This window comes from Exiguobacterium sp. RIT452 (assembly GCF_003598705.1).
Taxonomy (GTDB): domain Bacteria; phylum Bacillota; class Bacilli; order Exiguobacteriales; family Exiguobacteriaceae; genus Exiguobacterium_A; species Exiguobacterium_A undae.
In genome coordinates this window covers 115,344-172,857 of sequence record NZ_QXJB01000003.1, presented here as the reverse complement: position 1 = coordinate 172,857, position 57,514 = coordinate 115,344, and the positions used below count along the sequence as shown (strand labels likewise).

58 protein-coding genes (2 of these 58 only partly in view) are annotated in these 57,514 nt (G+C 47.4%); 31 read left to right on the top strand and 27 right to left on the bottom strand.

The features are described from left to right. The 6 genes from D3D03_RS09830 to queF all read left to right on the top strand — a co-directional run. A protein-coding gene (locus D3D03_RS09830) for a YojF family protein (protein WP_026831717.1) crosses the window boundary here: on the top strand, positions 1-296 show its 3' portion. 70 nt of this gene lie to the left of the window's left edge; the window shows 296 of its 366 coding nt (coding positions 71-366); its start codon lies off the left edge, out of view; its stop codon occupies positions 294-296. Next, positions 296-952, top strand: a complete 657-nt coding sequence (bshB2, locus tag D3D03_RS09825; protein ID WP_233550682.1) for a bacillithiol biosynthesis deacetylase BshB2 — start codon at positions 296-298, stop codon at positions 950-952. Before D3D03_RS09830 ends, bshB2 begins: the two co-directional genes overlap by 1 nt. Positions 953-1,119: 167 nt before the next feature. Next, on the top strand, positions 1,120-1,776 hold the full coding sequence (queC, locus tag D3D03_RS09820) for a 7-cyano-7-deazaguanine synthase QueC (protein WP_026831715.1): 657 nt from the start codon (positions 1,120-1,122) through the stop codon (positions 1,774-1,776). After that, positions 1,773-2,228: a 6-carboxytetrahydropterin synthase QueD gene (gene queD, locus D3D03_RS09815; protein ID WP_012371768.1), complete on the top strand. Its 456-nt coding sequence runs from the start codon at positions 1,773-1,775 to the stop codon at positions 2,226-2,228. Before queC ends, queD begins: the two co-directional genes overlap by 4 nt. Further along, complete coding sequence (gene queE / locus D3D03_RS09810; RefSeq protein ID WP_119923464.1) at positions 2,225-2,941, top strand: 7-carboxy-7-deazaguanine synthase QueE; 717 nt, start codon at positions 2,225-2,227, stop codon at positions 2,939-2,941. Before queD ends, queE begins: the two co-directional genes overlap by 4 nt. Positions 2,942-2,952: 11 nt before the next feature. Further along, positions 2,953-3,441 (top strand): preQ(1) synthase, encoded by a 489-nt coding sequence (gene queF, locus D3D03_RS09805; RefSeq protein WP_012371770.1) that lies wholly within the window; start codon positions 2,953-2,955, stop codon positions 3,439-3,441. A 51-nt stretch (positions 3,442-3,492) separates the two neighbouring features. On the opposite strand, the gene D3D03_RS09800 is transcribed toward queF, so the two are convergent. Next, complete coding sequence (locus tag D3D03_RS09800) at positions 3,493-3,777, bottom strand: helix-turn-helix domain-containing protein (protein WP_119923463.1); 285 nt, start codon at positions 3,775-3,777, stop codon at positions 3,493-3,495. Positions 3,778-4,028: 251 nt separating this feature from the next. On the opposite strand from D3D03_RS09800, the gene D3D03_RS09795 reads away from it, so the two are divergent. The 5 genes from D3D03_RS09795 to D3D03_RS09775 all read left to right on the top strand — a co-directional run bounded on the left by D3D03_RS09795 (position 4,029) and on the right by D3D03_RS09775 (position 10,042). After that, positions 4,029-5,684, top strand: a complete 1,656-nt coding sequence (locus tag D3D03_RS09795; protein ID WP_026831711.1) for a PTS transporter subunit IIBC — start codon at positions 4,029-4,031, stop codon at positions 5,682-5,684. Positions 5,685-5,768: 84 nt separating this feature from the next. Beyond that, positions 5,769-6,572: an endonuclease/exonuclease/phosphatase family protein gene (locus tag D3D03_RS09790; protein WP_119923462.1), complete on the top strand. Its 804-nt coding sequence runs from the start codon at positions 5,769-5,771 to the stop codon at positions 6,570-6,572. A gap of 175 nt (positions 6,573-6,747) precedes the next feature. After that, positions 6,748-8,160, top strand: coding sequence for a sucrose-specific PTS transporter subunit IIBC (locus tag D3D03_RS09785; RefSeq protein ID WP_026831709.1), 1,413 nt, complete (start codon positions 6,748-6,750; stop codon positions 8,158-8,160). 78 nt (positions 8,161-8,238) lie between these two features. Beyond that, on the top strand, positions 8,239-9,120 hold the full coding sequence (locus D3D03_RS09780; protein ID WP_081775987.1) for a PRD domain-containing protein: 882 nt from the start codon (positions 8,239-8,241) through the stop codon (positions 9,118-9,120). After that, positions 9,107-10,042 (top strand): carbohydrate kinase family protein, encoded by a 936-nt coding sequence (locus tag D3D03_RS09775; RefSeq protein ID WP_026831707.1) that lies wholly within the window; start codon positions 9,107-9,109, stop codon positions 10,040-10,042. The genes D3D03_RS09780 and D3D03_RS09775 overlap by 14 nt, the downstream gene beginning before the upstream one ends. 89 nt (positions 10,043-10,131) lie before the next feature. Here D3D03_RS09775 and D3D03_RS09770 read toward each other — a convergent pair whose 3' ends face one another. Continuing rightward, positions 10,132-10,827 (bottom strand): alpha/beta hydrolase, encoded by a 696-nt coding sequence (locus tag D3D03_RS09770; RefSeq protein ID WP_119923461.1) that lies wholly within the window; start codon positions 10,825-10,827, stop codon positions 10,132-10,134. 162 nt (positions 10,828-10,989) lie between these two features. Here D3D03_RS09770 and D3D03_RS09765 point away from each other — a divergent pair, with 162 nt between their 5' ends. After that, positions 10,990-12,261, top strand: coding sequence for a purine/pyrimidine permease (locus tag D3D03_RS09765; protein ID WP_026831705.1), 1,272 nt, complete (start codon positions 10,990-10,992; stop codon positions 12,259-12,261). A 52-nt stretch (positions 12,262-12,313) separates the two neighbouring features. On the opposite strand, the gene D3D03_RS09760 is transcribed toward D3D03_RS09765, so the two are convergent. The 4 genes from D3D03_RS09760 to D3D03_RS09745 form a co-directional block, all read right to left on the bottom strand. Further along, complete coding sequence (locus D3D03_RS09760) at positions 12,314-13,807, bottom strand: peptide MFS transporter (RefSeq protein WP_026831704.1); 1,494 nt, start codon at positions 13,805-13,807, stop codon at positions 12,314-12,316. Between the two features lie 234 nt (positions 13,808-14,041). After that, positions 14,042-14,677 (bottom strand): Rossmann-fold NAD(P)-binding domain-containing protein, encoded by a 636-nt coding sequence (locus tag D3D03_RS09755; protein ID WP_035414005.1) that lies wholly within the window; start codon positions 14,675-14,677, stop codon positions 14,042-14,044. Next, on the bottom strand, positions 14,677-15,870 hold the full coding sequence (locus tag D3D03_RS09750) for a glutathionylspermidine synthase family protein (protein ID WP_233550681.1): 1,194 nt from the start codon (positions 15,868-15,870) through the stop codon (positions 14,677-14,679). Before D3D03_RS09750 ends, D3D03_RS09755 begins: the two co-directional genes overlap by 1 nt. Before the next feature lie 26 nt (positions 15,871-15,896). After that, positions 15,897-16,226: a hypothetical protein gene (locus D3D03_RS09745; protein ID WP_028105438.1), complete on the bottom strand. Its 330-nt coding sequence runs from the start codon at positions 16,224-16,226 to the stop codon at positions 15,897-15,899. Positions 16,227-16,368: 142 nt separating this feature from the next. Here D3D03_RS09745 and D3D03_RS09740 point away from each other — a divergent pair, with 142 nt between their 5' ends. The 4 genes from D3D03_RS09740 (at position 16,369) to D3D03_RS09730 (ending at position 19,609) form a co-directional block, all read left to right on the top strand. Further along, a complete protein-coding gene (locus D3D03_RS09740) occupies positions 16,369-16,815 on the top strand; it encodes a hypothetical protein (RefSeq protein ID WP_119923459.1) in 447 nt (148 codons plus the stop codon). Between the two features lie 86 nt (positions 16,816-16,901). Continuing rightward, positions 16,902-17,075: a hypothetical protein gene (locus tag D3D03_RS16805; protein WP_012371785.1), complete on the top strand. Its 174-nt coding sequence runs from the start codon at positions 16,902-16,904 to the stop codon at positions 17,073-17,075. A gap of 27 nt (positions 17,076-17,102) precedes the next feature. Next, positions 17,103-18,659, top strand: coding sequence for an ABC-F family ATP-binding cassette domain-containing protein (locus D3D03_RS09735; protein WP_026831699.1), 1,557 nt, complete (start codon positions 17,103-17,105; stop codon positions 18,657-18,659). A gap of 164 nt (positions 18,660-18,823) precedes the next feature. Beyond that, positions 18,824-19,609, top strand: coding sequence for an alpha/beta hydrolase (locus D3D03_RS09730; RefSeq protein WP_119923458.1), 786 nt, complete (start codon positions 18,824-18,826; stop codon positions 19,607-19,609). 13 nt (positions 19,610-19,622) lie between these two features. On the opposite strand, the gene D3D03_RS09725 is transcribed toward D3D03_RS09730, so the two are convergent. From D3D03_RS09725 to D3D03_RS09715, 3 genes are read right to left on the bottom strand one after another with little or no spacing between them, the layout of a single operon-like run. Then, the gene (locus D3D03_RS09725; RefSeq protein ID WP_119923457.1) at positions 19,623-20,198 is read right to left on the bottom strand and encodes a ferric reductase-like transmembrane domain-containing protein; all 576 of its coding nucleotides are present in this window, start codon (positions 20,196-20,198) and stop codon (positions 19,623-19,625) included. After that, a complete protein-coding gene (locus D3D03_RS09720; RefSeq protein ID WP_119923456.1) occupies positions 20,186-21,079 on the bottom strand; it encodes an FAD:protein FMN transferase in 894 nt (297 codons plus the stop codon). Before D3D03_RS09720 ends, D3D03_RS09725 begins: the two co-directional genes overlap by 13 nt. 13 nt (positions 21,080-21,092) lie before the next feature. After that, on the bottom strand, positions 21,093-21,395 hold the full coding sequence (locus D3D03_RS09715) for a hypothetical protein (protein WP_119923455.1): 303 nt from the start codon (positions 21,393-21,395) through the stop codon (positions 21,093-21,095). A 111-nt stretch (positions 21,396-21,506) separates the two neighbouring features. Between D3D03_RS09715 and D3D03_RS09710 the strand changes: the two genes are divergently transcribed. From D3D03_RS09710 to D3D03_RS09700, 3 genes are all read left to right on the top strand, one after another. Beyond that, a complete protein-coding gene (locus D3D03_RS09710) occupies positions 21,507-22,184 on the top strand; it encodes a response regulator transcription factor (RefSeq protein WP_119923454.1) in 678 nt (225 codons plus the stop codon). Next, positions 22,177-23,346 (top strand): sensor histidine kinase, encoded by a 1,170-nt coding sequence (locus D3D03_RS09705; RefSeq protein ID WP_119923453.1) that lies wholly within the window; start codon positions 22,177-22,179, stop codon positions 23,344-23,346. The genes D3D03_RS09710 and D3D03_RS09705 overlap by 8 nt, the downstream gene beginning before the upstream one ends. 76 nt (positions 23,347-23,422) lie before the next feature. Continuing rightward, positions 23,423-23,836 (top strand): DUF2231 domain-containing protein, encoded by a 414-nt coding sequence (locus tag D3D03_RS09700; protein WP_026831693.1) that lies wholly within the window; start codon positions 23,423-23,425, stop codon positions 23,834-23,836. Positions 23,837-23,893: 57 nt separating this feature from the next. On the opposite strand, the gene D3D03_RS09695 is transcribed toward D3D03_RS09700, so the two are convergent. The 5 genes from D3D03_RS09695 to D3D03_RS09675 form a co-directional block, all read right to left on the bottom strand. After that, complete coding sequence (locus D3D03_RS09695) at positions 23,894-25,126, bottom strand: DEAD/DEAH box helicase (RefSeq protein WP_026831692.1); 1,233 nt, start codon at positions 25,124-25,126, stop codon at positions 23,894-23,896. A gap of 102 nt (positions 25,127-25,228) precedes the next feature. Further along, positions 25,229-25,528 (bottom strand): DUF3817 domain-containing protein, encoded by a 300-nt coding sequence (locus tag D3D03_RS09690; protein WP_026831691.1) that lies wholly within the window; start codon positions 25,526-25,528, stop codon positions 25,229-25,231. Between the two features lie 77 nt (positions 25,529-25,605). Continuing rightward, positions 25,606-26,571 (bottom strand): ring-cleaving dioxygenase, encoded by a 966-nt coding sequence (locus D3D03_RS09685; protein WP_119923452.1) that lies wholly within the window; start codon positions 26,569-26,571, stop codon positions 25,606-25,608. Positions 26,572-26,697: 126 nt separating this feature from the next. Further along, entirely contained in the window at positions 26,698-26,898 is a 201-nt protein-coding gene (locus D3D03_RS09680; protein WP_012371797.1) for a cold-shock protein, read from the bottom strand. Between the two features lie 264 nt (positions 26,899-27,162). Then, positions 27,163-29,553, bottom strand: a complete 2,391-nt coding sequence (locus D3D03_RS09675) for an immune inhibitor A domain-containing protein (RefSeq protein WP_028105426.1) — start codon at positions 29,551-29,553, stop codon at positions 27,163-27,165. A gap of 266 nt (positions 29,554-29,819) precedes the next feature. On the opposite strand from D3D03_RS09675, the gene D3D03_RS09670 reads away from it, so the two are divergent. From D3D03_RS09670 to D3D03_RS09660, 3 genes are all read left to right on the top strand, one after another. After that, on the top strand, positions 29,820-31,313 hold the full coding sequence (locus D3D03_RS09670) for an HD-GYP domain-containing protein (RefSeq protein ID WP_119923451.1): 1,494 nt from the start codon (positions 29,820-29,822) through the stop codon (positions 31,311-31,313). A 21-nt stretch (positions 31,314-31,334) separates the two neighbouring features. Next, positions 31,335-31,766 carry a GyrI-like domain-containing protein gene (locus D3D03_RS09665; protein WP_026831687.1) on the top strand — a complete coding sequence of 144 codons (432 nt, stop codon included), beginning with the start codon at positions 31,335-31,337 and terminating at the stop codon, positions 31,764-31,766. 178 nt (positions 31,767-31,944) lie between these two features. After that, positions 31,945-33,441 (top strand): M4 family metallopeptidase, encoded by a 1,497-nt coding sequence (locus D3D03_RS09660; RefSeq protein ID WP_026831686.1) that lies wholly within the window; start codon positions 31,945-31,947, stop codon positions 33,439-33,441. Positions 33,442-33,538: 97 nt separating this feature from the next. Here the strand turns inward: D3D03_RS09660 and D3D03_RS09655 are convergent, their stop codons facing one another. The 4 genes from D3D03_RS09655 to D3D03_RS09640 all read right to left on the bottom strand — a co-directional run bounded on the left by D3D03_RS09655 (position 33,539) and on the right by D3D03_RS09640 (position 37,092). Next, on the bottom strand, positions 33,539-34,417 hold the full coding sequence (locus D3D03_RS09655) for a hypothetical protein (RefSeq protein ID WP_119923450.1): 879 nt from the start codon (positions 34,415-34,417) through the stop codon (positions 33,539-33,541). Positions 34,418-34,487: 70 nt separating this feature from the next. Then, positions 34,488-35,471 carry a YhdH/YhfP family quinone oxidoreductase gene (locus D3D03_RS09650; RefSeq protein WP_119923449.1) on the bottom strand — a complete coding sequence of 328 codons (984 nt, stop codon included), beginning with the start codon at positions 35,469-35,471 and terminating at the stop codon, positions 34,488-34,490. Positions 35,472-35,758: 287 nt separating this feature from the next. Then, on the bottom strand, positions 35,759-36,265 hold the full coding sequence (locus D3D03_RS09645) for a hypothetical protein (RefSeq protein ID WP_026831683.1): 507 nt from the start codon (positions 36,263-36,265) through the stop codon (positions 35,759-35,761). Positions 36,266-36,330: 65 nt separating this feature from the next. Next, positions 36,331-37,092, bottom strand: a complete 762-nt coding sequence (locus D3D03_RS09640) for a hypothetical protein (protein WP_119923448.1) — start codon at positions 37,090-37,092, stop codon at positions 36,331-36,333. Between the two features lie 145 nt (positions 37,093-37,237). On the opposite strand from D3D03_RS09640, the gene D3D03_RS09635 reads away from it, so the two are divergent. Then, a complete protein-coding gene (locus tag D3D03_RS09635; RefSeq protein WP_199700011.1) occupies positions 37,238-38,869 on the top strand; it encodes a glycosyl hydrolase family 28-related protein in 1,632 nt (543 codons plus the stop codon). A 69-nt stretch (positions 38,870-38,938) separates the two neighbouring features. Here the strand turns inward: D3D03_RS09635 and D3D03_RS09630 are convergent, their stop codons facing one another. The 3 genes from D3D03_RS09630 to D3D03_RS09620 form a co-directional block, all read right to left on the bottom strand. Next, entirely contained in the window at positions 38,939-39,760 is an 822-nt protein-coding gene (locus D3D03_RS09630; protein ID WP_119923447.1) for a DUF1028 domain-containing protein, read from the bottom strand. Positions 39,761-39,864: 104 nt separating this feature from the next. Then, on the bottom strand, positions 39,865-41,271 hold the full coding sequence (locus D3D03_RS09625; protein WP_119923446.1) for a YfcC family protein: 1,407 nt from the start codon (positions 41,269-41,271) through the stop codon (positions 39,865-39,867). A 181-nt stretch (positions 41,272-41,452) separates the two neighbouring features. Further along, positions 41,453-41,734, bottom strand: coding sequence for a putative quinol monooxygenase (locus tag D3D03_RS09620; RefSeq protein ID WP_026830437.1), 282 nt, complete (start codon positions 41,732-41,734; stop codon positions 41,453-41,455). Between the two features lie 145 nt (positions 41,735-41,879). Here D3D03_RS09620 and D3D03_RS09615 point away from each other — a divergent pair, with 145 nt between their 5' ends. From D3D03_RS09615 to D3D03_RS09595, 5 genes are all read left to right on the top strand, one after another. After that, the gene (locus D3D03_RS09615) at positions 41,880-42,365 is read left to right on the top strand and encodes a cupin domain-containing protein (RefSeq protein ID WP_026831679.1); all 486 of its coding nucleotides are present in this window, start codon (positions 41,880-41,882) and stop codon (positions 42,363-42,365) included. Between the two features lie 94 nt (positions 42,366-42,459). Further along, entirely contained in the window at positions 42,460-43,350 is an 891-nt protein-coding gene (locus D3D03_RS09610) for an aldo/keto reductase (RefSeq protein WP_119923445.1), read from the top strand. Between the two features lie 13 nt (positions 43,351-43,363). Further along, a complete protein-coding gene (locus tag D3D03_RS09605) occupies positions 43,364-44,296 on the top strand; it encodes an aldo/keto reductase (protein WP_119923444.1) in 933 nt (310 codons plus the stop codon). A gap of 106 nt (positions 44,297-44,402) precedes the next feature. Beyond that, positions 44,403-44,849, top strand: coding sequence for an OsmC family protein (locus D3D03_RS09600; protein ID WP_026830441.1), 447 nt, complete (start codon positions 44,403-44,405; stop codon positions 44,847-44,849). Between the two features lie 145 nt (positions 44,850-44,994). Beyond that, positions 44,995-48,153 (top strand): DUF3427 domain-containing protein, encoded by a 3,159-nt coding sequence (locus D3D03_RS09595; RefSeq protein ID WP_119923443.1) that lies wholly within the window; start codon positions 44,995-44,997, stop codon positions 48,151-48,153. Here the strand turns inward: D3D03_RS09595 and D3D03_RS09590 are convergent. Continuing rightward, positions 48,128-48,535, bottom strand: coding sequence for a (deoxy)nucleoside triphosphate pyrophosphohydrolase (locus D3D03_RS09590; protein ID WP_026831676.1), 408 nt, complete (start codon positions 48,533-48,535; stop codon positions 48,128-48,130). The genes D3D03_RS09595 and D3D03_RS09590 overlap by 26 nt on opposite strands. Positions 48,536-48,877: 342 nt before the next feature. Between D3D03_RS09590 and D3D03_RS09585 the strand changes: the two genes are divergently transcribed. After that, positions 48,878-50,065, top strand: a complete 1,188-nt coding sequence (locus D3D03_RS09585) for a class I SAM-dependent rRNA methyltransferase (protein WP_119923442.1) — start codon at positions 48,878-48,880, stop codon at positions 50,063-50,065. A 110-nt stretch (positions 50,066-50,175) separates the two neighbouring features. Here D3D03_RS09585 and D3D03_RS09580 read toward each other — a convergent pair whose 3' ends face one another. After that, the gene (locus tag D3D03_RS09580) at positions 50,176-51,162 is read right to left on the bottom strand and encodes a zinc-binding dehydrogenase (protein ID WP_119923441.1); all 987 of its coding nucleotides are present in this window, start codon (positions 51,160-51,162) and stop codon (positions 50,176-50,178) included. 108 nt (positions 51,163-51,270) lie between these two features. On the opposite strand from D3D03_RS09580, the gene pepT reads away from it, so the two are divergent. Beyond that, entirely contained in the window at positions 51,271-52,506 is a 1,236-nt protein-coding gene (pepT, locus tag D3D03_RS09575) for a peptidase T (RefSeq protein ID WP_119923440.1), read from the top strand. 46 nt (positions 52,507-52,552) lie between these two features. Here the strand turns inward: pepT and D3D03_RS09570 are convergent, their stop codons facing one another. From D3D03_RS09570 to D3D03_RS09555, 4 genes are all read right to left on the bottom strand, one after another. Next, positions 52,553-53,566, bottom strand: coding sequence for a WxLIP family cell surface protein (locus D3D03_RS09570; RefSeq protein ID WP_119923439.1), 1,014 nt, complete (start codon positions 53,564-53,566; stop codon positions 52,553-52,555). A gap of 23 nt (positions 53,567-53,589) precedes the next feature. Further along, a complete protein-coding gene (locus D3D03_RS09565) occupies positions 53,590-54,291 on the bottom strand; it encodes a WxL domain-containing protein (protein ID WP_119923438.1) in 702 nt (233 codons plus the stop codon). Positions 54,292-54,309: 18 nt separating this feature from the next. After that, positions 54,310-55,752: a hypothetical protein gene (locus tag D3D03_RS09560; RefSeq protein ID WP_119923437.1), complete on the bottom strand. Its 1,443-nt coding sequence runs from the start codon at positions 55,750-55,752 to the stop codon at positions 54,310-54,312. A 249-nt stretch (positions 55,753-56,001) separates the two neighbouring features. Continuing rightward, the gene (locus tag D3D03_RS09555; protein ID WP_119923436.1) at positions 56,002-56,874 is read right to left on the bottom strand and encodes a prohibitin family protein; all 873 of its coding nucleotides are present in this window, start codon (positions 56,872-56,874) and stop codon (positions 56,002-56,004) included. 301 nt (positions 56,875-57,175) lie between these two features. On the opposite strand from D3D03_RS09555, the gene D3D03_RS09550 reads away from it, so the two are divergent. Beyond that, positions 57,176-57,514, top strand: partial view of an ABC-F family ATP-binding cassette domain-containing protein gene (locus tag D3D03_RS09550; RefSeq protein WP_026831669.1) — the 5' end (the start) only. 1,287 nt of this gene lie beyond the right edge of the window; only the first 339 of its 1,626 coding nucleotides appear in the window; the start codon lies at positions 57,176-57,178; its stop codon lies beyond the right edge, outside the window.

Genomic DNA, 57,514 nt, shown 5'->3' with positions numbered 1-57,514 from the left:
ACGTCGAGACGACGAACGGTGCGTATGCGACCCACCAGGATCCGACGTTCCACAGTGCCGGTATGTTTTTCCGCAACGCCGAGATTACGTATGAACGTGGACTGATTACAGGAAACGGTCCCTACCGGATCGGCTTGAAACTGGCACACGGCTGGTTGTACGGAGAAGGATTAACGGATTACGAGTTTGCCGGAGATCAGCTTTTGATTGCCGGTCATGACATCGAAGGGCGTCTTGCGATTGCCTTCGAACTCAGTCCGACCCCATTCGCGCAGGGCGCAGAGGAGGTAGAATGATGGCTTACAACGAACAAGATCATCTACTTGTCATCTTCCCTCACCCGGATGATGAAGCGTTCAGCTCAGCCGGAACGATCATTGAGCATGCTGAAAATCGGGGACCTGTTACGTATGCCTGTTTAACACTCGGAGAAATGGGACGCAACATGGGACGTCCTGTCTTTACGAACCGCGAACAGCTCGCGACGATCCGAAAACGCGAACTGATTGCGGCATCGGAAAAAATGAAGATTTCTGATTTACAAATGTGGGGACTCCGCGACAAGACGGTCGAATTTGAAGATGAAGCAATGCTTGCGGAACGGATCGGCCAATTGATTGAACAGACCCGACCAACACGGGTGATTTCATTTTATCCGGGTTACGCCGTCCACCCGGATCATGAAGCAACGGCACGTGCCGTCGTCCGGGCTCTTCGCGCAATCGAAAAAACCGAGCGTCCAGAATTTTTAGCGGTCGCCTTCGCCAACAATACGCGCGATGAACTCGGTGAAGGGACATTTATCCATGACGTCAGTGCCTACACAGAGCAAAAAATCGAAGCCCTGCAGGCACACGCCTCACAAACCGGCGGATTGATGAAAGTCATCTCAGAAGACTCGAACATCCGCGACCTACTGGTAAAAGAACGGTATTACCATTATCCGCTTTAATTCCTCCACCCTCGAACGCTTTTAGTTCGAGGGTGTTTTTTGTCTGACAAATTCTTGGATTAGCAGTCGACTTTTGGAACACCTTCTGCTAGTGTCAATAGTTGAGACTGTGTCTCCGGAGTTCGTAACCTCCTCCGTCACAAAAACTAGGAATGGAAGTGTACATTATGAAAAATGAACGTGCTCTTGTCGTCTTCAGTGGCGGTCAAGATTCGACGACCTGCCTGTTTCAGGCACTCGCCGATTATTCGCAGGTTGAAGTCGTTACCTTCAACTATGGACAGCGTCATGCCGCAGAACTTGACGTTGCCCGCACGATTGCATCCGAACTCGGTGTGAAACACCATGAGCTCGACCTCTCGCTCCTCAGTCAATTAACAAGTAATTCGTTGACTGACCACTCACAATCGATCACGACGAATGAAGACGGATTGCCCTCTACGTTTGTAGACGGCCGGAATCATTTGTTCCTGTCTTTCGCAGCCGTCCTTGCCAAAGGACGCGGAATTCGCCATATCATCACCGGTGTTTGCGAAACGGACTTTTCCGGTTATCCCGACTGTCGTGATTCCTTCATCAAGTCACTGAACGTGACCCTTAACCTCGCGATGGATTATCCATTCGTGATTCATACTCCGCTCATGTGGCTCGACAAAAAAGAGACATGGGCATTAGCTGATTCACTTGGCGCATTTGATTTTGTCCGCGAGCGGACATTGACGTGTTACAACGGAATCATCGGAGACGGCTGCGGCGATTGCCCGGCATGTGAATTACGGAAAAAAGGCTTAGATGCCTACATCGAGGAGGTCCAACATACATGAAATTCAATTATGAAGCACCCGAAACAGTCGAGCGTCCGACGGGCGACTCGCTTATTTATACAAAATCACGTGTCATGATCGTCAAAAAATTGACGTTTGATGCGGCGCACCATCTGTATGACTACGACGGCAAATGCCGTGCTTTACACGGTCATACGTACCATGTCGATCTTGGAATCAGCGGATTTCTCGATCATCGCGGGATGACACTCGACTTTGGTGATTTGAAAAAGATTTTTAAAGAACACCTTGAACCGTTGCTCGATCACCGTTATTTGAACGAATCGCTTCCTTACATGAACACAACGGCTGAAAATATGTCGGCCTGGATTTTTGAGACGCTCGGAAAACATTTGCCGGACGAACGCGGTTTGCGTGTCGAGTTCGTCAAACTGTACGAAACACCAACTGCTTTTGCGGAAGTCCGTCGGGAATGGATGCTTGAGTCATGAGTCAACTGAAAAAAACACCAAAGATTCCTGTACTCGAAATCTTTGGTCCAACCTTTCAGGGAGAAGGACGATCAATCGGTCAAAAAACGATGTTCGTCCGGACCGGCGGGTGTGATTACTCTTGTGCCTGGTGCGACTCAGCCTTTACATGGGACGGATCAGAGAAACCGGATTTGATGACAGCAGAAGACATCCTCACGCAGCTGGATGCTCTTGGTTCCTACGGTCATGTCACGATTTCCGGTGGTAATCCGTTACTGCACGCGTCCATCGGGACACTTGTTGATGCCTTGAAGAGCCGCGGCATTACGATGTCGGTCGAAACACAAGGTTCCTACTGGCAAAACTGGATCCTCGATATTGAAGACGTCACGATCAGCCCCAAACCACCGTCGAGCGGTATGACCGTTGATTATGACCGTCTCGATGTATTTTTCAAACGGTTACCCGAGCAGCAACGGGCCGTCAAAATCGTTATTTTTGATGAGGCAGACCTTGATTTTGCCGCTGCCGTTTCCGATCGCTATGCCTTGAAGACCCTTTATTTATCGCTCGGTAATCCCGATCCCGCGGAAGAAGGTACGATTGCCCCGCGGATGTTGTCCGATTTAAAAACTTTATGGGAACGCGTTGCAGGTGATGCACGATTTAATCATGCACGGGTTCTCCCACAACTACATGCCCTCGTTTTTGCGAACGATCGCGGCGTCTAAGGAGATTAATTATGCGTCCAGAAGATTTAAACGACTTGTCTTTACTTGGTCAAAAGTCCGTCCCTTACATTTTTGAATACCAACCGGAAGTGCTTGAAGCCTTCCCGAACCGTCATCCGGAAAACGATTACTTCGTTAAATTCAACGCACCGGAATTCACAAGCCTTTGCCCGATTACGAATCAGCCGGATTTCGCGACCATCTATATCTCGTATATTCCGGACGAGAAATTGGTGGAGTCGAAATCATTAAAACTCTACTTGTTCAGCTTCCGTAACCACGGTGATTTCCACGAAAACTGCATCAACGTCATCGGGAAAGATCTCGTCAAATTGATGGAACCCCGTTACCTCGAAGTCTGGGGCAAGTTCACGCCACGCGGCGGAATTTCGATCGATCCATACTACAACTATGGTAAACCGGGAACGAAATATGAACAGATGGCCGAACACCGTCTCTTCAATCACGATCTCTACCCTGAAACGATCGACAATCGTTAAGACTCGAAAAAGCCTCCATTGCCTTAGGCAGTGGAGGCTTTTTTAAACCGGTCAACTGGACGGTAAATCAATGATTTTTGCTCCTTCTTCGTGAAGCCGGATTATTTGAGCCGGCCAGATATGCCGCAATAAATGGTCATACGGGACGTTAAGTGTTTTTGCCAAACGTTCAATCATCGAAAATGACGGGTGTGCGATACTCTGCTCAATTCGTTCCATCATTTCCGGTGTCGTCTCTGTCAGTTCAGCCAATTGCTCCAAGTTAATCTCTTGCCGCTCACGTAATGTACGAATCCGCTGCCCGTAATTTTCGAGAGGACTTATCGTTTCACTCATAATGTAATCTCCTTTTCTAAGCAAACCACACTCCGCTTTTGTTCCTGTTAACTTATTCCCGAATTTTCTTTTTCAACACCCCTTCCCTTCATGATATTCAGGATATGAAATATAATTTTAAAAAAATCATAAAAAAAGACTAGCTTTTTAAAAAGTTATCGCTTACAATTTTAAATGCAAACGGTTGCATTAATCGCTTACATTATTGCACTAAACAGACAGATAAAAGAGACATAGAGGAGTGAGACCACATGAAAAACAAGATTTCATTTGATTTCTGGCAAAAGCTAGGTAAAGCGTTAATGGTAGTCATCGCAGTCATGCCAGCAGCCGGAATCATGATCTCGATCGGCAAGCTGATCGGAATGTACGGCGGCGATCTCGCCCTAATGCAAACGATTGCAAGAATCGTTGAAGATTTAGGGTGGGCCATCATTACTAACCTGCACGTCTTATTCGCGGTCGCGATCGGTGGATCGTGGGCGAAAGAACGGGCCGGCGGAGCATTCGCTGCCTTGCTTGCCTTTATTTTAGTCAACCGTGTCACAGGCGCCATCTTCGGTGTTAACTCAACTATGCTCGCGGACCCAAAAGCAACCGTCACTTCGTTGTTAGGTTCGGACTTAGTCGTGAAAGATTATTTCACTTCCGTTCTCGGTGCTCCTGCCCTGAACATGGGTGTTTTCGTTGGTATCATTTCCGGTTTCCTTGGAGCCGTACTGTTTAATAAATTTTATAACTTCAGCAAATTACCAGATGCATTAGCTTTCTTTAACGGAAAACGGTTTGTCCCGTTCGTCGTCATCGGTGGATCGGTTGTCGCCGCATTCGTCTTGTCACTCGTTTGGCCGTTCGTTCAAGGATTATTGAATGACTTCGGACGCTGGATTGCAACATCGCGTGATACAGCACCGATTCTTGCACCATTCGTCTACGGAACACTCGAGCGCCTTCTCCTGCCGTTTGGTCTTCACCATATGTTGACGGTTCCAATGAACTATACGGAACTCGGCGGAACGTATAAAATTCTCACCGGTGCAGCACAAGGTTCAGTCGTTGCCGGTCAAGATCCACTCTGGTTGGCTTGGATCACCGATCTCGTCAACTTAAAACAAGCCGGCAATACACAGGGCTACAATGATTTGATCAACAGCGTTGTTCCAGCACGTTTCAAAGAAGGACAAGTCGTCACATCACTTGCTTCTTTAATCGGTGTCGCCGTTGCGATGTATATGTCGGTTGATGAAGACAAAAAGAAAGCTTACAAACCTGTTTTCTTATCTGCTGGTCTTGCGGTCTTCTTGACAGGTGTTACAGAGCCGATCGAGTTCATGTTCATGTTCATCGCACCTGTTCTTTACGTCGTTTATGCCGTCTTGACGGGTGTCGCGTTTGCGCTTGCAGACGTGATGGATTTACGGATTCATGCGTTCGGGGCCATCGAGTTGCTGACGCGTATTCCACTGATCGCCAAAGCAGGACTTCTCGGTGACTTGATTCGCTTCATCGGTGTCTGTATCTTCTTCTTCTTCTTGAACTTCTTTACGTTCCGTTTCGTTATTAAAAAGTTCAACTATGCTACACCAGGCCGGAACGGAAACTACCTCGATGACGTAGTGGTAGCTGACGGTGCCGCAGCGACTTCAGAAGCGGCTGCAACTTCCGATCAGTCACAAGCTTCGCAAATCATCGGTTTACTTGGTGGTCCGGCGAACATTGAGGAAGTCGATGCCTGCATGACACGTTTACGCGTCACGGTCAAAGATCCAAACCTGGTCGCACCTGAGTCTGATTGGAAGTCAAACGGTGCACTTGGTCTTATCCTAAAAAATAATGGCGTGCAAGCCATTTACGGTCCAAAAGCGGATGTCCTGAAATCGGATATCCAGGATCGAATCGGCGCATAAACCAAATGAATTAGGGTAAATAAGAAAAGGTGAAGCTCATCATGAGTTTCACCTTTCTTTATTGAAAATCAGGAGGAACAGCAGATGCGACTACTTACGTTAAATTGCCACTCTTGGCAGGAAGAACAACAACTTGATAAATTAAATCAAATCGTCACGCACATCATCCAGCAGGATTATGATGTGATCGCTTTACAGGAAGTGAGTCAGCTGATGGATACACCGATCCTCTATGACAATATCCGTGAAGATAATTTTGTCTACTTGATTCAACAGGCATTGCGTAAACAAGGTCTCGACTATTCGTTCGTCTGGGATTTTTCGCATATCGGATATGATGCTTACGAAGAAGGTCTTGCCCTCTTGACCAAACACCCGATCATCAAATCTGATTCCTATTACATCAGCCGGAGTCAGGATACGATGGACTGGAAATCCCGGAAAATCGTCCGGGCGACGATTGATGTCAATGGAACACACATCACGTTCAACTCCTGTCATCTCGGATGGTGGGAAGATGCGGAGGAACCGTTCAGTGAACAGTTTAATCACTTGATTGCACGGATGGATCCCCTCGAATGGACACTGTTCCTCGGCGACTTCAACAATGATGCCTTAGAACGCGGGACGGGTTATGACTACATGGTCCAACGCGGACTGCACGATGTCTTTTTGTTGGCACAGCAAACCGTTGGTGTCGAGACGGTTGAAGGAAAAATTGACGGTTGGGAAGAAAATCAACACGGCTTGCGGCTCGACCTTGTCTTATCGAACCGAAAAATTGATGTCGATCGTGTTGGTGTCGTGTTTGACGGTGTCCTGGCACCGGTCGTCTCCGATCACTTTGGCGTCGAGGTGGATATTTCCATTCAAAAAGAACCGATTTAACTGTTGACAACGCTTTCTTTTCTCATTATGATGAGGGCAACAAGTAAATAGTGCGGATTGTGACAGTACGGCTGGCAAGACCGATTCAACACCTCGTTCGTGAAGGTGTTGTTCGGTCTTGCCTTTTTTTGTGGCCTGTTGCCATCGCACGCCTTTCCTAAAGGAGGAACTCAACATGGATTACAAGCAAACTGCAGCACGTGTCCTTGAACTGGTTGGTGGTCGAGAAAACATCATCACAGCCGCCCATTGTGCGACGCGCCTGCGTCTCGTTTTACACGATGAATCCAAAGTCGATCAAGCGGCACTCGAAGATTTGGATGGTGTCAGCGGGGCATTCTCAAGTTCTGGTCAGTACCAAATTATCTTCGGAACGGGAACGGTTAACAAAGTTTTTGCTGAATTTGCACCACTCGCGGGTGTGAAGCTCGATGGAGAAGAACCGCTTGATGTAAAAAAAGCAGCTTCTCAAAAACTGAATCCCTTTGCCCGTCTCGCACGTTCCCTGTCCAACGTCTTCGTTCCGCTGATCCCGGCAATCGTTGCAGCCGGTTTGTTGATGGGGCTGCTCGGTATGATCAAAGCGTTCGGTTGGGTCAGCGGTGACTCGGCAATCGTTCAATTGTTGGATATGTTCTCGTCTTCTGCCTTCATCATCTTACCGATCTTGATCGGTTTCTCAGCAGCACGCGAGTTCGGCGCCAATCCGTACCTCGGTGCCGTCATCGGTGGAATCATGACGCACCCGTCGTTGCTGAACCCGTGGACACTCGGAAACAGTGAACCGGAAGTGATGAACTTCCTTGGGATGAACATTGAATTGATTGGATATCAAGGAACGGTTTTCCCTGTTCTCCTGACAGTTTGGGTCATGGCCAAAATTGAACAACAAGTGCGCAAACGGACACCGGAAACACTGGATCTGCTCGTCACACCATTCGTCACGATTCTTGTGACAGGTTTTCTTGCCCTCATCGTCATCGGTCCAATCGGAACGTTGCTCGGAAAAGGGATTTCATTCATTCTTGTCTTCTTCTACGAACAGTTCTCCGTCGTTGCCGGACTATTGTTTGGTGGTCTGTACTCAACGATCGTCATTACGGGGATGCACCACAGTTTCCACGCGATTGAAGCCGGCTTGCTGGCAGATAAGAGCATCGGTAAAAACTTCCTCCTCCCGATCTGGTCGATGGCCAACGTCGCGCAAGGTGGAGCCGGACTTGCCGTTTACTTCATGACGAAAAACGTCAAACTGAAAGCACTGGCGCTCCCTTCTGCGTTTTCTGCTTTCCTCGGTATCACAGAACCCGTCATCTACGGTGTAAACCTGCGACTCGGTAAACCATTTATCGGCGGCGCCATCGGTGGTGCCATTGGCGGTGGTTACGTCGTCTTGACACAAGTCGCGGCAAACGCCTATGGATTGACCGGCATTCCGATGATCGCAATCGTCGCTCCACTCGGTGCCTCGAACTTAATCAACTATCTGGTTGGTTTTGCGATTGCCGTAGCGACTGCTTTCGTCGCCACTGTCATCCTGATGCGTCTTGACGCACGGAAACAAAAACAGACAGATTTGGCTGCTTAACTAAACGATGCGACCCCTTGAGAATCCTCTTCGGGTCGCATTTGTCAGTTTTCTTAGTTGAAGGATTAGCCGTATAATATAAATAGAAAGGAGGTAGTCAGACTGATCATCTATAAGGTACTCAACAACAATGCGATTGTTACAAAAGAAAACGGTCAAGAACGAATCATCATGGGACCAGGCATTGCTTTCGGTAAAAAAAAGAAGGATCCCGTCGATCCGTCCAAAATCGAAAAAATGTTTATTCCGTCTTTTGAAAATGCAGAACAGTTCAAGGAAATCTTGACGACGACACCACTTGATATCATCGACTTGTCGGAGCAGATCATTTCCTACGCAGAGGGAGAACTGAAAACACCTTTTCATGACTACATTCACGTCAGTCTGACTGATCACCTCGCCCACGCCGTCCGGCTCGCCCGGGAAGAATTAGTCGTTCACAATCGATTGGCGGAAGAAATCCGATTGCTCTATACCGCAGAGTATCAGATCGGAGAATGGTCCGTAGCCCACATCGAAAAGAAATTGGCTGTTTCTTTACCGAAAGAAGAGGCTGCGAACATTGCACTCCACTTGTACAATGCCCGTCAGCAGCATCCGAATATGGCCACAGCCCTGCAAACGGCTACTTTATTAAATGAATTACGTGAGCAAATTGAAGCCTTTTTTGGGCAGACGATTGAAACAACATCGATGACCTATTATCGATTCTTCACTCATATGAAACTGGTTTTGGCCCGGATTGAACAGGGGCAAACGTTACACGATATGGACGATGTGATCTTGTCTGCCGTCCAAACGCGTTATACCGACGCCTTCCGTTGTGCCGAAAACATGGCGGCTTGGCTCGAACAGGAATTACAGACGACGGTCCCGATTTCGGAAGTCGGCTATATGGCCCTTCACGTCGAACGGATTCGTCCTGATTTTGAAAGGAGCAAATCGTATGAGAATTTATAGTCTTGGAGAAGCATTAATTGATTTGATTCCACTGGATACAGACAACCTGACCTTTCAAAAAAATCCGGGTGGTGCCCCGGCAAACGTTGCGGTCGGTTTAGCACGACTCGGTGCAGACAGTTACTTTTTAGGTTCTGTCGGTGACGATTCGATGGGCCATTTCCTCAAAGATACGCTGCATCATTACGGTGTCAAAACGGACCATCTTGTCTTTGATCCGGAGCATAAAACAGGTCTTGTTCTCGTCACGAACTCGGCCGATGGTGAACGCTCATTTGAATTCATCAACAGTTACCGCGCCGATATGAGTTTTCATGAAAAAGACATTCCCACCTCACTCGCAGATGCCGATCTTTTGCATATCGGATCGATTTCATTGATTTCCGGAGACTCGGTCGAGGCGACACGTCGCGCCATCGAGATTGCGAAAGAACATGCTGTACCGATTTCCTACGATCCGAACTTACGCGAATCTTTGTGGTCTGATTTAGAGGCGGCCCGTTCAACGATTCGTTCCGTTTTACCGGATGCGCAGATCGTTAAGCTGGCCGAAGAAGAGCTGACCTTTTTGACGGGACAGACGAATCTCGACGAAGGCGCGGCCGAACTGTTGGCCGAATATCCGATTCGCCTACTCGCTGTGACACGCGGGGCTGAAGGTTCTCTTCTTTACTCGGACCGCTCCATGGCAGAAATCAAGGCGATTTCCGTCGATGCCGTCGATACGACAGGAGCCGGAGACGCATTCATGTCAGGACTTCTGCATCAGTGTGCCATCCGCTCGTTTTCGTTTGACTGGGGTGAAGAGGAATTACGGGACATCGGTCGGTTCGCCGCGATTTCCGGTGGACTGGCGGCATCCGTCAAAGGCGCCATGGCTGCCTTGCCAACGCTTGACGAAGTGTCACGACGATTAAATTAACCCTGCCGTGACACAGGCAACTTTCCCACATCACACAACAAGGGTGGCAGAATTATAATCTGCCACCCTTGTTTGTATTGCTTCACTTTTTACTGACCCTTTAGAAACGCCTCAATGACCGTCAACGTTTCATCCTGCTGTTCTTTTGCGCTCAACGGACTTGAATTGTCGCCCTTCTGTTTTCCATACATCCCGAAGTTAGCATGATTTCCGTCCTTAATCAAATGGAATGTCGCATCAGACCGAACGTCCTCTTTACTTGCTTCAATATCCTTTACCGGCAGGACGCCGTCACGACCACCGTACACCGTCAATGAAGTCGTATCAATGGCGTCGATCGGATAGGAGGCGAGGAAAATGATGCCTTTGATTTTTGGACTATCGTCTAAAATCGTCGATGCTGCGCTCCCTCCCAGTGAGTGACCGATCAGGTACCACCGTTTGACATCCGGATGATCGTCTATGATTGATAATCCTTCATTGGCGTTGAGTAAAGCGATGTTAAACGGCAATTTCGGAATCATGACGAAATGTCCCTTCTCCGCGAGTTGTTGCCCGATATAACTGTACGCCGCAGGGTCTACTTTGGCACCTTGATAAAAAATAAAGCCGGTTTCGCTCTTCGGATCCCCAAACTGATACCCTTGTCCGACCTTTTCTCCGAGATACGTTTTAGCTTCCGCGGTCGGTCCATAATCGAACTGTGCCCACACCATAAACACGACGATGATGATGGCTAGAAGACTTGCGAGACCAATTCCGATTCGTTTGATCCATTTCTTCATCTTCATCTCTCCCCTCTCTTTCTTCTACCCCTTACAATGTGATACATCACATATGAAAATTAAGTTTTGAATTTTCAGTTAATGTAAGCGTATCTATCTCTTTTTCAATATTTGGTTTAAGATAAAAAAAGTATCGGTTATTCGAAAGGGGAATCATTTGTTTTGCCACGTACTGTTGTATCTACGATTCAGTGGTTTTTATTTATCATTTGTACGAACATTGCCCCGCCGCTCGCGATTGCTGCCTCATTTGAATTATCAAGTGCGGATACCCTCGCTTTCCTCTCACGTTGTTTATTCGTTTTTGCGATTTTAAGTCTGATTCAAGTTTTATTTGGTCACCGTCTGCCGATCATGGAAGGTCCTGCCGGAATCTGGTGGGGTGTATTCGCCCTCTACTCGTCGATCGGCATCACATTATACGGCAGTTATTCCACGACACTGCAGTCACTTGGGTTCCTCCTGATCCTCAGCGGCATCATCTGTATCATTCTTACCCTGACCGGTGTCCTGCGTCGACTCGTTCCGCTGTTCACACCACAGGTCATCGGTGTGTACATGCTACTGTTGTCTGCTCAATTATCAGGGTCTGTCATGAAAGGGTTGCTCAACATCGAAGACGGCAAGATTCAAGTCCTCCCTGCCATCATCTCCATCTTGACCGTCATCGTCTCGCTTTATCTCGAACGCAGTGACCGATTGCGGCAATATGCGTTATTGATTACCTTACTCGTCGGCTGGAGTATGTTTGCCTTAATCGGACGCGCCGAAATGCCGACGTTTGATGGTCCGTTCTTTACCTTCCCTGATTTGATGCCGTTTGGCGGCATTCATCTCGACTGGAGTCTCCTTCCGACCGCATTGATCATCTCATTGTTACTGATGACAAACGTTCTGGCGAACATCAAAGTCATTGAACGCATCATCAGTGCGAAACGCGGAGAGAAGGTCAAAGGACAAGTCGCGACTGCCGGCGTTACGGCCGGAATCGGGCAAATTTTCGCCGGAATGTTCGGAACGGTCGGTCCGGTCGCGATTTCCGGAACAGCCGGTTTTATCGCTTCAACGGATAATACGGACCGTCGAGCCTTTGCGGTCGCTAATATCATTTGTTTGTTCCTCAGCATCGTCACGCCGTTCGTCGGACTGATTGCAAAAATTCCCGTTGCTGTCGGGTATGCGATGGTCGCCCCGATTGTGGCCGGTATGGCGATCATCGGTGTCACCGAAGCGTCTAGGGAACTGAATCGACAGACGGCGATGATTACGGTCGGACTTCCGTTACTCGTCGGGATCGGCTCGTTGCTCTTGCCGAAAGGTGCGACGGCTGACTTGCCGCCACTCGTCACGACGCTGATCTCAAACGGTCTTGTGCTCGGAACACTTGTCGCACTACTCGCTGAATCGCTGCGTCATATTCGGACAAATGATTAAACAAACGCCCTGAGGAAAATTTCCTCAGGGCGTTTGTTATGCGCTCCGGTACTTAGCGGACACCGCGCATGTATTTTTGAAGTCGTGGTGCAAAGATGAATAAAATGACACCAAAGACGATGGCGACGAATCCTGTGATTCCGAAGTACAAAATCTCAGTATCGGCTGTATAGTATTTAACGATTTGTGCGTTGACTGCTTGACCTGTCGCATTCGTCAAGAACCATAAACTCATCGTCTGTGCCGAGAAGGCAGCAGGCGCCAGTTTAGTTGTTGCCGATAATCCGACCGGTGACAAGAACAGCTCCCCGATCACGACGAGGAAGAAGCTCAAGGCGAGCCAAAGCGGACTTACCGTCGTCTCTGTTCCGAACAAGAGGCCCGGTAACGTCATGACGATAAACGATAATCCGGCAAATGTCAGACCAAACGAGAACTTTTGCATCGTTGTCGGTTGACGATCACCAAGCTTCACCCAGAAGCTGGCAAAGACAGGTGCCAACACGATGATGAAGAGTGGGTTCAGCGATTGGAAAAAGGCCGGTTCCAGTTTAAATCCAAGGAACGACAGGTTGGTCCGTTCGTCTGCAAAAATCGAGAGTACGTATGAACCTTGTTCCTGAATGGCCCAAAAGATTGCCGCTGCGATGAACAACGGGATATACGCGATCAAACGTGAACGTTCATCCCCCGTGATTTTCGGACTCCGTAACATGACGGTGAAGTAAGCGATTGGGATCAAAATCCCTAAAATCGTAACCATCAATGTAAATCGACTGATTGTCAGCAGACCAGTTGTTGCTGCAATCGTTCCTAAAATCGCAATCAAGACGACGACGACGGTCGCAATTGTGAAGAAACGTTTCCGTTCACTTCCGACCAGTGGATTCAAGACGTACGTTCCCGCTTGTCCCAGATTCTTTTTCTTCGTCAAGACGAAGACGACAAGACCCACGAACATACCGATTGCCGCCAGTGCAAAACCAGCATGGTAGCCGGAAGTATCCGATACTTTACCAACGACGAGCGGTGCAAGGAACGCTCCGGCGTTGATTCCCATATAGAAGATACTGAAACCCGCATCACGGCGGTTATCGGTCTTACTGTACAGGTCACCGACGATGTTCGAAACGTTTGGTTTCAAGAACCCTGTTCCGATGACGATGAGTCCCATCGAGATGAACAACGCTGTAATCCCTGCCGGCAATGCCAACACGATATGCCCCAGCATGATGAGAATCCCACCATAAAAGACGGTTCGTGAGGTGCCTAACAGACGGTCAGCGACCCATCCTCCGATGATCCCTGACATATAAACAAGTGATCCGTAAACTGCCATGATGGACGCTGCCGTCGTTTTATCGATGCCAAGACCACCATTTGCGACTGAATCGTACATATAGAAGATGAGGATGGCACGCATTCCATAGTAGGAAAAACGTTCCCAAAACTCGGTGAAGAACAGGGTGAACAACCCTTTCGGATTCCCGAAGAATCCTTTTTGCGGAACAGTCTTATAGACCTGATCGCGATCAAACTCTGCCATATGATCGGCTCCTTTCGTCTACCTTCAATATGTGCACATTGTTCAATCTTTTTCCCGCTTTCCCCAAACGATAAGCGTGAACCAACCGATTGAACGTAAATACACTGTTTTGCCTGAATTGTCTCACTTCTTTTTTTGTTTATGAGACAGCACTATATCATTCAACCGTAAATCATTTGATGAGTCAAATATTAATTTTGTTACAAAAAAAGAGCGATACGAAAAGTCGCTCGCTCAAGTCTGCATTTCTTTTGATTCGATTACCGTCACCCCGGGTGGTGCGTGTAATGTATGATGGATCATCGCCTGGGCGACCTTCTCCGCTTCAATCGGAGCAAACGTACTGCGTTTTAGTAACGGACGGAGTACAGTCGAGACACGCGCCGCTGCCTGTTCTCCGAACCGGAACTCATCCCGTTCCCCGAGCAACAGTGATGGTCGGAAAATAAGTAAGGCATCGTAACCGAGTACACGCAAACCGTTTTCCGTATCGCCTTTGACACGGTTGTAAAACGTCTTGGCATTCGGATGGGCACCGAGGGCAGAAATCAAGGCAAATCGCGTCGCTCCTAAATCCATGAGTTCACGACCAACTTCGATCGGATACGTATAGTCCACCTGCCGGAAAGCTTCTTGTGATCCGGCTTGTTTAATCGTCGTTCCGAGTGCACAGTAGACATGATCCACTTCCGGCAGTTCAATTTCCGTCACCCGGTCAAAATCAATCACCCATTCTTCCAGTTTCGGATGAAACCGGTTCATCGGACGACGGACAAGCACGTGTACTTCCTGATAGTCTTCATGCGCCAGTAGTTGATCGACGAGCTCTTGACCTACTAATCCGCTCGCCCCTAAAATAGCTGCTTTCATCATCCATCCTCCTCTTGATTTTTGTGTTGCCCGATTGGTAAAAAGTAAGACCGATTGCCGGTAATTCGTTCACCTGCCCGGACACCGACGGCACTTGGGCGTCCACCCAGCACAAACACGCCAAACATGTAAGCGACTTCCGCTCCGTCTTGCAACTGCCAAGTCGGCAACGGTTGGTATTGTTGGTAAACAGCCGATTGATCGGCAAAGGATCGTTGTTCATTGCTGTACATGACTGCTCCATTCCCTTGATGAATCGTCACCGTGTCCCCTTCTCGCCCAAAAATCGGTTTTTCAACGAACGCTTGATGTCGTTCTAAAAAGGCGGTCGGTTCTAAATAGGTCGGCAAAAAATACCGCTCAATGATGTCATGTTCCGCTGTTGTCAGATACTCGTGGCTCGTTTCATGTAACAGCCAAATCAAGGCCAAAACCGACTTTGCCTGCATCAGGAAAGCGGACGGCGGATTAATGATTTCGAGTAATCCCATCTCGACGAGTTGAAGCAACAAAACCCCCAGTTCTCTTCCGTTTTCATCACGGTCGAGCAACGCCATTTCAATCGGAAACGTTTGGCGGTACAGAATATCGATGCGTCGTCCCTGTTGGTCATACAAGCCATCTTCTGCCCGTATTTCCAGTTCATTGAGCGGACAGTATGTAGCACCGGCTACAAATCGTTGTAAATACTCAGTCGTCCACCGGTCCTCGATGTTGTCGCCGTGCGATGTGAAAACGACATGCGGTACCTGATTCATCCGGTGTTCTGCTGCCTCGACGGCGCGACGTACACTCTCGGCCAACTGTTTTGACTGTCCGTCGTTGATTGAATTCAATCCCACTTTTTCGGCAATTCGATCGTTGACTTCAAACGATTCTTTGATGAACGTCGGTGTATCCGCATTCCATTCCATCACAGAAATTTTTTCCCTGCTGACGATGAAATCAAACCGGCTGATGATCGACAGGGGGCGCATCGTCTGTAAGCGGAGAAAGGGCAATGCGACTTTCGGAAACCCCAGTTCAATCAACCCTTCATCATCCATCGTCCAAAGAATCGGGATGACCTTCTCAAAAATCGAGTAGGCATCCCGTGCCGCCGTCCGTAAGTTGTCAATCGTTTCCTTCGGGACCGGCATCGCTTCAGTCAACGCATAGACCTCTCCGTCGAGTACATCCCAAAACGATTCCATGTCCCCATACAGTTTCTGACGCTCGTTCATCCGCCGAAGAAACCGGACGAAGATCCCGTTCCGAACCCTTTCGTCTTGGCGTTATAACTTTTAACTTCTTTCGATTTCGGCGTGTAGCCTTTCGTTCGCATGGCACTATGCATCAGGGCACGTGAGGCAAAATAACTTCCTCCCCAATAAAAGAAACCGGAATGGGTCGAGCTTGCATCATCGCAATACCAGACGCCTTCATCATTGTCATATTCATAGTCGTCACAATCCGGATCATCCGGACGCTCCGCCCTCGCATCATCCGCTCCGCACCCACTGAGTGTCGTCCCGATCAATAACGTGGCTGCAAGTGTCGCTTGTTTCATCCAACTCACATCTCATACCCCTTTCATGACCATTTGTTATTCTAAGTATACGCTTTTTCCAGCAAAAAAGTTTCTCTGTCGCACCGGAACTTTTTTTGTTCCACGCAGTAGAACAACTAAGAAGATTCGAGGAGGAAATCAAATGTCACTTGCCTATTATGTCGAAGATCAAAATGAATTCAAATCGATTTATCAATACAGCCGGTTTGCCATCGAGCCGGATGAGATCATCGCCCATCAATTGTGTGAATTCCATATCATCGAAGGTCACTTGTACGAATTACGGTCCAATGAAATGGACGGCGAATACGATCAGTTGATCGTTGATCATGTCGAAGCCTCGCCCCGCGATCCGAGCGATCGTGTCTATCCTCCGCACCAGATTCACTTGGAGTTCAGACGGTTCCAAGATCACGGTCCCCACCCGGTTCTCAAGACGGTGACCGTCCCGAATCATATTCAAGCGATGCGCTTTCTGATCAAGGACAAACTGAGCGTTCCCGATCACGGGGTGTTCGAACGAGACAGCTGTGAGGTCGATCTCGACCGGAATTGTTACGTCATTTACCTTGGTGAAGAAATCATTTAATGAAAGAAATAAGCATAGTTCGTTTTCAAGAGACGTTTTTTTTGGCATACTAGATGATAAGAACGAATTAATCGAGGTGAACACACATGAGCGAACAACCAAAAAAATTATCGCTTCAAGAAGCAATGATCGAGCAGTTAAAAGCAAAAAAACAATCACAAACAAAACGTCCGACCGGTTTGCGCGGAACAGAAACAAAACAAATGACAAGCCAAAAAACGAAAAAAACGAACAACCAGAAAAAACGGACAGGCGTCTAATTGAATTCGTGAAATAAGGGAGTAGTTATGAGTATTTTAACGGTATCAAACTTAAGCCACGGTTTTGGCGATCGTGCGATTTTCGAAGATGTCTCGTTTCGCTTGTTAAAAGGGGAACACATCGGTCTCGTCGGAGCCAACGGCGAGGGAAAATCGACGTTCATGAATATCATCACTTCACAGCTTGAACCGGATGAAGGAAAAGTCGAATGGGCGAAACATGTCCGCGTCGGCTATCTGGATCAGCACGCCGTTCTTTCGAAAGGGCTCACGATCCGTGATGCCTTAAAAGGAGCATTCCAATACTTGTTCGACATCGAGCAGGAAATCAATGATCTCTATACGAAAATGGGCGAAGTCGAACCAGACGAACTCGAAAAAATGTTAGAAGAAGTAGGTGTCTTACAAGACATCTTAACGAACAATGACTTTTATACGATTGATGCGAAAGTCGAAGAAATCGCGCGTGGGTTAGGTCTCGATGAAATTGGACTCGATCGTGACGTGCAAGAGCTCAGTGGCGGACAACGGACAAAGATCCTGCTCGCAAAACTGTTGCTTGAAAAACCAGATATCCTGTTGCTGGATGAGCCGACCAACTACCTTGATGTCCAGCACATCGAGTGGTTGAAACGATACCTCAATGACTACGAGAATGCTTTCATTCTGATTTCACACGACATTCCATTCTTAAATAGTGTCATCAACTTGATTTATCATATGGAGAATCAAGGGCTCAACCGTTATGTCGGCGATTACGACAACTTCTTGACGGTCCATGAAGCAAAGAAAAAGCAACATGAGTCGGCGTTCAAACGCCAACAGCAGGAAATTTCTGAGCTGAAGGACTTCGTTGCCCGGAACAAAGCACGTGTCTCGACACGAAACATGGCGATGTCCCGTCAGAAAAAACTCGATAAGATGGATGTCATCGAACTCGCGCAAGAACGTCCAAAACCGGAGTTTCATTTCCAGACGGCTCGGACTCCAAGCAAGTTGATGTTTGAGGCGAAGGGACTTGTCATCGGATATGACGAACCCCTCTCACGCCCGCTTGATTTGATGATCGAACGTGGTCAAAAAATCGCCTTACACGGAGCAAACGGAATTGGGAAGTCCACTCTTTTGAAGAGTTTGCTTGGTGAGATTCCATCCGTTTCCGGTACGGTCGAACGCGGCGAAAATCTCCATATCGGCTATTTCGAACAGGAGATCAAGGAAAAGAATTCGAATACGTGTATTGAGGAAATTTGGGGCACATTCCCGTCCTTGACGCAGCAACAGGTCCGGGCCATGCTCGCGAAATGTGGACTGATGACAAAACACATCGAATCGAAAATCGAAGTCCTCAGTGGTGGCGAGAAAGCGAAGGTCCGCCTTTGTAAATTGATGAACACGGAATCGAACATTCTGGTTCTCGATGAGCCGACAAACCACTTGGATGTCGAAGCAAAAGAAGAATTAAAACGTGCGTTGCAAGCCTATAAAGGAACGGTTCTGTTGATTTCACACGAACCGGAATTTTATGAAGCCGTCGCGACGGACTTATGGAATTGTGAATCGTGGACGACGAAGGTCTTCTAAGTTTCGCAGGAAACATACGACGGGGTTTGATTTCAGTGTCCCACTGAATCAGACAACCGTCGTTTTTTCATTCTTTTTTTAATTCATAGACTTAACGATTGCCTTGTTCGTAGATTTGTATCACACTAAATGACAGAAGAAACTTTTCAGAAGGAGTGGATGTCATGGAAACCATCACCAAGAAAGCGAGTTTATCACTGATTGAACTTCAAAGCGGCGGAGACGAGTCCTTGTTTTGTCGTCTGTATTCCCCCACCTTAACGCGTCCCGCTCCTTTGATCGTCTTATTTCACGGATTCCCCGGGAAACAATTGAACATGGACTGGGCCGTTCGACTGCAGGAACTTGGTTTTCATGTCCTTGTCACTTCGTATCGCGGCACGATCGGCAGCCCCGGTGCCTTCCGTTTTCGTCATACGCTCGAAGATGCAACGGCGATCATGAAACACGTTGCTTCTCCCGCCTTTACAGCACAACATGATGTTGCAGCCGATCAGATTACAATCGTCGGTCACAGCATGGGCGGTTTTGCCGGACTTCATGCCTTTGCAAATGTCCCGACGATTGCCCATTATATCGGCATCTCGCCTTTTAATTTTGGTTTAATCGGACAGCTGGTACTCGAGTATCCGGAACATGAGGAAGCCTTGCGCGGTGTTCTCAGCCGCGGCGCGACCTTCCTGTCGCATACCGACGGGGACACGTTGCTAAAAGAGTTGACCAAGCATCATGCCGAGTGGAATCTACTGACGCTAAAAGAGCAACTGCGCACCCGTTCCGCGCTGCTTGTCACATCCGAGCGCGACGAGACATCCATTAAATCCCTGCACCATGATCTCTTACAGGATGCCGGTACGTTTGAAGAAATCATCGTCGACAGCGATCACAACTACATCGACAACCGGGAAGAAGCCTTTCAGTCTTGGACAACGTGGTTGCAACAACGCTAAAAAACAGGAATCCTCACCCTGATACGGAGGATTCCTGTTTTGTTTGTGTTTTGACGTTTGGTCGTAACTGCATCCGGTACAACACGAGCGTGAATAAGGTCAGTGTCGAACAGGCATACCAGATCGTCGTAAAGAGTGTTCCCGTATCGGTTCCGATGAAGATACCGTGAAGGGTCATCAGGAGCCATGCCGGTAAGACGAGCCAGTGGGTCAATTTCCATAATGTTTTCCCGAGCGTTTCCTTGAGGAAGTCGGATGTGACCAACACGAAACCAAACAGGTAGAGACTGATTGTTCCGAAAGCGTTCCAAAGAGGCTCATACGAAGCATTTCCCGGGATGATGATTTCAAGAATCGTTAACGGCGCATACGTATCGACGACAATCAGTGTCGCGTGCAGGATAATCGCAAGCAATCCCGCCCACCCGCTGTACAGATGAATGTTGTGCAAACGGGCTTTTTGTTTTTTCAAGGCTGGAAAAGATCCGAGTAATCCCGCCAAGACAGACAGTGTCAAAAAGAAGTGACCTGTCAGTCCGCTTAAACGAATCATCGTCCATGTCGAAAACAACCATTTCACCCAGTCCATATCGATTGTCCCCCTTTCTCTTCCGCCACCATTTTTCCCGACTCATCCATCAATAAAAGTCGTCCCTTCGGAAACCATTTAAACAGTTTGTCCTGTCGCTCCGCCTCCGTCATCTGAAACGCCAGCTTCGTCATCACTTCGGCTTCATACAGTTGTGGCGCCGAAGCCGTGACTTGAACAACGTCCGTTTCAATCGGCCGACCTGTTTTGCCGCTCAACAAATGATGGTTCGTGCGTTGTCCGACCTTCCACGAACGGTATACCCGATTCGATGTCGCAATCGCCCCTTGGCGTAACTGAACTTCGGCAATCGCCTGTTCCGTCTGCGGATCGGTGATCGCAACCTTCCACGGCTGTGTATCCGACCAGACGATGACATCGCCTCCCGCCTCAATCAAACCACGCGGTTGTTTTTTTCGTAACCGTTGTGCCGCGAGCATCGCCGCCGCGCCTTTTCCAATGCCGCCTAAATCAATTGCACCGTGACTCACTCGCGTCACGTCGCATCCTTCCACTACAAACGGGCTGCTCTCGGGTGGGGCTTCGATCCTGATCGATTCGACGGCGCGTTGGAATGGAAACGAGCGGTCGTATCCATTTGCCTGTTGTTGCTCAAGTAAAAAGGGTGAAAAATACTGCTCCGTCTGTTCAAAGTAACGAATCGCACGTTGCAATAAGCGTGCAAGCGGTAACGAGACACTGAGCGATTCTCCGACCATCAGACCATTTAGTCGGCTGACCTCACTCGCCGGATCAAATCGTGACCATTGACGGTCGACATATTGAAAAAATTGTTCGATGGTTTGCCATTCGTCCTCTGTGATCGGTTGATCGGTGACGAATCGAATGGTGTTATGCATCGCATACAACTGACGATTCATTCCGATTCACCTCCTATTTCGAATGACTGGACTGTCCGTCACTTCCACCGCTCGGCTGTTCAAAGCCGGATGTTTCGTTGCTCTGCCACCCTTCATCGTCGTCCTCATAACTGTCCTCATCTGACTCACCCCACTCATCGTCATCACCTTGCGACGGCTGACTTGGAATCGTCGTTTCATCGGAATAGGAATCGCCTGTATTAACGGGGTTCGTCGGCTGATCATTCGAAGCGACACTCAATTGACCGATTGCAAGACCTAAAAAGACACTGCTGCTCAGACCAACAATCCACTTTGCAAATGGTTTTGGTTTCATTGTCCCTGCTCCTCTCGTTTCCTGTTATCTTTACTGTATCGATAAAAACTGACAACTAGCTGATGACAACTGTGGGATAATAAGAAAAACGACGGGACAGGGGGAATGAGGATGCGGGTCTTGATTGCAGAAGATGATGAACGTCTGGCTAAAATGTTACGCCTTCATCTTGAACGCGCCGGTTACCAGGTGGATGTCGCACATGACGGGGTATCCGCCATCGAACAGTGTCAGACGTTTCGTTATGATTTGCTTGTCCTCGATTGGATGATGCCGCATAAAAGTGGCATTGAGGTTGCAACCGAGTTGCGGGGGGAACGCTTCGAGGGCGGTATCCTGATGTTGACCGCACGCGATACGGAAATTGATTTGGTCCATGGACTCGACAGCGGGGCCGACGATTATCTCGTCAAACCGTTTCAGGCAAACGAGCTGTTAGCCAGACTCCGTGCCCTGAGCCGCCGTCAGAAAAAAGCATTCATCTCGATCGTTTCTTATCAGGAACTGGAACTCGATATTACGACGCAGACGATTTCCTATGCCCACCACCCCCTTGATTTGACACGCCGTGAGTTCGAGTTTTTATCGTTGTTACTGCGCCGTCCGGAACAGGTGATGGGGCGGGAATTGATCATTGAAATCGTCTGGGGCATCGGGGCCGATATTACCGACAATGCGCTCGATGCACTTGTTCGGCTTGTCCGCAAAAAACTGGATGCAGCAGGTGCACCTTCCCTGATCAAAACCGTCCGTGGTTTCGGCTACCGGCTCGGTGATCCACATGCTTGAGACAATCCGGAAACGCTTGACGTTATTGTTTAGCGGCACGTTTTTATTATTGTTGATTTTGATTTTAATCGGGGTCTATTTCACGACCGCCCGGTTGCTGGATCAAACGGAGTTGAACCAATTGAAGTCGGTCTCGAATCGTGATCTGTTCGAACGCATCGAACACGGGGAAGATCGTGTGATCCGGGATCCGATTTATTTTCAACTCTTTAATCCGGATGGGACGGAACGCTATACACGACTGCCCGACGATCTGCCAAAAGAAACTGTCCGAAAATTCCTGAATTCAAACAAAATGACCGAAAAGATTTTTTCCGACGGTCAGCATTTTTTGCTTTATCAACGGACCAGTCCGGAAGGATCCACCCTTCTTTTAAAGGACATTTCGGCGACAGAAGATACGTTGGAACGGTTGATCGCGATGTTGGCGGGAATCACGGTCCTGTCTACACTCGTCTTAATGGGTGTCAGCTATGTCTTGGCCGGTCGATCCGTCTTACCGGTCCAACAAGCCTTTGATCGGCAACGGCGTTTTACGTCTGATGCGTCCCATGAACTGCGTACCCCCTTAACGATTTTATACAGTGGTATTGAACTATTGGAGACCGAACCACTCAGCGCGGAAGGAAAAACGATTTTACATGATTTGAAGTCAGAGACTGCCTCGATGCAATACCTGGTCTCCGATTTACTGTTACTCGCCCGTGAAGGTCATCCCGGTCCGATGTCGTTGCTCGACATGAGTACACTCGTCACGCAAACCGCCGACCGCTTCCGCCACACCTTAGCCGGTCGTACACTTCATCTTGACGTGACTGCTGACCTTTCCATCAAAGGTGACCGGAATCAGTTGATTCGACTGGTGACGATTTTTTTAGAAAATGCCGCTGCTTACAGCGATGCAGACATCGAAGTCCAATTGCAACACACTTCCTCTGATATCCGGTTGAGCATCACCGATCACGGCATCGGAATCCCGAAAGAAAATCAGGACAAGGTGTTTGAACGCTTTTTCCGGGGCGATCACGCGCGGCATGGGACCGGCACCGGACTTGGTCTGGCAATTGCCCGTTCCATTGCGGATGCACATGAAGCCGTCATCTTACTGGATTCGACACCAGATGAAGGAACACGCTTCACGATTGTTTTTCCAATTCCTTGATGGACCGTCAGCTAACTGTCAGATAACCTCGTTACAGTAAGAGTATGTTCTCATTACTATCAAGGAGGGTTTTTATATGTTAGCTGGTGTACCGCTCCATCCCTTACTCGTCCACGCTCCAATCGCACTGTTACTGTTTGCGACCGTTCTGTTGGTATTCAGCTTGAAATGGGTCCAGTTAAAATTATTTGTTTTGATCACCTTATTCGCAGGTCTCTTGACCGGGGCTGCCGCTTATTTGTCCGGTGACGGTGCAGAAGAATATGCAGAAGCCAATCTCAGCAGTGTAACGCATGCTGCTGTCGAGAATCATGAACACTTTGCGTTATTCAGTCTTGTCGCCTTTGGGATTGCGTTTGTCTTCTTGTTGCTGGGCTACCGTTCAAGCAAAAAAACGATGTTGATGTTGAGTTTACTGGTTGCCGTCGTCGGCAGTGGTCTGCTTGCGTATACCGGTCATCTCGGCGGACAGATGGTGTATGCCAAATAATCAGATATGACAAAAAAAGCCCTCCTATCCGTGGATAAGAGGGCTTTTTAAATTCACTTATTTACGGTGCGCACGTCCTGGACGGCGGTTGCTCGAGCGGCGTGTATTGCCACGGCCTTCTGCTGGAGCCTTTGTTCCTTTACTTTGGTCATGTTGCGCACGAATCATCTCGTCCGATAATTCGACGACGATTGGTGTGACTTCGACCCCAAGCTCGCGTTCCATGTCGCGGAAACTCCGACCGTCTCTTGGTGTGACGATTGAAATCGCCACGCCGTCGTTTCCGGCACGTCCCGTCCGACCAATCCGGTGGACGTAACTTTCGGCATCATCCGGTAAATCATAGTTGAAGACGTGTGTGACACCCGTGACATCAAGACCACGTGACGCGACATCCGTCGCGATCAAAAACGGTGTTTTGCCTTGGTAGAACTTCGCCATTGCCTTTTCACGTTTTCCTTGTGTCAAACCGCCGTGCAATTCATCCGTCGGATATCCTTGCATCTGTAATTCTTCATTCAGCTTGCTGACACGGCGTTGTGTCCGGCAGAAGATGATGGCGGCATACGGACGCATCTCATCAAGCATCGTCCGAAGTGTTGCCTGTTTGCGGCGGTCTGTCGTCTCGACGACAAACTGTTCAATCGCATCGACCGTTACTTTTTCAGCTTCGACTTGGACTTCGATTGGATCACGAAGATACGTTTTCGCGAGTTGTTCGACTTTCGGTGGCATCGTCGCTGATAACATGACGAATTGACGATCGACAGGTGCTGCCGCGATGATGTCTTCGATTTCCGGTAAAAATCCGATTTGCAGCATTTGATCGGCTTCATCCAAGACCAGTGTCTTGAGTTCACTCAAATCAAGTGTTCCCCGTCCGACGTGATCTAAAATCCGACCTGGTGTCCCGATGATGATTTGCGGCATCCGGCCGAGACGTTGGATTTGTTTGAATACATCTTGTCCACCGTACACAGCAAGTGCACGGATGTCTTCCATGTTCCGGATCAACTTGTGTGTTTCGTCCGCAATCTGACGCGCGAGTTCTCGTGTCGGTGCGACGATTAACGCTTGGACGGTTTTGCTCTCTAAATCGATTTGTTCGAGGATCGGTAGTAAAAACGCAAGCGTCTTCCCTGTCCCGGTTTGTGCTTTTCCTATTAAGTCACGACCCGCCAGTAAATGCGGAATCGCCTGTTCCTGAATCGGTGTCGGTTGTTTAATGCCTTGTTTTTGTAATTTTTTCACCCATTGTTCTTGAATGTGTAATGCTTCAAATGTTGACATAGTATCCTCCTAAAAATTATCCACAGAAAAAAGCTGTGGATAACCTGCTTCGAATCGACAAAAACAGTTATCCACAGCCGTGCTTTTACTAGTATACACAATTTACGCGTTCATTGCTTCCTGTTTTAACTTTCGATCAAGTACAAATGTACCAAATGGAATAAACGAAGCGATAAAGGCGATCCCTGCTTTTACAAACGACCAACGGTATTTAAATTTAACGACGGCTAACCATAATGCGTACATGACAAACAAGACACCGTGCAGGGCACCGACGACTGAAACGGCTTCCGGTATGCCCGCCATATATTTTAACGGCATCGCAATCAACAACAAGACCAAAAATGAAATCCCCTCTAACACGGCAATCAATCGAAATTGACCTAACGTAGTTCCTAACATCCCGTCACTCCTTTTTCCTGTTTACTTCTTTTAGTATACGGGACGTCAGCCGGTCTGTGACCTGTGTCACAGGATTGTCAGATTTCGAGCGGACGGAGTCGTGCTTCAATCTCTTGGCGCTTTGGCTCGAGGAACGGTGGAAGTGCCAATGTCTCGCCAAGCGTTTCGACCGATTCATCTGTCGCAAATCCAGGTGTATCCGTGGATAACTCGAATAAGATGTGGTTCGGTTCCCGGAAATAAAGTGCTTGGAAATAGTGGCGGTCGACCTTACCCGAATTCGGCAGACGATACTGGTTGAGCCGTTCCACCCATAAATCATACTCTGCGCTGTTCGGAACACGGAAGGCGACATGATGGACACCACCACGACCCAAGCGTTCCCGGTCGAGATCCGGACGGGCTTCGAGATGTACCTCAGCGCCGATCCCGCCTTGTCCTGTCGAGTAGACTTCAATCTCTGCAAAATCACCGGCAAGCGACGGATAACTTCCGACTTGTTTAAAGCCCAACACTTCTGTCAAGACGAGTGCTGTTGGTGCCGGATCATTGACGGTCAATGTTACGGCACCTAATCCGACGATGGCATGCTCCGCCGGAATCTCCTCGTGTTTCCAAGGTACACCACCTGCGACACCTTGTTCCCCATCTTCTGCAACGAGAATCAACCGAGTACCTTCTTGATCACGAAAAGCGAGCGTCTGCCGCCCTGCCCGTTCCACGATCGCATCATGATCGATTCCTTGCGCTGTAAAACGCTCTGTCCAAAACTTGAGTGAGTCCGTCGCTTTGACACGGAGTGATGTCGAAGAAATACTCGAAGCACCCGGTACACCCGTCCCGAGATGCGGGATATCAAAAAACGTCAGATCCGTCCCCGGATTGCCTTCAGCATCTCCGTAAAAAAGGTGATACGATGTCGTGTCGTCCTGATTGACGGTTTTTTTGATGAGACGCATCCCAAGAACTTGTGTATAAAACTGATAATTCCGCTCTGCCATTCCGGTTAAGATTGACACATGATGAATACCGAGTAACTCCATGTTTGTCACGTCCTTTTGGTTGTTTTTAATTCGTACCGTCAGTATATCGTACATTTATCTTGAATTCAAGATATTAACCCATTAAAAAAATCGCCCTTTCGAAAAAGGACGATTGAATAGTTAAAATTAAAGTTTTACGACGTTAGCAGCTTGTGCTCCACGTGCGCCTTCAGTGATTTCAAATTCAACTTCTTGACCTTCGTCAAGTGATTTGAAGCCTTCACCAGTGATTGCTGAGAAATGTACGAATACGTCTTCTCCGCCTTCAACTTCGATGAAACCGAAACCTTTTTCTGCGTTAAACCATTTTACTTTACCTGTGTTCATGGGAACAACCTCCAAAAATAAATTACTTAATACATATGCACGGCATATGAAAGAAATTCATTATTGTCCCGAAATACATGGAGCGACGAAAAGATTGTTCGTGACGCAATGTGAATCAGTAGTGACAATAACAATATTAAGCTACCGTTATTATAGAATGATTGCGCTTTAAAAGTCAAGTTGTCTGACCAGTATTTTTTCCAATTGATTCCACTTTTCAAGCAAAAAAGCAGATTCGGAATGATCCGAACCTGCTTCTGTTTCTTAACGGTGGATCCAGACAGCTCCTGCTGAGTTATCTTTCGCTTCACCGATGACTTGAATTTTAAGACCGTTGTTCGGAAGCAGTTTTCCTGCATCCGGGATCAACTGATTGATGTACGATTTTGAATCATCAAACTTCGTGACACCTGCAAGTCCTTTGTAGTCGTACAGACCACGTGTCGGCGAATCGATGACCCAAGCCGGTGCTTTATCATAGCTGAACGCAGCATCCGCGATTTGGTAACGTGTGCTTCCTGCAACGACCGGTTGGCCTTTAAGCGTTCCGACGATTGCTTCAGGATGCGAATCGACGACACCGAGGAAACCTTCACCCGGGTGAACACCAACCCAGTTATCTGTAAAGCTGCTGTCGGCATACCATACGACAAGACCGGTGTTGTACTTGACACCGCGTGCATGCTCAAGTGCTTTGTCTGAGCCTGCATAGTTCCGCCATTCGAGGTAGTATGCGTTATCGGCATAACTGAAACCATCAGAAGCAATGAAGCCGTCTAATTTAAATTTCGGTGTACCTTCTGCATCATCTTCAAAGACGACTTTTCCGTCGACTGTCAATTTCGCGTTATCAAGTGCGAAACCGTCCAGGGCAAGACCCGCATCCCCTGTATAGTCAAACGTCAACGTGACTTTTTTGCCGGCAAATTCACTGAGGTCATACGATTTGTCGACCCATGCACCTTTTGAAGATTCGGCACGCTGATCGCCATCCGTATCTTCATCTCCGATGACATCGATGACTTTTGATACGCCGTCAGCTGTTGCCGTGACTTCCAAGAAGTCATAGTCGAATTCGACGTCGAAGTACGCTTTGTAATCAAATTTCGCTGATGTCGCTGCCGTCAAATCGAATTCCGGTGATGTCATTGACGTGTGGAGATCGTTACCTTTCGTGCTGTAGTAGTATTTTTTACCGAATGCCGGCGCAATGCCTTTGACCGGTTTTTTCGGTAAGTTGACTTTGATGATGCCTGGATTTTTTGATTTCGTGACACTTTGATCCAGGTAAGAAGCTGTTCCCGCTTTTGAGAGCGAATCAAAGTCGACTGTTTGAATGTTCGCCCAGTTTCCGCCCATCAATGTTTGGAAGTACTCTTTGTTTTGTGGTGAGAAACTTGTTGGTTCTGTCCCGGCTACGTTTCCGTTCCAGCTACCGCCGCTCATGATCGACCATGAAGCTACCGGCTCACCTTGACCTGTGTACTGTGTATCGTACTCATCCGGAAGACCTAAATCGTGACCAAATTCATGCGCAAAAACGCCGACTGCGCCGTCTTCTGGTTGCACTGTGTAGTCATAAGCCGCCATCTTTCCGCCCCAGTTTGTTGAGTTCGAAGTCGTGTTTTCGACCGGATAGACATTCCCAAGTGTCCAACGGTGTGACCAAATCGCATCATCACCGAGCTTACCGCCACCTGCTTCTTGACCGGTTCCGGCATGAATGATCATCAAGTGATCGACCAGACCATCCGGCTCATTGAAGTTACCGTCGCCGTCGATGTCATATTGATCAAACGTATCGTAATCGGCCAGGTTGATGCCTGCTTTGACAGCCGCATTCAACGTATCCTTGACGAGATCACGTGGTCCTTTTGGTCCGAGGTTATCGTTTCCACCTTTTGGACTGTCTGCACCGTAATCTTTTGCTGTTCCCGGAACTGTCAACCAATCGGATACTTTCCCGTCGACCGTATAGCTTCCACCTGATTGTTCTTCATAATATTGTTTAAACGTTTTGACTTTCTCTCCATTAAACAATTTGAACTCTTCGTCACCGAACATCAATTTTTCGTAATGTTCTTTATTGAAGTTGTCCGCATACATATAGCCTTCCTCTTGGACGACGTTGTTATGCTTGAAATCGCTGTACTCTGTTAATAAAACAAGGACTTTGTCTGAGCGGACAGCGCCGTTATAAGGTGCTTGTTTAGCTTTATCGACTTTGACAAAACCATCCTTTTTACCCTTTTTGTAGTTGTTATGATTTTTCTTGAGTTGTTTTGCCAACTGTTCTTTTTGTTTCGTCAAAAAGTCTTTTGTTTTTTGATCAAATGCTTCTTCTTTACCTGATTCGTGATCATGCTCTTCATGATCAACAGTCGGTTTTCCGTTGGCTTTTTTGTCCAAGTACTTTTGAACAGCCTTTTGTTTTGCTTCTGCTGATGCTGCTTTTGAGACGACCCCACGTTTTTCAAGCACTTTCAATAAGCGTTCCTGATCGACCGTGTTCAAGTCCATCGGTGCTCCTGCTGCGACTTTTTCAGCAGCCTCAACCGATTTTACCTTCCCACCAGGTAAAACTGGACCGACGGCAAATGCAGCCGCGGTGATGCCGGACAAGACGGCTAGACTAAGCTGTTTCTTTTTTCCCACGTGAACTGACCCCCTATGTAGTAGTGAAAAGTAAACTAAGTGAACTTTTCTGAATATTCAAATCATAAATTGTTTTATTCCGTTAATCAATCAGTTTTTTAACAATTAGTGCTTTGTAACCATACCTATTTTTGGGATTTAGTTCATGTTTTTTAAAATCTGCCGATAGATGTAATAAACAGCCTGTCTTTTTCTTTGTCCCAGCCATCAAGCTTCATACATACAGAACCAATCTTGATTTCATATTTTATTGAAGGAGGACTTTCATGTCACCTCTACAGAAATTCGAACGGCAGCTTTTAAAAAACTATTTGATCGGCTCATTCGTCGCCGTGTTTGGTGTCGGTTGTCTCTTTATCTTTGAAACACTGACCTTTGATGTACGTGAACGGGTGGTTTTATTGACGATCATGACGATTTCCGTCATCACGATGTTCAGTTTTGAATATACGGTTTACAAAAAACATATGCGTCCGCTTTATCAAGTTTTCCAAAACTCCTTTCCAAGCCAGGAGCAATTGACTGCTGCTTTTCGGACGACCCACCGCTTCCCTTTGTTGACGATCAGACGGATTCTTGGTCCACACTTCCTCGGTCTCTCGATTCCTTCATCCGGATTGACGGCTCTGGCGATTCGTTTTGGATGGCTCGATATGCCCTATTATCTGATTGGTCTCGCTTGTTTCGGGGCTGTACTTGTCGCGATTTTACACGCCTTGATTGAATTCTTCCTGACGTACCGTGTGACGGAAGCGATGTTGGCAGAACTGACGGCACAGGCTCGCATGCGTGGTTACGGTGAGTTGATGCTGACCAAAAAAGATTTCATCAGCCTCCGCCAAAAAATGTTGATCAGCACCTTGATCATCGGTGTTTTTCCGATCCTGTTATTCGTTCTCGCCTCTGCCGTCCAATTGACGGAAAACGAAAGTTTGCGTTCCTACTGGAGTTGGTCGACGTTGATTTTGATCGTCATCCTGTGTCTTGCCACATTCTGCAGTTTGCTTCTATATGAAAATATCCAAAAACCGATTTTGGCTCTGCAGGACGGCGTTGCCCAGATTAAATCCGGACAATTGAATACGATTGCCAATCCGTTTTCCGATGAATTCTCTCAATTGATCGGCGGATTCAACTTGATGGTCGAAGGCATCCAAGGCCGGGATCAGGAAAATGAAAAGTTGCTCGACAGCTTATTTACCTTGTTTGCCGCGACGCTTGATGCCCGTGATCCTTATACAGCCGGACATTCGTTACGTGTCGCAGAATACTCGGTTGAGATTGCCCGTGCCGCCGGATTAGCCGACGATCAAGTCGAGTTGCTGCGTAAATCGGCCCTCTTGCATGACATCGGAAAAATCGGCATCCGGGATGATGTGCTCTTAAAAGAAGGACGATTGACGGAAGAGGAATTCGATAAAATCAAACAACATCCCGTCATCGGGGTGCACATTCTATCGCAAGTTCATCTTCCAATGAAGTTACAACCGATTCTTCCCGGGGTAAAGTACCACCATGAACGCTATGATGGAAAAGGATACCCAGAAGGATTAGCCGGTGAAGCGATTCCCGTCTTCGGACGCATCATGGCGATTGCCGATGCCTATGACGCCATGACATCCGATCGTCCCTACCGGAAAGGAATGCCCGTCGAAAAAGCACTCGCTATCTTGGAAGACGGTAGCGGGACACAGTGGGATGCTTCCTTTACGCAACTGTTCCTGGATTTGAAGAGACGTTCTGTCATTACTGCCTCTTGATTACCATGAAAGGAGTTTCTCATGCATCCTAAAATTGTGGATCGTCACGAACTGTATGTCATCGGACTTGGTCTGACTTGCGAAGAAAATGAACTGCATACCTTGATGCCGGAATTATGGCGTGAGTTCTCACGTCGCTCACATGAGATTCCCGCAGAACCGGGCAGTTATCCGCTCGATTTATCACTCGGACAACGCGGAACGAAACATACACAATGTATCGGCCTTCCCGTTGCTTCGCTCGATCATGTCCCAAAAGGCATGAAAGGACATCATATTCCATCTGCCCGTTATGTGTTCTGGAAACATGAAGGTCCCGATATCGAGATTTGGAAATCGTTTGAAAAGATTCAGCGGTTCGCTCAGAAGCAGGGAATCACCCTTGACCCGCTTGATTTTAAAATTGATGAGACACGTGACAAGACACATCATCTCTATCAACGCATTCTCTAAAACCGCTTTCTGAAGCGGTTTTTTTACTTTCTTCTTCTCTTTTTTTCGGTCACTTAACTATTCAGTACGGGTATTAAGTACTATAATCTGAAAATTCTAATTAATGCGAACGGCTTATTCTCGGTTTCTCCTTTCTTTGGCATAGTTAGACTCAACCCAAACAAGGAGGCGATTTATTTTGAAAAAGTTTCTCGCTACATCGCTTGTCGCAAGTGTACTTGTCGTTCCTACAGTCGTCGGAGCAGAAGGTCTTCAATCTGGTAAGCTGACGAAAGCTTCATCAGAACCTGCTGCATCGATCGTCAAAGAGTACGTCAATAAAAAAGGTGACTTCTCTGTACAAGATGTCCAAAAAGATGGATCTTCTAACATCGTACGTCTCCAACAAGAAGTGGATGGCGTCCCGGTCTTCGGTAGTGTCGTCGTCGGTAACGTTGCGAAAGACGGTACATTAAAAGCAGTCGTCAACGACGCCGTTGACGTCAAAGGAAAACCAGGTCTCGCTAAAAAAGCAGCAATCTCTGAGAAGAAAGCACTCAAACTATACAAAAAAGCAATCAAAGCAACTGAATTCGAAGTGGCTCCAAAAGCTGAACTCGTCATCTATCCAGTTAAAAATGATGCGGTCTATGCTTACAAAATCACATCGACTGTCTTAGCAGGCGGCGAGCCGTCACGCTGGACATACTTCATCGATGCAAACTCAGGTAAGGTCATCAACAAATTCGACCAACTGGCTCACGCAACAGGTACGACAGTACTCGGAACAAGCGCAACGTTCAACACGACGTTGAGTGCCGGCAAATACTATCTTCAAGATACGACGCGCGGAAAAGGTGTTTACACATACGACGCGAAAAACCGTACATCACTTCCGGGAACACTCTGGGCAGATGCGGATAACGTCTTCAACGCTACTTACGACCGCGCTGCCGTCAGTGCACACGTCAACGCAGCAAAAACGTATGACTTCTACAAAAACACGTACGGCCGCAACAGTTATGACAATGCGGGCGCACGCTTGAACTCGACGGTCCATTACTCGACGAACTACAACAACGCATTCTGGGACGGAACGAAGATGGTTTACGGTGATGGAGACGGAACAACTTTCGTCGCTCTCTCTGGTGCACTTGACGTCGTTGCGCACGAATTGACGCACGCTGTTACAGAATACACAGCTGGTCTCGTCTATCAAAATGAGTCTGGTGCCATCAACGAAGCGGTTTCCGATATCATGGGTACGGTTGCTGAGTACTCTGTCGGATCGAACTTCGACTGGCTCGTCGGTGAAGACATCTACACGCCAGGTGTAAGCGGTGACGCACTCCGTTCAATGTCGAACCCGGCAGCTTACGGTGATCCGGACCACTACTCAAAACGCTACACAGGAACACAAGATAACGGTGGTGTCCACATCAACTCTGGTATCATCAACAAATCAGCGTACCTCCTTGCAAACGGCGGCACATTCTACAATGTATCCGTTACAGGAATCGGTGTACCGAAACTTGGTGCGATCTACTACCGTGCGCTTAACGTCTACTTGACTCCGAACTCGAACTTCAGCTCACTTCGTGCAGCAGTCATTCAGTCGGCAAAAGATCTTTACGGTGCAACAAGTGCAGAAGCAACAGCCGCTGCCAAATCATTTGATGCTGTCGGCGTCTACTAAGAAAACTTCCTCCCAAGGATTTTCGACCTCCTGAGTCCATGACTCGGGAGGTTTTTTACGCGAAAAAAGCGACCTGTCAAAGACAGACCGCTTTTACTTATTTTCCGGGATCACGTGCGAGACGCAATCGTGTCGACCCATTGTCCGGGAAGGCTTTCAGTTGCAGTTTTTCGCCCTGATACCACGTGCCATAACTCGTTTCAACGACCGGCTCTCCTAAAGCAGACAGCCCGGAAGCTGAAGCATTCGTCCAGTCGATGGCTTCGATGATACCATCCGATACGACAAGCAGATAACCTGCATTTGAGAAATGATACGTGTTGACGGCATCCTTTTGCGTGTTTCCAAGTGCACCGTACTTCGCTTCGAATTTCTCAAGCGGCTGACCAAGATATTGTTCCGGTTTCTCGATCGGTTGATTGGCGACAACCTGTTGCAATGTCGCAAGCAGTGTCTTGTCTTTGACATCGGACGGGACATCCATCCGGACGTCCGTTTCCGGAATGTATCCTTCGACGGCGTCACTTAGTTTCAAGTGCACCATTCCATTTTCTGCATCCAGAATTTCGTAGACGTCACCTAAATCCGCTTTATAGATGACGCTGCTCCGGTTTGCATCCTGATAGACATCAGCAAAGGGACGTGTGACCCATGCGGCTTGGCTGATTTCCGGTTTATCCGCCTTCTTCTTTGCTTTTGACTCTTTTTTCTTTTGATCAGTTTTCTTTTGATCGGTCGAGGCTGACTTTTCCGTGTTTGTCTCTTTTTCTTTTTCGCCGTCGACGGACTTAGGTGATTCCACAGTCGATGTCGCTTGACTCGCATCATTTGTCGACACCATGTAACCCCATCCACCAACAATCAGGACGGTTGCTAATATCCCGCCCAGCGCGACACTCCGCCGATTCCGTTTCTGCTTCCGGCGTTCTTTTCGTGATAAGCGTTCTTGTTCCGTTTGTTGTTCATTTTGACTCATCTATTGTTCCTCCTGAATTGATCGAGACACTTTTTAACCACTATACCATCGAACAACCTGTCCACAGTGGTTAAATTTCGATGACAGTTCTGCCTTGATGGGTTCCGTCGAGCAGAGACGCTACGACGTCCGGAAGATCGTGTAAACTTTTTGTTTCGACCCATTCCTGGACCGGTAATCGCCAGTCATCCGCGAGGTGCTCCCAGAGACGGGTGCGCTCCGAAACCGGTACTTGGACGGCATCGATTCCAATCAAGCGAACGCCGCGCAGGATAAACGGGTAGACAGTGAGCGTCATCTCAGCCCCGCCGACGTTGCCGCATGTCGTGACTAATCCTCCATATTGGACATATCGAATAACGGACGCAAGCAACGGTCCACCAACCGTATCGATGATGCCGGCATAACTTCCCTTCTTCAAGGGACGCGTTGTTTCGTCCAAAAACGATTGTCGGGATAATACTTCCGTCACGCCTGCTTGTTTCAAACGATCTGCTTCCGCTTCTTTTCCCGTGACGGCATGAACGGTGAATCCGAGCTTCAGAAGAAGTGCGACAGCAACACTGCCGACACCACCCGTCGCGCCTGTGACGAGCACCGGACCATCATCCGGTTTCACCCGTTGCAATAGTTCCTCCACTGACTGCGCGGCGGTCAAACCGGCCGTACCGTACGCCATCGCTTCAAACGCCGTGAGTCCGTCCGGTAACGGTGTGATCCAGTCTCCGGGGACACGTATGTATTCCTGAAAGCCGCCTGATGTGTTCATCCCAAAATCAAATCCATTGACGACGACTGCCGTTCCCTCTTGAAACCGTGCATCGGTCGAGCTGACGACATGACCTGCTGCATCGACACCCGGTGTATGCGGATACTGTTTCGTCACCCCCCGGTTCCCCGTGACGGACAACGCATCCTTGTAGTTGACGCACGAGTAGTCGACACGAATTAACACGTCTCCTGCCGGCAAGTCGGCGATCTGCTTCTGTTCGAGTGCTCCTGTCAACTCCCCCTCCTGTTCCCGGACAATAAATGCTTTGAATGTATCGTTCATCTTCAGGTCCCCTTCCATGAATGACTCCAGTAAGCTATACCCGAACACGGTCATCGGCATACCTTTTATGTATATTTTGTTCATACAAAAAAACCGTGAATGCCGAAGCACTCACGGTTTTTGGCGTCTGACGAAAAGAAACGTTTTTCCGCAGGTAGTCACTGGTGACAGGTCAGAACGTCATCGGTCAGTGGTCATGGGTGTGCCGTGGCCGTTGAAATTCCCGATCGGAAGAGGTTTGTGTCAGAATCGCCGTCCCTGATCAGGAGTCTCACCTGACCAGAGTCTTACATGTAACGTGTACCGTCAAAATCAATTTCCGTCCGGTAATTGGCGGCATTGATCGCATTTGAAATCCGATGTGCTGCCCGTTCCATCTCCTGCGCTTTAACCCGGTAGGCGTCCGGATCATACAACGCATGCCGGATGACGGTCGTCCCTTCAAATCCATATTGGAATTCGCGTTTCGGACGGGCGGCGAGTTCTTGGAACTGTGTGGCTTTTGCCCGGAGTTGGGTCGCCAGTTCAATCGCTTCGACGAGAGGTACTTCACCTTCTGTCGTCTCGATCGTCGTCGACAAGTTCGCCGCATAAACTAACCGGTCCAGTGTCCGCATATCCCGGCGAACTTCATCCATCGCCGATTCGACATCCAGTAGCGTCCGCTCTTGACCGGTCGGCAAAGCCTCCCCTTTTTCAAGATCAATGAACGCAATCCGGTCCACTTCTTCGACTAATTGTTCGAGTTGTTTCCGTAAGATACTTTTTAATTTCACAGCATCTGCTAAGTACATTGTTCAGTCCCCCCGTTTCCTGATCCTGCTCTAGTGTTTATTACGTCCTGAGATTATGAAAGGTTTCATTTGAGTTGCCCGAGATAACTGGAAAAATCATTTTCAATGTCCACCAATACCGTTACCGTCACATCGGTTGATTGGTTCGGATCATAGCGCACCATTTCATATAACCGTTGTAACTCAAGGGACGGTTGAAAACCGATCCGTTCGAACCATTCCCGGAACGACTCGGTCTCCCGGCGTTTCAATTTTGGGGGGAGCTGACGGTTAAACAAGACGACTTGTTGCCGGACCTGCTCGACCGGTAAAGGCGGCAGTTCGTCTTCTGGATTCGTTTCTCCCAGGCGTTTTTTTATTCGAACCGAACGTGGTACTAACTCGTCTTCAGTACTGTCCCATTTCTTTCGTTTTCGGAAACGGCGTCCGATCAGAAACAGTAATACTAAACCGGCGAGACCGGTTGCGACCAGCAGATACGGAAAGCCGTTCTCGCCCTCTTCGCCTTCTCCTTTTGAAAACGGATGAAATCCAAGGGAAATAAATTTTTCTTTTTGTGGTTTTCCTCCGCCTTCTACCGGTTCATTCGTCTCATATCCATATTTAACTTGTCCAGGCGGTAATTCTTTTTTCTTGAACAGGTACGACCACCAAAACGTCAAAGGTTTGGATTCACACTCTCTTACACACTGTTGTTGTGCACCGCCCCCCGGAAATACTTCAACGGTTTGTAATGTCTTGTATCCTGCCTGAACTAATGGTTTCATGATACCCAGCCCTAGAATGACCACACCAATCAAAATGAACAACCGACTTCGAAAGCGCATGTCCCCACCTCTTTAATGTCATTTTTATCCATTATATACGAGTTCCATCCTAATTATCGGAATTTTTTGTTTTTTTCAGAAAGGGGCTTGAATCCGAAAGGGGACGGGAAAAGGAAAAGAGTGATTTTTAGAGAGGGGTTTCCAGATGCTGAGATTAGATGAAACACATGATCCGTATCAAAATGGTCAATTGATTGCGGAATATACCGAAACGAAGTCGAACGGGGAGGCCGTTCTTCGGGCGGAGCAACTGATGAAAGACAGTCCGTTCGTTGCACCGCGTCGAACACCTCATCCGAGCCGTTATCTCCGGTCTTTGATTTCGCCGCTCTTTTTGACGGATCGGGATAAACATATTCTGCCGTTGACGAAGGCTTTTGTCAGTGAACAGGACGAAATCCGACCAAGTTGGTTCGGTCGGCTGACGTATGAATTTGAACAATTGATCAGCCAGGTTGAAAAGGTTGATGTCCGGGCTTACGGAGCGGTCGGGGACGGTGTGACGGACGATACACTCGCCTTTAAGGAAGCACTCGCTGACGGACACCGCCAAGTCCATGTCCCGGCCGGCACGTATCTCGTCCGCGGCATCCGTCTGCCGAATTATACGATTTTGACTGGAGACGGCAAAGGACAGACGATCATTAAGCTCCACGATGCGGCTCCCAAAGGACGCCGGTTGATCACGAATCAAAACTACTTACTCGGTAACCATCATCTGCTCGTCGAACGGATGACACTGGATTGGAACATCGAACGGATCGGGGATGCGAAAAAGAGCAGTACGTGGGGCAATCATTCTAGTTGTTTGACCTATGCCCATGTGACGTACGGTTGGGTGTTTGACGTCGATGCCGTCAATCCGGGTCTGCACTGCTTTGATATCTCAACCCCCTATTACAATTACAACGGGGACGGTGCACGCGCCAACCTCAGCAGTTCGTTCATCTGGTTCGACGGACTGACGGGATCCGGTTTTGGGGACGACGGCATCACGACCCATCACAGCGATCATCTGTTCATCTCACACTGTTTTATGCGTGATCCGAGCGGACGGGCGCATGTTTCAGGTTTTTCGAATTCAAACGGGATTGAAATCGATGACGGTTCCCGTGATGTCTGGTTGTTCAACAATGCGACGACACGTTGTTTCGGCGGACTTGAAATCAAAGCGCACGCAACGTCTTCCGCCGCATCGACCGTTAAAATCGTCGGTCACTTATCCGTTGATGACCACCGTTCGTTTAACTTCCGACATATCGGACATCATCAAGCAACGGATCCGACGTCGCAGACCGCCTACAATATCGTCGCGACACGTCTGATTGCCCAGACACCGCAGTATACGCCGCTGTACCAAAATTCGAAGCCGCGTGCCTTGATCGTCTCCGCCTATCGGAACGTCGTCATTCATGACTTCACAGTGCTCGGTGATCCCTATTATGATTACCAGGAACAACCGGTGATCGGGATTCAATACAAAGCCCGTAACGTGACATTGAGCCAAGTCAAGATGAGTGGTTTCCGACGCGCCAAAACGGATATTCAAATATTCGGGGGCGACAACCGGGCAGAAGATGTCCGATTGATCGACGTCCGAATCGAGGACTCTGCCAAACACGGCATTACGATTGGTCCAAGCATCGAGCACATCCGGTTGGCAAATGTCGCCATCAAAGGCGATGGGACGGTCGGTCTGAATGCCAAGTCCGAACCTGAACTCGAACGGTTTATCGCGACCGGCTATAAAGTACCGGTCCGCACGCATTCGACATAACTGGTTTCCGGATGATTCCGAACACAAAATAAGGCTGATTCGACGCGTGTCGAGTCAGCCTTATTTATATTATTGGGCCCGAAGGTATGCTAAGACCCGCGTATCAATCGACCGGTCTGTTTGTTCCCGCATCTCGAAGTTTTCGGTATGCAGATACGTCCGGAATGCTTCGTCGAACGAGCCGCGGTAGCCGAGTTCGAGCAACTTATCCATCACTTCTGACTCGAGCGCATCGTCAATCGGTTTGATTTCTTCCGGTTTACTTGGCTGTAGATAGAGCGTATGCAATTGATAAATCCGTTCCAGTTCCTGAATCGGACTCGTGTGATCGTCGACCCGCAGATCGATGTACCGGTCGTTGAATCCACCATATCCGCCACCTTCTTTGACGACTAACAAGGCCGCTGACTGCATCCCCCGCGAATCCCCTCCCGCTGCTTGACCGGCTGCCAGTGCGCGTAATAGTCGTTCCGCAAGCGGTCCTTCCGTCGTCTCGAACACACGAGCCATCTCCTTGACTGTGTTGCCGTCAACTAAAATGTTGCCTTGCGCCGCGAAGTGTTTCCCGGCGATTCCGCCTGCCCAGTCGTTGCACCCTTCACCTGTAAACGTCGCACTTTTACCGGAGGCATCTACGATTCCGACCTGACGATCCGCCCGACCTTCGTCTGCTTCCGTCAGACGTTTCAAGACTTCATCCGCCGACTTACCTTCTGTAATCATCCGCAGCCCGTCTGGTCCGTAGGCTGTATTCGCAAAAGATTGGGTCGCAATGGCACCTACACCGGCCTTCGCAAATGGAACCGCACTGCCGACCGCTAAAAATTTAGATTGAACCGCTACACCCCAAGCTTGTTCCTTTTCACAATACCCAACGATTGAATATGTCATGTTCTAAAATCCCCCTTGATTGTCATAACTATCCGTTCGTCGTAGGGATTCCCGTTTCCTGCACACGAAAAACCTTCCGTCCCTTTCGAACGGAAGGTGAAGCTTCATTGAATCCCTAATACAACAGCGAGCAGAAGAGCACCGCAAGCCAGTACAATCCAAATCGCAAACAATTTCCAGACAAACCGTAACCACTTTTCATAAGGAATACCGGCAATCGCTAGAAATGCCATCAAGTGGGCACTTGTCGGAAAAATCATATTCGTCAATCCATCTCCGTACTGAAAGGCTAGTACGGCAACTTGACGCTCAATCCCGAGCAGGTCGGCGAGTGGTGCCATGATCGGCATCGTCGTTGCCGCTTGTCCACTTCCGGAGGGAATAAAGAAGTTCGTAATCAGTTGAACGATGTACATACCGATGACAGCAAGTGATGTCGGTAACTGTCCGACGGCGTTCGATAAGCCGTAGATCACGGTATCGATGACACGACCGTCCTCTAAGATGACGACAATCGCCCGGGCGAACCCGACAATCAAAGCACCGAATGTGACTGCTTTCGCTCCGTCAATCAAACTCTCAAACGTCCGGTTGACTCCCATCGTCACAATCCCGGCAAGGAGACCGATGATCAGGAATGATGCCGTCAGTTCCGTCAAATACCAGCCCCATTCGAAGATTCCGATGACGTTCAGTGTGATACCGCCAATCAATACGACCAGTACAAACAGATGTTTTTTCGAGAACCGTGAAAAGGTTGTCGTCGTCTCTTCTTTCCGATGTTGTTCCAGATCATGAACCAGACTTTTTGTCGGATCTTTTTTAACTTTTTGCGCATAATTCATCACATACAGAATCGTGACGACCAAAAAAACAAGATAGACTGCTGTCCGATAACCGAGTCCACTAAACAGAGGCACTTCGGCAATGGATTGCGCGACACCGACCGTAAATGGATTCAACATCCCGCCGGCAAAGCCGACTGCTGCTCCGAGACTGACGATGGCGGCACCGGTCATCGCATCGTATCCAAGTGCACGTGCTAACATAATGCCGATCGGAACGAAGATGATGGTTTCTTCCGCCATTCCGATCGTTGCGCCGGCCACCGAAAAGACGAACATCGTCATAGGAATCATGATGTGTCCCTTTTGACCAAACCGGTTGATTAATTGATTGATGCCGGACTCGATTGCTCCTGTCTGTCGGATGATCCCGAAGACACCACCGACCAAGAAGATGTAGAAAATGATGGCAGCGCCTGCTTCCATTCCTTTCGGGATCGCTTCAAACAAACCAAACAAGTTGACTGGAGCCGACTCGACCGCACGATACGTACCGTCAATGACAACAGTTTGTCCGTCCTGTTTTTCCCGATCGAACTGTCCTGCCGGTAATGTATACGTCAAGATGACTGCAATCAATAAAATTCCCATGATGATAGCATATGTGTGAGGCATCTTGAAGAAAGACCGGGCAGAAGCGTCTGTCTGTGGTTTCTGTTCGTTCATTCGTTTGCCCCCCTGACCTACTTTTAAAATTTTACTCTCTTAAGAGATAATGCCCTATTTATGGAAAAAATAACAGAGTATTTCGTCATTTAATTTTTTTGTAATATATTATTCACTGGTTTTTCTTTATCAGAAACCACAAAAAAACCTGACAATTGTCAGGTTTTACGACGTTCTCTGCTTAGGCGTTGAAAGATTGAACATCCAACGGTTTCGCAAGCGCTGTTTGAGCAAATGCTACGAACTGACCGAAATGCGCACTTGTGTTGTGTGATTCGATCGCTGCTTGATCTTCCCATTTCTCGATCATCATGAAGACATTTTCGTCTTCGATGCTTTGAAAGAGATCATAACTAATGTTGCCCGCTTCCATGCGTGATCCTTCGATCAGTGTTTTAGTAGCCTCTAAAAATTCTTGACGTTTTGCAGGTTGTACTTCTAATTTTGCTTCAATGGCGATCATTGGAAAGCCTCCTCTAAAATTTCATTAACTCAAGTATCGTAGCACCTTCCCTTTCGATTCTCCATTAAGATGCTTGTACGATTAAGGAAGTTATATTTCGGGTAAAAAAATGTATCATTTTGACATCAGAGAGGAGTCCATTCAAATGACGGTCGAGATTTTTTATTTCGATGATGATGGCGAGATTCCAAACAACCCGGATTTACCCGTTCTGATTTATCGTCATGTCTTTGACGATCCGTCTTCCATCGAAGATACCTTTCATTCGCACAATTGGCAAAACAGCTGGGTCGACGGCATTTTTGATTTCCATCATTATCACAGCGTCGCTCATGAAGTCATCGGTATCCTTGAAGGACATGCCAGCATCCAACTCGGTGGACCACTCGGAAAAACCTTTACTCTGACAGCCGGTGATGTTGTCGTTCTTCCTGCCGGCACGGGACATAAGGCACTGCACACCAGCCGACAATTTAAAGTCATCGGGGCGTACCCAAACGGTCAGGATTACGATACCTTGACAGGTGATCCGTGCGAACGGCCGGCGAACCTGGAACGGATTGCTCAGGTCGAACGGCCGCAAACGGATCCCGTTTACGGAAAACAAGGACCATTATTTGAACACTGGTAGCCGCGTCTGCTTTCCGTCCACTGGAAAGCAGACGTTTTTTTCTGTCGCATCAGTGGTAAACCCTACTATTGTGTTTTTTAAAGGAGGAAGAAAGATGAATGAGACAGAACGGACCGTCATACTTGCAGCACTGAAGCAACAAACCGTCACGCTTCCGGATCAGACTCACGTACGCGCACTCGGTCAAGGAACATGGCGCATGGGTGAAGATCAAGAGAAACGTCAGGCTGAAATCGAAGCGTTGCATGTCGGGCTCGACAGCGGAATGGAACTGATTGATACCGCGGAAATGTACGGGGAAGGTGCATCCGAACAGCTGATTCGTGAAGTGCTCAAAGAGCGACGCGACGAAGTGTTTCTCGTCTCGAAAGTCTATCCGCATAATGCCGGTGGGGAAAAGTTGCGCACCGCCTGCGAGCGGACACTCGAAAACCTCGGCACTGACTATCTCGATCTTTATTTGTTGCACTGGCGCGGTAGTATTCCGCTACAGGAAACAATTGATGGACTGGAACAGTTAAAAGCCGAAGGGAAAATTCGCCGTTGGGGCGTCTCAAACTTTGATGTCAAAGACATGCAGGAACTTCTTGCACTCGATAAAGGCGATCAATGCGCCGTCAATCAAGTGCTGTACCATCTCGGTTCACGCGGGATCGAGTACGAGTTGATGCCGCTTCTCAAACAACACGGGATACCGGTGATGGCGTATTGCCCGCTCGCTGAAGGCGGCAGTTTACGGGATCAGTTGCTGGACCATCCGACTGTCGAACGCCTCGCCGAAGAACACGGCGTCAAACCGGCACAAATCCTGCTTGCCTGGGCCATCCGAAGCGGTGACGTCATCGCGATTCCAAAAGCCGGACAAGCGCAGCATGTGGAAGAAAACGGGAAAGCCGCTTTGGTCGATTTAACCGAAGAAGAATTGGCTACACTCGACGAAGCGTTCCCGGCACCTACAAAAAAAGAACCACTCGATATCGTTTAAGGAGGAGTCAATGATGAACAAATCAGTCAAACTCGGAAAATCTAATTTAATGGTCAACCCAATCGGTCTTGGGACCAATGCGGTTGGAGGACATAACCTCTACCCGAACCTCGACGAACAGGCAGGTCGGGATCTTGTCCGCGTCGCCTTGATGAACGGAATCAACTTTTTGGATACCGCCTACATTTACGGACCGGAACGTTCAGAAGAACTGGTCGGAGAAGTATGGAGTGAAACGGTGGAGCGTGAAGAGGTCATTCTTGCGACAAAAGGGGCGCACCAACTGGTCGACGGAGATGTTGTCATGAACAACTCACCTGAATTTTTAAAACAATCGGTCGAGGACAGCTTAAAACGTCTGCGAACAGACTATATCGATCTCTATTATATTCATTTCCCGGATGATCAGACGCCAAAAGACGAAGCGGTCGCCGCACTTGCCGAGTTGAAGGCCGAAGGAAAAATCCGGGCAATCGGGGTTTCGAACTTCTCACTCGAACAATTAAAAGAAGCGAACAAAGACGGTCATATCGATGTCTATCAAGGAGAGTACAACCTCTTTAAGCGCGATGCCGAAAAAGAGATTCTTCCGTACATCCGGGAACACGGCATTTCGTTTGTACCGTACTTCCCGCTCGCAGCCGGTCTGCTTGCCGGAAAATACGATGCCGAAACGAAATTTGATGATCTTCGGAAAAATGATCCATTGTTCCAAGAGGATGTATTTAAAGACAATTTAGCCAAAGTCGATTTATTACGTCCGATCGCGGAAGCGAAAGATGCCGAAGTAGCCCATATCGTCCTCGCGTGGTATTTGGCACAAGACGGTATTGATGCTATCATCCCTGGTGCTAAACGGGCTGAGCAAGTCACGGATACAATCCGAACACTTGATGTGGAATTGACGGAAGAGGAAATCCGCCAAATCGATCACATCTTTAGCTGACCCAACAAAACCACGCCATTTTGACTTGGCGTGGTTTTATTTGAGCAAATTAAGCGAAAATCGGACAGATGACTCGTATGATGAATACAGAAGGGGGCGATTATTCATGAAACACCATTTTCATCTCACAGCCGACTGGCCCGGCAATCGGAATGATGTCGGACAGATCGAGACAGGTGAACTGAAAACGAAAATTTCGATTCCGGACGCAATGGACGGTCCAGGTGTCGGAACCAATCCGGACGAAATGTTGCTGGGGGCGGCAGCGACATGTTACATCATTACGCTGGCCGCGATGCTCGAACGCAACAACATTCCGAAAGTGTCCCTGACGATGGAATCGGAAGGAATCGTCGACGTTACGAACGGAGTCTTCACCTATGACGCCATCATTCATCGACCGACACTGATTCTTCCGGCGGACACAACAGAAGCGAACCTGACAAAAGCACGCCGTCTTGCCGAAAAAGCGGAAGGCTCATGTATGATTACCCGGGCACTGGCCGGTAATGTGAACGTTTCGTTAGAAGCGGTTGTGGAGTTGGCAGGTTAATCTTCCGTGTTTACGCAGTATGATACCTTTGACTTCATTTCCTGATTGGAAATGAAGTTTTTTGTAGTTTGATTCGATTCTTGCTGCACGATTTTCCGTTCCTTCGTATACTGAACTTAGTTTGGAATTTATTGGAGGTCATCAGATGTCATCGTTTCAAGAAAAGTTACGCAGTCAAAATACCGCAGCTTCACTATCCGGAAAAAGTTCACCGGTTCAACCAGCCGATTATACAGCCGAATTACTCACACATTTAAATGAACTCTTCTATAAATCCATTGTAGAGCTTCAACAAAATCAACTGACAGGAGAAATGATTGAAACAACAAATCATTGGCTCTCTGCATTAAACGAACCGCTTTTAGCCACTCCCCTGCACCGAGAATTAACTTCGTCTGCGGCTCTGCCTGTACAATATGAACGATCACTGAGAGCTTGGGACTTGATTGCACCGGGTCAAGAAAATCAAGAAAAACTGTTGCATCACTTGATTGATGAACTATCGACAGCTCAATCCGCGGACTGGATGGTCAGTTTTACCCGCCATTCCGGAATTCAAGCTCTGGTCCCTTCTCTTCAAGAAGCAGAACGTATACATAAGCCGATTCGTATTTTGACTTCATTTTATATGAACATTACAGAAGCCAAGGCATTACGCACCTTGATGCAGTTTAAAAATATCGAGATTAAAATTTATGAGCCAATCAAAAAAAATCAAGCGTTCCATCCAAAAGCGTATTTATTTACACGGGAAGCCAATTTACATAGTGCGATTATCGGTTCATCCAATCTATCAAAGTCAGCTTTAACAAATGGATTAGAATGGAATGTTCGAATTCCCCATTCTCCTCTCACCTCTTTAGTTTCTCAAGCACAAACCTTGTTTAATAATCTCTGGAACAGTGATGAAGCAATTTCCTGTACCTCAGCTATTTTAGATCAATATGAACAACACCATCTAGATTCTCCGAAGATCAAACAGTTTGTTGTGAATGATCGTGTTGCAGAACCACCTGTTGAATACGAAGTGATTCAACCAAATGAAATGCAACTTCCAGCTTTGGAACAATTACACCGCTTACGATTAAAGCACCAAACAAAAGCCATGGTCATTGCAGCGACCGGAACAGGAAAAACGTATTTGGCTGCTTTCGACGTCAAACAGTTTGCAGCTAAACGTGTTCTGTTTGTCGCCCATCGCGGAAAACTTTTGTCTCAAGCTGAAGAAACATTTAAAAAGATCTTTACGGATGCTCATGCCACTTTTGGTCGCTATCAGGCGAATCAAAAAGATCTCGATAAACAATTTACGTTTGCGACCATTCAAACCTTTTCAAAAGAAGTCCATTTGGAACAATTTGATCCCAATACCTTTGATTACATCATTATTGATGAGTTCCACCATGCAGCGTCCGAGTCTTATCAAAAAATTCTCAACTACTTCACACCACAATTTTTACTCGGGATTACGGCAACGCCGGAACGAATGGATGGATTAAATATCTTTAAGTTGGTCGACCACAACGTTGCGTACGAAATTCGATTATATGATGCTCTGGCCCAAGACTTATTAACGCCGTTCCATTACTTTGGTATTCAAGATGATGAAGCCATTGATTACGAAGCCATTCCGCAAAAAAATGGATTATACATTGAAAAAGATTTAGTGGAAGCACTCGAACGTTCTTCCCGGACGGAATATATTCTCGAGATGATGACTAAATTTGGTCACAGCGGTACAAATCAGGTCGGTCTCGGCTTTTGTGTCAATATTGATCATGCGGAATACATGGCTGCCGAGTTTAATCGACACCAAATCGAGTCATTGGCCATCACAAGTAAACAAACAGAATCAGAACGGGAACAAGCCATTCAACGGCTGGAAGATGATCGGGATCCACTATCGTTTATCTTTACAGTCGATCTTTTTAATGAAGGTGTCGATATTCCCAAAATTAATGTCATGCTGTTTTTACGTCCAACAGAATCTCCAACCATCTTTATTCAGCAACTCGGTCGCGGCTTGCGGAAACATGAATCCAAAGAATACGTTACGATTTTAGATTTCATCGGCAATAGTCAACGAGCTTTTGTAGCACCACTTGTGTTATCCGGTCAGCAATCTTTCCATTCAATCGACCGGTATCACGTAGCGAATGCTGTTCAAAATCATTTTCCGATTTTGCCTGAAGGATCTTTAGCGATTTTAGATCGTGTGACAGAAACATTTATCATTGAACAAATGAAAAAAATTGAGTTCTCGGCCAGTAAGCAGTTGCGTGAAAGTTACCAGCGTCTTATGACCATGATCGGCGACACACCATCATTAAATGATTTGGTCACGCATCCGGATGCTCCCGCCATTGAAACTATTATTCAACAGTGGAAAAGTGTCTTGCGATTAAAACAACTGGAAAAAGTAGCAACCGATGAAGAAGTGGCTTTGTTGCTTAATCTGGATACACGACGTGTGCTTCAACATCTCGAAAGTTGGTTCCCGATCCGTGAACCGTTTAGCTTGTTGATGGTTCAATTGCTGTTCAACCAGAAAACCATTACCGCTGATGATGTCATTCGAGCGACAGCAAACCGCTTTGCCGTTTCACCGGAAGCCTTAACACATCGTTTGCCTTTGATTCAGCATTTATTCAATCGCTGGTCTACTTCTTTAAAACATGATCGGATTATTTTGCTCGTGGAATCTGCCGCTGGTGAATATACATTCTCGGAAGAGATGACCCGGATTTTAGCCTTGTCACCAGAGTTAGTCGACTATTTGCAGGAGCTGATTCAAGCTGGTCTCCACTCATTTGAGCAACTTTCCGGAGGTGAAAACTGGTTGACTAGCCGTCAATCGCTGATTTCGAGAATGACATACAGTCGGTCTGTCATCCAGCGATTATTACAATCTCCGAGCCAGGAAGGTTCATGGCGTGAAGGTGTCGCTCAGGCCGGAAATGATTATGTATTATTCGTTAATTTACACAAAAATGAATCGATTGAAGATCAGTTGAATTACCAAGACTACTTTATTGATAAAGATCATTTCCATTGGCAATCCCAAAGTATTGCTACAGCTCACGGAAAAGCAGGGGAGCTGTACCGCCACCACGAAGAACGCGGAATCAAGATTCATCTGTTTATCCGCAAGGCTGAAAAAGAACAGGGCCGGTCCTTACCGTTTACGTACTTCGGTGAACTGATTCATAAACATAGTCACGGATCTAAACCGATTAATGTTGAATGGATTTTAAAAGAACCTTTAACTAGCGAAGAATTTATTTCGTGGAAAAAGCTTTCATAATTTTTTCAACAGCTGGTACATCAGCCGGCGCCCAACTTAAAGAATTCAACTGTTTAACCGGTACCCAGCGTAGTTCGGCATGTTCCAGTGCTTCCGGTGTACCCGATACAATCGTTGATTGAAAAGTCGATAACTCAACAATCACTTTTTCATATTCGTACCGTGTCGTTTCAATGTGATTGCCTACTTGAATCGTACAATTCAATTCTTCCTGAATTTCGCGGTAAAGAGACTCTTCAGGACGTTCACCCGGTTCAATTTTTCCACCCGGAAACTCCCAAAGGTTCGGTAATGACATGACAGGGCTTCGAAGAGCACACAGAATTTCGTTTTTTGAATTAGTCACTACTGCACCTACAACGGAAATCGTCTTTTTTGACATGCTGTTCATCCTCTCTTTAATCAATCATTTATGTCTATCCTAAACTACGACTCGTGAAAAAGAATCACTTCTTTCATGCGACTCCTACAGGAAAAAGCGCAGGAATCTGCGCTGTCAGAGACAAATAAGACCCGATTCTCGATTCCATGGAATCGAGAATTCTGGCTTATGTCTCGCCTGAGGAAAGCGCATGGAAAAGAAGCGATTCTTTTTTTACAAAAGTTATCCACACACTAGCAGCTATTTGGGTCAATCTTTTTTTATTCAAATTATCCACATGTGGATAACTTTCCATATGCTATACTTTTACTACTTATCCACAATCAGAAATGAGGAACTTATGTGCCACGTGAAATTTATCCGGTCGTCGTTAAAGCGACGGCCATCGAACAAATTACAAACGGACAACCGCTTCTGTACAAAGAACTGTTTCAGAAGAGCAATCATTTAAAAGAAGCCGGTGCCTTGCTCCGGCTGACAACAGAAGATAAAGAATACCTTGCGACCGGTTACTTTGGCAAGCAGGAAAAAGGTCTTGGCTGGTTACTTTCGACCGATGAACTGCAAGACATCGATGAAACTTTCTTCAAAGAAAAAATCGAGGTTGCCCTCGATCGTCGAAATGATTTTTTTGAAAATGATTTAATTGATACGTTCCGGGTTTTCAACGGTTCCGGTGACGGCATCGGTGGACTGACGATCGATTGTTTTGATCATCATTACTTAATCACGTTTGAAAACGAAGGCATCTATTCCTTTAAGCAGGATATTGTCTCGGCTCTTGAGTCACTCATTCATTTTAAAAGTACCTACGAAAAACGGGCTTTCCAGATCGACGGTCAACCTGTCAAAGGGGATGACTTCTTAGCCGGTGAACGTGGTGACTTCCCCGAAGTCCTGCAAGAAAACGGTCGACCGTTGTTGTACCATTTGGATGCCGGTATGCGCACCGGACTCGATATCCAGCAACGCGAGCTCCGTTCGATCGTCAAAGAACATGCCGCAGACCGACGTGTCCTGAATCTCTTTTCGGATACCGGTACGTTGACAGCATCGGCGTTGCTTGGTGGCGCAACTGAAACAACGAGTGTCGATTTCTCGACCCGGAGCCGCAATAAGACAATCGAACAACTCGAGCTGCATCAACTGGATCCGGCGACACAAACGATTCTTGTGCAAGATGCGTTTGATTACATCGATCAAGCGGACAAAAAAACACGGTTTGACTTTGTCATCGTTCATCCACCGGCGCTCGTCAAAACACAGGCACGTCACTTCCGGGCCGAAGTTGATTTGACGGCATTGATTCAACAGACGATTCATATGACGCATCGTGGCGGGGTGTTGCTCGTGACGACGGATTGTCCGCTGTTTGATCAAGTTCGGTTTATGAAGATGGTCGATCAAGCCTTCAAAAAGCTTCGCCAAACGTACGATATCATTTGGGAAAGTACGCCATTACCTGATTTTCCGGAACACCCTTCTTTAAAAGAAGTCGCGTTAAAATCGGTTTTAGTCCGCCGTAAATAATCAATAATCCAACGATTCTGCTGATGGTTTTTTCATCAGCAGAATTTTTTTGGGATTAAAAGGAAAAGTATGCTGAATAGCGAATCATTATTCTTAGGAAAAATAAACACTCACGTAGTGATACTCACTTTTCCAAAATGCGACTGCTGATCAAAAGCTTGATAGGCAGCGTTCAATGCATCGATCTGACGAGGCACGTGCTCTTCGATCACAAGATCAATGACTCCATCCGCTACGAGTTGCGCGACTTCTGCCAAGTGCTTTTTTTGCTGTAACATCTCTTCCTCTTTCCCTTTCAGCAATGGAAGAGCAACAAAGACGGCTTCGAGCGTTAGTGCCTTACTGTGCATCGGGGTCAAATCTTGTGTCGTCCGCGTCGCGATAGAGATGATTTTGCCACGTTCTTTTGCGAGGATGAAGGACTCTTGCAAATGATCTCCTCCGACCGTATCGATGATGACATCAAATCCGTCATGACCAAGACGTTTTAAAAGTTGTTCGGCTGATTCTTCCCGGTAACGGTGTGGACGAATCCCATGCTCGTCCAGCCACGTTGCTTTTTCATCATTTGCCGCACTTGCCGTCACGTCACACCCATAGTGTTTGGCGAGTTGTCCGACAAGATGTCCGACACCACCTGTTCCACCAGCTACATACAATCGCATCCCCGGATAAACGGCTGCCCGCTCCTTCAATACTTCCATCGCTGTCAGACTGATGACCGGCAAACATCCTGCAGTCGCAACGTCAAGATGTTCCGGTCTGTGGACCGCCATCTGTTCCGGAACCAGCATCTCCTCCGCCAATGCCCCGGACCGGTTTCCGAGTCCACCACCAAAGGCAATGACGTGATCGCCGACGGAAAAAGACGTCACACTCTTTCCAGTTTCAATGACTGTCCCCGTAACATCGCCCTGGAGAATTCCAGTTGACGGTGCTGCCGCCACATGACCAAAAAACATCTTTGTGTCCAGTGGATTTAGGCTCGTCCCCTCAACTTTGATCTTTAAATCGTAGTTCCCCGTTTGATCGAGTGTGACGTCTTTTTCTGTTAGCGCAGCGTCCTTCCCGTATTGTTCGACGACAAATGCTTTCATTTTAGTTCCCCCTTTTTTCATCATCAGTTTAACACGATTCAGAATACTCTAACATTCTCGCTTCATGATATGATGAAGTTACCTTAACTCAGAAAGGACGTTTTTTTCTTGAAACATGATTTGATTCGTCGTTTGACTACATATGCAAAAATCGATACCCAGTCGAACTACGCCAGCACAACCGTCCCGACAACCGAAGGACAATGGACGCTTGCTCGACTTCTCGTTGATGAGCTGAAGGAAATTGGGATGAGTGATGTGACTGTTGATGCCAATGGATATGTCATGGCGACACTTCCTTCAAACACAGATGCCGATGTCCCAACGATTGGATTTTTAGCCCATCTTGATACGGCGACTGACTTTACAGGAACAAACGTTAATCCGCAAATCGTCGAAGATTATGATGGCGAAGACTTGGTCCTCAACGCGACGCTCCCTGTCATTCTGTCACCAAAGGATTTCCCGGCCCTGAAAAACTATGTCGGACATACACTGATGACGACAGACGGGACAACTTTGCTTGGCGCAGATAATAAAGCCGGCATCGCCGAAATCATGACCGCGATGCACTACCTCATTACCCATCCGGAAATCAAACACGGTCGGATTCGTGTTGCTTTTACACCGGATGAAGAAATCGGTCGTGGTCCGCACCATTTTGATGTCGCGGCCTTTGATGCAAAGTTTGCTTATACAGTCGACGGTGGTCCACTTGGCGAACTCGAATATGAAAGCTTTAACGCCGCTGCGGCAGAAATCGTTTTCCATGGCACGAACGTCCACCCAGGGACGGCGAAAGACAAGATGGTCAATTCGCAAAAACACGCGATGGCGTTCCAAAACCGGTTACCGGGTGACGAAGCTCCTGAATTTACGGATGGTTTCGAAGGATTCTACCATTTGATTTCGTTTGAAGGATCGGTCGAAAAAACGACGGTCCAGTACATCATCCGTGATTTTGACCGTTCTAAATTCGAAGCCCGGAAACACTTCCTGACGGCTTTGGTCGAAGAATGGAACAAGAAATACGGGGCAGGCAGTGTCGAAATCACACTAAATGATCAATACTACAACATGCGTGAAAAAATCGAACCACACATGGAAATCGTTGATATCGCCCATGCGGCGATGGAATCACGTGGTGTCACACCAATCATCAAACCGATTCGTGGCGGGACAGACGGCTCTCAGCTCTCTTACATGGGACTTCCGACACCGAACATCTTCACGGGCGGCGAAAACTACCACGGAAAGTTTGAATTCATTTCCGTCGACAATATGGTCAAAGCAACAGAAGTTGTGGTTGCGATTGCGGAACGATTCGCTCAGTCTTCGAAATAAGATCACTCAAGAAAAGCAGATTCTCAATACGAGAACCTGCTTTTTTTCATGAAGAATGCTGTTGCTTCTTTAAACGATAAATGTATCCGAGTAGCAGAAAAATAATCAAGGTCGAGGCAATCATTAATTCCTTTGACCATTCTCCGATGAAGGAATTCGGATTCTTTTCGATTTTTGGAATCTTCTCCTCCATTTGCTTAACTTGTTTTTCCGTCACCTTAAATTCATCGTTCCATGTCCACGTCCGTTCTTTCCCCTCGACGCGAATCGCTACTTGGTACGTGCCGGCTTTTAAAATCCCCATCGTCTCAATCGGCACTGTCATATAGGTCGACGGTGCAAAGCGAACGTCCATTTCTTTTCGAACGACGACCTTTTTATTTTTCGAAATGACCGCTTCAAATTTCATCGGTTTCGTAATCGTCGCGGCTTGGTTCACAAGCTTCACCAAAACGTTCGGGCGTGTCAGGTAGGATTTGGTTTGAATCCCTTCATACGTCAATTCAGGAGAGACGTCTTTAATCTCGGAACGGACCTTCAATCCGATAATATAGGCATGTCGGTTTTGAATCCCAATCGTATCTTCTTTTGTTTCGTTTTCGTCGAATTTTTTTTCGACCCGGATCCCTGCTAGAACGGTTCCAGTCAGTTCATTTGGAATTTGCAGGGGTAAGGAAACAATCTTCGATTCGCCGCCTTTGATGAAGGTCGATTTCGTAGATGGTCGAATCATTTCCGTTAAGGAAACAGAAGCAAGCGGAAGCGGTTTTTTCTGCTCATAGACGATTAATCCGTTCCCATTCGTCGTTGCGTTACGAATGGACGTCAAAAATGTTTGATCGTCCGAACCGTGATTGTAGATCCGAACTCGGACATCCGTTTTTTGATTGCCCGCCATTCGTAAATCAAAGTACGTGACACCCGAGTCGACTTGAAAGTCGTTTGGTATCGCTTCGATCGAAAAGTTAACAGGTGCATCTGCTTTGACAAAAGACGAACTGCCTGCACTGAACAACAGATACAATATGACGGCAAGACTGCTGATTCCCCATTGCTTCATCTCTATCCCCCCTTTATCTCACATCAATTCACGACGTCAGAGAGTACCCACTCGAGGGTGGCCGTGTGTGTTCCTTTAACTTGTGTATTAATCGGAACGTTTAATGAGATGCGAGGTTCTTGTTGTGCCAATGCTTTTGGCCAGTACACCAGCCAGGTCGAGAACGTACCGGCAGCTGAGGATAAAATCGTGGTTCCATCTGTTGCACCTGCGGTTAATTCAATGTCTTGGGTTGTCGGAGCCGGAACACCCGTCAATCCAATGACTGATTTAACAATCCCGTTTTTGATGGACAGCTTCGTCCCCGCCAATGATTCCTCAGAGGTTTCGGAATTTTGAAATGCCCCAAGCTTTACGTTCACATCCCACTGTGAACGAATCGCGCGTCGATCGGTCACTTGCAAAAATGGTTTTTCATCCAGTGCTTGATACACTGCTGAATTGGTCGCAAGCGCTTCATGCGAACCAAAATTAAAATCCGGTGCATAGTCAAGAGTAAGAGGTCCTGTTTCGCCTGTTGGATCGTTTCCTCCATCACCAATCGGATCATAAGGATTTGCCGGATCCGGTGTTTCCGGATCAACGATGACAGGAGCTTTATCGGTCGTGAAGGTAATCGTCGCTTGTGAGTTTCCGGTCGACGTCGTAGCCGCAAATGCGGAAGTCGTCCCAAGCAGTAAAGCAGCACTCATCAATACCGATGTCACAGCAAATTTTTTTCTCATCTCAGTTTCCCCCTCTTTTTAAGGCGCATTGATCAAATTCCATTGAATATCTGCACTGTACGTTGAAGGTGTAGCCTGTTTTCCTGTCAGATCGAGAATGATTCCTTCCTCTTTGGCATAGACGAGTGGTGATTGATTTTGGTTCGCTGTCATCTGTCCGGTTGCGACTTCAATCTCTGTTGCTTGCAACAGCTGTTTTTGAGTCGATGTCTTGAAATACAAAACATCCTCCAATACATTGCCTTCCGTACTGGTCATCGGACGCGTCAGACTCGCTTGCAATCGCCAGTTGTACCCCGTTGCATTTTCATGTGCAATTGAAATGGTCATTGGTGCGAGGCGGGCGATGATGGTTTCCTGCCCCGTCAACTCGTGACTGCCAAAGTCAAGCGTCGGCGGTACGGTCAGGCGAAACGTTGGTCCGATTCCGAGTGTTGCCGTTGCTGTGTTACCACTTAATACATTTAAATCAATCACACCATCGGTCAATGCACTGTTGAAGGTATAGGTTTTATCCAGACCAACCGGTAGTTTGCCGACTTTAAACGATAACGTGAAGCGATCGCTGCTCAATACAGACAGCTTTAGGAAGGAGCTCACATCAGCATAAATTTGATTGTTTGTCCGATCAATCACCGGTACAACATCGACCGTACGTGTTCCGACTCCAATTATGCCGATTCCTAATAATCCGCTGTATCGATACTGAAGTTGAACCGAGTCCGTCTCAATACTTTGCATCACTTCCGGGGGTAATCGAAAAATAATATAGCCACTGGATAGATTGACATTTAAAAGACTCGACACCGTGTTAACGAGTTCAATTGTTTTTGTTGTCGCATTGTACGTAGCACTTAAACTCGAGGTTCCTAATAACGCGACACCTGCAAGACGAGGCGAAACAACTGGTCGCTGGGATGGCGTCTCTTTTTTAGGTGCTTCCGGGACTGGTAGTTCTTCCAGCGACGATTCCGTGTCTTCTGAGGGAAGTTGATTCTGCTCTTCGTTCAATTGATCTTCTGACGACGAAGGTTCAGCAATCGGAGATTCTTCATTATCAGATGTGGATGGTTCTGGGGTCATCGGGATGTCGCTCTCAGGTGTGGAAGGAACTGCTGGCTCATCTTTTTTTGAATCAGGTGGTAAGGTTACTTCGGTTTCATTTGGTTCTTCCGGAGATTCCGTGTCGGGCGTTGACGTTTCCTCTTCTTCGTTTGTTACCTCCGGTTCCGTTGGTTCGATTAAGGTTTCGCACGCTTTCTTTTTTTCTAAAAGAATCGGATCATCGAGCGAGTTCGTCTCGATTTCCATTTCTTCTAATAATTTTTTACAAATTTCAACCGTTAACGGTTCTTCTGATTCAGTCTGGTTTGTGATTGCCCGACTAGTGTCAACCGGCATCACGAGCGAATAGAGCAAAATCATGATTATGATGAGATTCGGAGAACGATTTTTATACATGCATCTCTTTCCCTCCCATTGACCTATTTCATTAGACCTACTCATATTATCGGTAATTTCCTTTAAAACAGGTAAATAAACCAATTAATGGGTATTTCAAAAATGTACTTTAGAGATTTTTTTCTTGAAATATGATTTTAAGTATCAACCGCTCATTTTTTTACTTTATTTTACTTTTCCAGAATTACAGTTTGAATTAAAATTTCAGCAAGAAAAATACGCCTTTCCATCGAAAGACGTATATTTCCCTTACTTTTCTTCTGTTGTTGTTTGTTGGTCTGGAATTGGTAATTGCACCATGCTGCCTGATCCGCTGACAAGTGGTGATTTTCCGTCCCATTTTTTGACGGCTTCGTACTGGATCATCTCTTCCGTCAACGTCTTCTGTAATTCTTTTTGGGCTTTGGCGAGTCCTTGTGCTTCAATCAACCGGGCATCTGCCGCACCTTTTGCTTCTACCCGCAACCGTTCTGCTTCCGCTTTTGCGATTGCCAGGTCTGTTTTCTTTTTATCTAATTCTTGTGAGGCCTTGACCCGTGCATCGATGGCTTCCTGCGTCTTCGCATCTGGTTTCGGTGCTCCGAGTGCGACGTCTTCGATGATGAACCCAATCTTTTTCACATCCTGGGCGAACTGTGTCTGAATGCTTGTCGAGACATTTCCGGACTGTTCTCCGAATAGCTCAAGGACCGTGACTTTTGAAATTTGCTCACGCGAGGCATCATAGAGACGTTGCTTTAAATAACCCGCAGCAATCTCATCGATTTCAATCGGACCAAATTTATTAAAGACTTCCGTCACTTGATCAGGTGATACCGAAAAGCTGTACGTAAAGTCGACGACGATATTTTTCCCGTCTTTTGTCGCCAGTGTCATGTTGTCGAGTGATTTTGTCTGTGTCCGGATCGGATACTCGGTTACGCGCGTAATCGGTGAAACGATATGCCAGCCTTGTGACAACGTCTCATCTTGCACACCACTCGATGGCTTATAGACGACACCGACTTGACCCGGTTCGATTTGTTCGACGATAAATGGTGTCATCGCAAGAAGGGCAACGACGATCACCCCCGCAATGATCATCGATGGGCGGATGCGTTTTTTTGGTTTAATTTCTCTCATTTAGAATCCCCTTTATCAATTTTGTCTTGGATGTACTTGTACAGTTCAATGGCTAGCAAGACGATGAGTGCAAAAAATAATAATGTGAAAAGTGCTGCCATGCCGTCCTCCTCCTTTGTGAACTCCTTACTTCATCTTACGCTTCAGACTGGAAAATGTTTCATTTTGATTAAAAGCATGGTTGCTAATTTTCGTAATCCGGTCTAAGATGTAAAGAACTTTGTCCTTGAAACGAAGCGTATCATTTTGTGGTACACTCGTAACAGCACATCACACACTAGAAACGAGGGTTCATCTCTATATGATTACAGTACAAAACGTCGGTCTCCGCTTTGCGGACCGCAAATTATTCGAAGACGTCAACATCAAGTTCACACCAGGTAACTGCTACGGTCTCATCGGTGCAAACGGTGCCGGTAAATCAACGTTCCTTAAAATTCTTGCCGGCGATATCGAAGCGCAGCAAGGAGACGTCATCATCACTCCGGGCGAACGTCTTGGTGTCTTGCGTCAGAACCATTACGAATACGAAGAGTTCCAAGTCATCGAAACGGTCATGATGGGACATAAACGTCTTTATGAAGTCATGAAAGAAAAAGATGCCATTTATATGAAAGAAAACTTCTCGGATGAAGACGGC

Excerpts from the sequence above, each read along its gene's own strand:
- bshB2 (WP_233550682.1), top strand. The coding sequence starts at position 296 with ATGGCTTACAACGAACAAGATCATCTACTTGTCATCTTCCCTCACCCG.
- queC (WP_026831715.1), top strand. The coding sequence starts at position 1,120 with ATGAAAAATGAACGTGCTCTTGTCGTCTTCAGTGGCGGTCAAGATTCG.
- queD (WP_012371768.1), top strand. The coding sequence starts at position 1,773 with ATGAAATTCAATTATGAAGCACCCGAAACAGTCGAGCGTCCGACGGGC.
- queE (WP_119923464.1), top strand. The coding sequence starts at position 2,225 with ATGAGTCAACTGAAAAAAACACCAAAGATTCCTGTACTCGAAATCTTT.
- queF (WP_012371770.1), top strand. The coding sequence starts at position 2,953 with ATGCGTCCAGAAGATTTAAACGACTTGTCTTTACTTGGTCAAAAGTCC.
- D3D03_RS09800 (WP_119923463.1), bottom strand. The coding sequence starts at position 3,777 with ATGAGTGAAACGATAAGTCCTCTCGAAAATTACGGGCAGCGGATTCGT.
- D3D03_RS09795 (WP_026831711.1), top strand. The coding sequence starts at position 4,029 with ATGAAAAACAAGATTTCATTTGATTTCTGGCAAAAGCTAGGTAAAGCG.
- D3D03_RS09790 (WP_119923462.1), top strand. The coding sequence starts at position 5,769 with ATGCGACTACTTACGTTAAATTGCCACTCTTGGCAGGAAGAACAACAA.
- D3D03_RS09785 (WP_026831709.1), top strand. The coding sequence starts at position 6,748 with ATGGATTACAAGCAAACTGCAGCACGTGTCCTTGAACTGGTTGGTGGT.
- D3D03_RS09775 (WP_026831707.1), top strand. The coding sequence starts at position 9,107 with ATGAGAATTTATAGTCTTGGAGAAGCATTAATTGATTTGATTCCACTG.
- D3D03_RS09770 (WP_119923461.1), bottom strand. The coding sequence starts at position 10,827 with ATGAAGAAATGGATCAAACGAATCGGAATTGGTCTCGCAAGTCTTCTA.
- D3D03_RS09760 (WP_026831704.1), bottom strand. The coding sequence starts at position 13,807 with ATGGCAGAGTTTGATCGCGATCAGGTCTATAAGACTGTTCCGCAAAAA.
- D3D03_RS09755 (WP_035414005.1), bottom strand. The coding sequence starts at position 14,677 with ATGAAAGCAGCTATTTTAGGGGCGAGCGGATTAGTAGGTCAAGAGCTC.
- D3D03_RS09750 (WP_233550681.1), bottom strand. The coding sequence starts at position 15,870 with ATGGAATCGTTTTGGGATGTACTCGACGGAGAGGTCTATGCGTTGACT.
- D3D03_RS09745 (WP_028105438.1), bottom strand. The coding sequence starts at position 16,226 with ATGAAACAAGCGACACTTGCAGCCACGTTATTGATCGGGACGACACTC.
- D3D03_RS09740 (WP_119923459.1), top strand. The coding sequence starts at position 16,369 with ATGTCACTTGCCTATTATGTCGAAGATCAAAATGAATTCAAATCGATT.
- D3D03_RS16805 (WP_012371785.1), top strand. The coding sequence starts at position 16,902 with ATGAGCGAACAACCAAAAAAATTATCGCTTCAAGAAGCAATGATCGAG.
- D3D03_RS09735 (WP_026831699.1), top strand. The coding sequence starts at position 17,103 with ATGAGTATTTTAACGGTATCAAACTTAAGCCACGGTTTTGGCGATCGT.
- D3D03_RS09730 (WP_119923458.1), top strand. The coding sequence starts at position 18,824 with ATGGAAACCATCACCAAGAAAGCGAGTTTATCACTGATTGAACTTCAA.
- D3D03_RS09725 (WP_119923457.1), bottom strand. The coding sequence starts at position 20,198 with ATGGACTGGGTGAAATGGTTGTTTTCGACATGGACGATGATTCGTTTA.
- D3D03_RS09720 (WP_119923456.1), bottom strand. The coding sequence starts at position 21,079 with ATGAATCGTCAGTTGTATGCGATGCATAACACCATTCGATTCGTCACC.
- D3D03_RS09715 (WP_119923455.1), bottom strand. The coding sequence starts at position 21,395 with ATGAAACCAAAACCATTTGCAAAGTGGATTGTTGGTCTGAGCAGCAGT.
- D3D03_RS09710 (WP_119923454.1), top strand. The coding sequence starts at position 21,507 with ATGCGGGTCTTGATTGCAGAAGATGATGAACGTCTGGCTAAAATGTTA.
- D3D03_RS09705 (WP_119923453.1), top strand. The coding sequence starts at position 22,177 with ATGCTTGAGACAATCCGGAAACGCTTGACGTTATTGTTTAGCGGCACG.
- D3D03_RS09700 (WP_026831693.1), top strand. The coding sequence starts at position 23,423 with ATGTTAGCTGGTGTACCGCTCCATCCCTTACTCGTCCACGCTCCAATC.
- D3D03_RS09695 (WP_026831692.1), bottom strand. The coding sequence starts at position 25,126 with ATGTCAACATTTGAAGCATTACACATTCAAGAACAATGGGTGAAAAAA.
- D3D03_RS09690 (WP_026831691.1), bottom strand. The coding sequence starts at position 25,528 with ATGTTAGGAACTACGTTAGGTCAATTTCGATTGATTGCCGTGTTAGAG.
- D3D03_RS09685 (WP_119923452.1), bottom strand. The coding sequence starts at position 26,571 with ATGGAGTTACTCGGTATTCATCATGTGTCAATCTTAACCGGAATGGCA.
- D3D03_RS09680 (WP_012371797.1), bottom strand. The coding sequence starts at position 26,898 with ATGAACACAGGTAAAGTAAAATGGTTTAACGCAGAAAAAGGTTTCGGT.
- D3D03_RS09670 (WP_119923451.1), top strand. The coding sequence starts at position 29,820 with ATGTCACCTCTACAGAAATTCGAACGGCAGCTTTTAAAAAACTATTTG.
- D3D03_RS09665 (WP_026831687.1), top strand. The coding sequence starts at position 31,335 with ATGCATCCTAAAATTGTGGATCGTCACGAACTGTATGTCATCGGACTT.
- D3D03_RS09655 (WP_119923450.1), bottom strand. The coding sequence starts at position 34,417 with ATGAGTCAAAATGAACAACAAACGGAACAAGAACGCTTATCACGAAAA.
- D3D03_RS09650 (WP_119923449.1), bottom strand. The coding sequence starts at position 35,471 with ATGAACGATACATTCAAAGCATTTATTGTCCGGGAACAGGAGGGGGAG.
- D3D03_RS09645 (WP_026831683.1), bottom strand. The coding sequence starts at position 36,265 with ATGTACTTAGCAGATGCTGTGAAATTAAAAAGTATCTTACGGAAACAA.
- D3D03_RS09640 (WP_119923448.1), bottom strand. The coding sequence starts at position 37,092 with ATGCGCTTTCGAAGTCGGTTGTTCATTTTGATTGGTGTGGTCATTCTA.
- D3D03_RS09635 (WP_199700011.1), top strand. The coding sequence starts at position 37,238 with ATGCTGAGATTAGATGAAACACATGATCCGTATCAAAATGGTCAATTG.
- D3D03_RS09630 (WP_119923447.1), bottom strand. The coding sequence starts at position 39,760 with ATGACATATTCAATCGTTGGGTATTGTGAAAAGGAACAAGCTTGGGGT.
- D3D03_RS09625 (WP_119923446.1), bottom strand. The coding sequence starts at position 41,271 with ATGAACGAACAGAAACCACAGACAGACGCTTCTGCCCGGTCTTTCTTC.
- D3D03_RS09620 (WP_026830437.1), bottom strand. The coding sequence starts at position 41,734 with ATGATCGCCATTGAAGCAAAATTAGAAGTACAACCTGCAAAACGTCAA.
- D3D03_RS09615 (WP_026831679.1), top strand. The coding sequence starts at position 41,880 with ATGACGGTCGAGATTTTTTATTTCGATGATGATGGCGAGATTCCAAAC.
- D3D03_RS09610 (WP_119923445.1), top strand. The coding sequence starts at position 42,460 with ATGAATGAGACAGAACGGACCGTCATACTTGCAGCACTGAAGCAACAA.
- D3D03_RS09605 (WP_119923444.1), top strand. The coding sequence starts at position 43,364 with ATGAACAAATCAGTCAAACTCGGAAAATCTAATTTAATGGTCAACCCA.
- D3D03_RS09600 (WP_026830441.1), top strand. The coding sequence starts at position 44,403 with ATGAAACACCATTTTCATCTCACAGCCGACTGGCCCGGCAATCGGAAT.
- D3D03_RS09595 (WP_119923443.1), top strand. The coding sequence starts at position 44,995 with ATGTCATCGTTTCAAGAAAAGTTACGCAGTCAAAATACCGCAGCTTCA.
- D3D03_RS09590 (WP_026831676.1), bottom strand. The coding sequence starts at position 48,535 with ATGTCAAAAAAGACGATTTCCGTTGTAGGTGCAGTAGTGACTAATTCA.
- D3D03_RS09580 (WP_119923441.1), bottom strand. The coding sequence starts at position 51,162 with ATGAAAGCATTTGTCGTCGAACAATACGGGAAGGACGCTGCGCTAACA.
- D3D03_RS09570 (WP_119923439.1), bottom strand. The coding sequence starts at position 53,566 with ATGAAGCAATGGGGAATCAGCAGTCTTGCCGTCATATTGTATCTGTTG.
- D3D03_RS09565 (WP_119923438.1), bottom strand. The coding sequence starts at position 54,291 with ATGAGAAAAAAATTTGCTGTGACATCGGTATTGATGAGTGCTGCTTTA.
- D3D03_RS09560 (WP_119923437.1), bottom strand. The coding sequence starts at position 55,752 with ATGTATAAAAATCGTTCTCCGAATCTCATCATAATCATGATTTTGCTC.
- D3D03_RS09555 (WP_119923436.1), bottom strand. The coding sequence starts at position 56,874 with ATGAGAGAAATTAAACCAAAAAAACGCATCCGCCCATCGATGATCATT.